The organism is Novosphingobium indicum (genome assembly GCF_014645195.1).
In the GTDB taxonomy this organism is placed as follows: Bacteria; Pseudomonadota; Alphaproteobacteria; order Sphingomonadales; family Sphingomonadaceae; genus Novosphingobium; species Novosphingobium indicum.
In genome coordinates, this window is sequence record NZ_BMLK01000011.1 from 113,760 (window position 1) to 161,416 (window position 47,657).

Annotated in this window: 35 protein-coding genes (1 of these 35 only partly in view); 15 read left to right on the top strand and 20 right to left on the bottom strand. The window is 62.5% G+C overall.

Annotated features, from left to right (window positions below):
• The 11 genes from IEX64_RS13075 to IEX64_RS13125 all read right to left on the bottom strand — a co-directional run.
• Positions 1-1,808, bottom strand: the 5' portion of a protein-coding gene (locus tag IEX64_RS13075) for a glycosyltransferase family 4 protein (RefSeq protein WP_188820111.1). 451 nt of this gene lie to the left of the window's left edge; 1,808 of the gene's 2,259 nt are visible here — the first part of the coding sequence; the start codon lies at positions 1,806-1,808; its stop codon lies off the left edge, out of view.
• Positions 1,809-1,829: 21 nt separating this feature from the next.
• Positions 1,830-1,967: a hypothetical protein gene (locus tag IEX64_RS13080; RefSeq protein WP_188820112.1), complete on the bottom strand. Its 138-nt coding sequence runs from the start codon at positions 1,965-1,967 to the stop codon at positions 1,830-1,832.
• A gap of 1 nt (position 1,968) precedes the next feature.
• Positions 1,969-2,214 carry a hypothetical protein gene (locus tag IEX64_RS13085; protein WP_188820113.1) on the bottom strand — a complete coding sequence of 82 codons (246 nt, stop codon included), beginning with the start codon at positions 2,212-2,214 and terminating at the stop codon, positions 1,969-1,971.
• A gap of 341 nt (positions 2,215-2,555) precedes the next feature.
• Positions 2,556-2,792, bottom strand: a complete 237-nt coding sequence (locus IEX64_RS13090; RefSeq protein WP_188820114.1) for a hypothetical protein — start codon at positions 2,790-2,792, stop codon at positions 2,556-2,558.
• A gap of 104 nt (positions 2,793-2,896) precedes the next feature.
• Positions 2,897-3,136: a hypothetical protein gene (locus tag IEX64_RS13095; protein WP_188820115.1), complete on the bottom strand. Its 240-nt coding sequence runs from the start codon at positions 3,134-3,136 to the stop codon at positions 2,897-2,899.
• Between the two features lie 42 nt (positions 3,137-3,178).
• Entirely contained in the window at positions 3,179-3,355 is a 177-nt protein-coding gene (locus IEX64_RS13100; protein ID WP_188820116.1) for a hypothetical protein, read from the bottom strand.
• Between the two features lie 470 nt (positions 3,356-3,825).
• Positions 3,826-4,077 carry a cold-shock protein gene (locus IEX64_RS13105; RefSeq protein WP_188820117.1) on the bottom strand — a complete coding sequence of 84 codons (252 nt, stop codon included), beginning with the start codon at positions 4,075-4,077 and terminating at the stop codon, positions 3,826-3,828.
• A gap of 482 nt (positions 4,078-4,559) precedes the next feature.
• Complete coding sequence (gene treY, locus IEX64_RS13110; protein WP_188820118.1) at positions 4,560-7,007, bottom strand: malto-oligosyltrehalose synthase; 2,448 nt, start codon at positions 7,005-7,007, stop codon at positions 4,560-4,562.
• Entirely contained in the window at positions 7,004-8,722 is a 1,719-nt protein-coding gene (gene treZ, locus IEX64_RS13115) for a malto-oligosyltrehalose trehalohydrolase (RefSeq protein ID WP_188820119.1), read from the bottom strand. The genes treY and treZ overlap by 4 nt, the downstream gene beginning before the upstream one ends.
• Positions 8,719-10,827, bottom strand: a complete 2,109-nt coding sequence (gene glgX / locus IEX64_RS13120) for a glycogen debranching protein GlgX (RefSeq protein WP_188820152.1) — start codon at positions 10,825-10,827, stop codon at positions 8,719-8,721. Before glgX ends, treZ begins: the two co-directional genes overlap by 4 nt.
• A 15-nt stretch (positions 10,828-10,842) precedes the next feature.
• A complete protein-coding gene (locus IEX64_RS13125) occupies positions 10,843-11,142 on the bottom strand; it encodes a DUF2934 domain-containing protein (RefSeq protein ID WP_188820120.1) in 300 nt (99 codons plus the stop codon).
• A 273-nt stretch (positions 11,143-11,415) separates the two neighbouring features.
• On the opposite strand from IEX64_RS13125, the gene IEX64_RS13130 reads away from it, so the two are divergent.
• From IEX64_RS13130 to glgB, 3 genes are read left to right on the top strand one after another with little or no spacing between them, the layout of a single operon-like run.
• Positions 11,416-14,499, top strand: a complete 3,084-nt coding sequence (locus tag IEX64_RS13130; protein ID WP_188820121.1) for a maltotransferase domain-containing protein — start codon at positions 11,416-11,418, stop codon at positions 14,497-14,499.
• Positions 14,496-17,696, top strand: coding sequence for a maltose alpha-D-glucosyltransferase (gene treS, locus IEX64_RS13135; protein WP_188820122.1), 3,201 nt, complete (start codon positions 14,496-14,498; stop codon positions 17,694-17,696). The genes IEX64_RS13130 and treS overlap by 4 nt, the downstream gene beginning before the upstream one ends.
• Positions 17,693-19,855, top strand: a complete 2,163-nt coding sequence (gene glgB / locus IEX64_RS13140) for a 1,4-alpha-glucan branching protein GlgB (protein WP_188820123.1) — start codon at positions 17,693-17,695, stop codon at positions 19,853-19,855. The genes treS and glgB overlap by 4 nt, the downstream gene beginning before the upstream one ends.
• Positions 19,856-20,064: 209 nt before the next feature.
• On the opposite strand, the gene IEX64_RS13145 is transcribed toward glgB, so the two are convergent.
• The 3 genes from IEX64_RS13145 to IEX64_RS13155 all read right to left on the bottom strand — a co-directional run bounded on the left by IEX64_RS13145 (position 20,065) and on the right by IEX64_RS13155 (position 22,639).
• Entirely contained in the window at positions 20,065-20,991 is a 927-nt protein-coding gene (locus IEX64_RS13145) for a hypothetical protein (protein ID WP_229710271.1), read from the bottom strand.
• Between the two features lie 198 nt (positions 20,992-21,189).
• On the bottom strand, positions 21,190-21,390 hold the full coding sequence (locus IEX64_RS13150) for a hypothetical protein (protein ID WP_188820124.1): 201 nt from the start codon (positions 21,388-21,390) through the stop codon (positions 21,190-21,192).
• A gap of 484 nt (positions 21,391-21,874) precedes the next feature.
• Entirely contained in the window at positions 21,875-22,639 is a 765-nt protein-coding gene (locus IEX64_RS13155; RefSeq protein ID WP_308422605.1) for a class II aldolase/adducin family protein, read from the bottom strand.
• Positions 22,640-22,896: 257 nt separating this feature from the next.
• Here IEX64_RS13155 and IEX64_RS13160 point away from each other — a divergent pair, with 257 nt between their 5' ends.
• From IEX64_RS13160 to IEX64_RS13170, 3 genes are all read left to right on the top strand, one after another.
• A complete protein-coding gene (locus tag IEX64_RS13160) occupies positions 22,897-23,853 on the top strand; it encodes an NAD(P)-dependent oxidoreductase (RefSeq protein WP_188820125.1) in 957 nt (318 codons plus the stop codon).
• Between the two features lie 92 nt (positions 23,854-23,945).
• Positions 23,946-24,632: a TetR family transcriptional regulator C-terminal domain-containing protein gene (locus tag IEX64_RS13165; protein ID WP_188820126.1), complete on the top strand. Its 687-nt coding sequence runs from the start codon at positions 23,946-23,948 to the stop codon at positions 24,630-24,632.
• The gene (locus tag IEX64_RS13170; protein ID WP_188820127.1) at positions 24,614-25,804 is read left to right on the top strand and encodes a pyridoxal phosphate-dependent aminotransferase; all 1,191 of its coding nucleotides are present in this window, start codon (positions 24,614-24,616) and stop codon (positions 25,802-25,804) included. Before IEX64_RS13165 ends, IEX64_RS13170 begins: the two co-directional genes overlap by 19 nt.
• A gap of 9 nt (positions 25,805-25,813) precedes the next feature.
• Here the strand turns inward: IEX64_RS13170 and IEX64_RS13175 are convergent, their stop codons facing one another.
• From IEX64_RS13175 to IEX64_RS13185, 3 genes are all read right to left on the bottom strand, one after another.
• On the bottom strand, positions 25,814-26,608 hold the full coding sequence (locus tag IEX64_RS13175; RefSeq protein WP_188820128.1) for a glutathione S-transferase family protein: 795 nt from the start codon (positions 26,606-26,608) through the stop codon (positions 25,814-25,816).
• On the bottom strand, positions 26,601-27,497 hold the full coding sequence (locus IEX64_RS13180; protein ID WP_188820129.1) for an SDR family NAD(P)-dependent oxidoreductase: 897 nt from the start codon (positions 27,495-27,497) through the stop codon (positions 26,601-26,603). The genes IEX64_RS13175 and IEX64_RS13180 overlap by 8 nt, the downstream gene beginning before the upstream one ends.
• 137 nt (positions 27,498-27,634) lie before the next feature.
• Positions 27,635-27,946 carry a hypothetical protein gene (locus tag IEX64_RS13185; protein WP_188820130.1) on the bottom strand — a complete coding sequence of 104 codons (312 nt, stop codon included), beginning with the start codon at positions 27,944-27,946 and terminating at the stop codon, positions 27,635-27,637.
• A gap of 164 nt (positions 27,947-28,110) precedes the next feature.
• Here IEX64_RS13185 and IEX64_RS13190 point away from each other — a divergent pair, with 164 nt between their 5' ends.
• The 6 genes from IEX64_RS13190 (at position 28,111) to IEX64_RS13215 (ending at position 35,594) form a co-directional block, all read left to right on the top strand.
• Positions 28,111-28,998: a hydrogen peroxide-inducible genes activator gene (locus IEX64_RS13190; RefSeq protein ID WP_188820131.1), complete on the top strand. Its 888-nt coding sequence runs from the start codon at positions 28,111-28,113 to the stop codon at positions 28,996-28,998.
• Positions 28,999-29,086: 88 nt separating this feature from the next.
• On the top strand, positions 29,087-30,775 hold the full coding sequence (locus IEX64_RS13195) for an ABC transporter transmembrane domain-containing protein (RefSeq protein ID WP_188820132.1): 1,689 nt from the start codon (positions 29,087-29,089) through the stop codon (positions 30,773-30,775).
• Positions 30,759-31,841: an efflux RND transporter periplasmic adaptor subunit gene (locus IEX64_RS13200; RefSeq protein ID WP_188820133.1), complete on the top strand. Its 1,083-nt coding sequence runs from the start codon at positions 30,759-30,761 to the stop codon at positions 31,839-31,841. The genes IEX64_RS13195 and IEX64_RS13200 overlap by 17 nt, the downstream gene beginning before the upstream one ends.
• Complete coding sequence (locus IEX64_RS13205) at positions 31,838-33,256, top strand: TolC family protein (protein WP_188820134.1); 1,419 nt, start codon at positions 31,838-31,840, stop codon at positions 33,254-33,256. The genes IEX64_RS13200 and IEX64_RS13205 overlap by 4 nt, the downstream gene beginning before the upstream one ends.
• A 246-nt stretch (positions 33,257-33,502) precedes the next feature.
• A complete protein-coding gene (locus IEX64_RS13210) occupies positions 33,503-34,090 on the top strand; it encodes a TetR/AcrR family transcriptional regulator (protein WP_188820135.1) in 588 nt (195 codons plus the stop codon).
• Between the two features lie 160 nt (positions 34,091-34,250).
• Positions 34,251-35,594: an aromatic ring-hydroxylating oxygenase subunit alpha gene (locus IEX64_RS13215; protein WP_188820136.1), complete on the top strand. Its 1,344-nt coding sequence runs from the start codon at positions 34,251-34,253 to the stop codon at positions 35,592-35,594.
• A gap of 19 nt (positions 35,595-35,613) precedes the next feature.
• Here IEX64_RS13215 and IEX64_RS13220 read toward each other — a convergent pair whose 3' ends face one another.
• Positions 35,614-36,837, bottom strand: a complete 1,224-nt coding sequence (locus tag IEX64_RS13220) for an ROK family transcriptional regulator (protein WP_188820137.1) — start codon at positions 36,835-36,837, stop codon at positions 35,614-35,616.
• 349 nt (positions 36,838-37,186) lie between these two features.
• Between IEX64_RS13220 and IEX64_RS24440 the strand changes: the two genes are divergently transcribed.
• Positions 37,187-37,303: a glycoside hydrolase family 3 C-terminal domain-containing protein gene (locus tag IEX64_RS24440; RefSeq protein ID WP_229710273.1), complete on the top strand. Its 117-nt coding sequence runs from the start codon at positions 37,187-37,189 to the stop codon at positions 37,301-37,303.
• A gap of 34 nt (positions 37,304-37,337) precedes the next feature.
• On the opposite strand, the gene IEX64_RS13225 is transcribed toward IEX64_RS24440, so the two are convergent.
• Positions 37,338-38,030, bottom strand: a complete 693-nt coding sequence (locus IEX64_RS13225) for a helix-turn-helix transcriptional regulator (RefSeq protein WP_188820138.1) — start codon at positions 38,028-38,030, stop codon at positions 37,338-37,340.
• Between the two features lie 119 nt (positions 38,031-38,149).
• Positions 38,150-43,912, bottom strand: a complete 5,763-nt coding sequence (locus IEX64_RS13230; protein ID WP_188820139.1) for an autotransporter domain-containing protein — start codon at positions 43,910-43,912, stop codon at positions 38,150-38,152.
• Positions 43,913-44,650: 738 nt separating this feature from the next.
• Between IEX64_RS13230 and IEX64_RS13235 the strand changes: the two genes are divergently transcribed.
• Positions 44,651-45,202 (top strand): ECF-type sigma factor, encoded by a 552-nt coding sequence (locus IEX64_RS13235; protein ID WP_188820140.1) that lies wholly within the window; start codon positions 44,651-44,653, stop codon positions 45,200-45,202.
• Positions 45,203-45,210: 8 nt separating this feature from the next.
• Positions 45,211-47,562 (top strand): serine/threonine-protein kinase, encoded by a 2,352-nt coding sequence (locus tag IEX64_RS13240; RefSeq protein WP_188820141.1) that lies wholly within the window; start codon positions 45,211-45,213, stop codon positions 47,560-47,562.
• Positions 47,563-47,657 lie beyond the last annotated feature (95 nt).

Genomic DNA, 47,657 nt, shown 5'->3' on the forward strand with positions numbered 1-47,657 from the left:
GCGCGCAGGCCCGCCGCAGTGAAACGGCATTCACCGGTGCCTTCCCCGGTAACGATCAGTGCTTCGCACAAGCGGGCATTGTCGTAAGAAAGTCGGTCTTCGAACCACTGCCAGTCAGGGCTTTCGCAATAGTCCAGGAGTGTTTCCAGCCGCTCGCCGAGAACCATGCGGATCCGTCGCGCCTCGCTGTCGCCCGGATGTGCCGGGCAAAAGTCGGCAAGTCCCAACAAGACAAATGCCCAGGCGCGCGGCGAGGTGAACGCCTCGACGGGGGCGAGTGCCCGGGCGAACAAGGCTGCGGCCCATTGCGCGAGCAGCGGATCGTCGGTCCGTGCCGCACAAATACCCAGCGCCCATAGCGCCCGGCCATGACTGTCTTCCGAGCCTGCCGGCTCAAGCCAGCGGCGGTCGAAGCCCATGAAGTTGCGAAAGCGTTCGGTGTCCGGGTTCCACGCATGCTGGATGAAGGCGGCGAAGCGCGGAGCCATCGTTGCGGCTAACGGCGCCGGTCCATCGGCCGCCATGCGGCAGCACAGCAGCAGTGCGCGGGCATTGTCGTCGATACAATACCCGTGATCGCGGTCGGGGATGCCGTGAACCGCATGCTGGAACAGTCCGGTATCGTCGCACATCGCCGCGAAGTGGCCCAGTGCCATCAGCGGCAATGCGTTCGCGGGCCGAGATACCGCGTGGAACGCATCGCCGTACCGTCTGGCCGAATTGGCCCAGGTCATCGCCCGGCTTGCCGCATAGGCCTTGCGTCCCATGGCGAGACGCGCCTGGTCATCGACCAGCAGGTCTGTCACCGCCGCGCCAAGGCCATCGGGATCGTCGAACGGAACCAGCATGCCAGAGCCGTCGGTCAGCAATTCCACCGCGTGCCAATAGGGCGTGGACACCACCGGCCGGCCCAAGCCGTGGGAATAGGCCAGCGTGCCCGACGTCATCTGCGATTCCACCAGATAAGGCGTTACATAGACGTCGCACATCGCAATGTGCTCCAGCAATTCGGGACGATCCACGAAGCGGTTTAGGAACAGCACATGGCCATCGAGGCCCAGTTCCTGCACTCGCGCTATCAGGCTGTCGCGATAGGTCTCGCCCTCCTCGCGCAGCAGCACAGGATGCGTCGCGCCCATCACCACGTAAACCGCATCGGGCGCCTGGGCGAGCACGGCGGGCATCGCCTCGATCATGGTCTCGATGCCCTTGTTCGGACTGATCAGCCCGAAGGTGAGGATGACGCGGCGGTCGGCGAAGCCTAGGGCTTCCTTTGCGCTTTCCGGGAGAACCAGCGGCACGTCGGGTATGCCGTGCGGGATAACCAGGATCTTGTCGGGAGTGGCACCGTAGCAGTCGATCAGGATCCTGCGCCCCTTCTGCGCCATGACCACCACGCGCGCCGAGGCGGCAAGGATCGCCTCGATCACCGTGCGCTGAGCATCTGTGGGCCGGTCGAGCACGGTATGCAGCGTAGTGACGAGCGGCACGCGCAAGGCCGCGATCAAGTCAAGGACAAGGCTACCTGCCTCACCTCCGAATATGCCGAATTCGTGCTGGAGACAGACGACGTCGAAGTCCTGTCCGTTGATGAAATCAGCCGCGGCAAGATAGCCGCCAGCGTCCTCTTCGGCGATCGTCCAGCGGACATGGGGCGGAAAGGCATATTGGCCGCCCGGGTCGCACATTGCGATGATCGCGGTCTGCGCCACGTCGTCAAGGCGGCGTACGGCCAGTTCAAGGTCGGTGGTGAAAGTGGCGATGCCGCAACGGCGCGGTAGCGCGTTACCGATGAAGGCAACCTTCAACCCGGAAGGCGAAAGGCTGTCTCAGAGCTTCCCTTTCGGTTTGCGCGTGGCGGACAGGACCGGCGAGGCCTCCGCCGGTGCCAGCCCTGCCGCAGGTTTCGGCTTGGACGCCTTGGGCTTGCGGATTTCCCGATTGCTGCGTTTTTGCGACTTCGCCATGTCAGAATGCTCCCTGTCCGTTACCCGGTTCGGGTAACCGTCCAATCGGACGGATCGAATTGCTAGCAGCAGGCATCGCCTCTACCGCTGGCCAGAAGAAGGGCCGATGGGGATAGGGAAATGACCGAAAACTGGCCTGCAGATGGACGAATTGCCCCTGGCATGCCGCGATGTCGCGGGCGTTCGTCGCCTGGGAAAAGCGCATCATGGCCAGCTGCTCGTTTTTGAATATTTCATTGAGACACATCACGTGCACTCCTGCATCAAGCGGGGGCGCATTTTATCCCTCAGCCGCGAGTGGCTCGGGTCCGAAGTCTCGCGATGCGGCAGCCATAGCACCGATTGCGGATTGCCTTGCATCAATTCGCTGCGCCCGCATCTCTGAGCCGGCCCGGTCGTCGATACAGACCTTCGGCGCGCGTCGGCATCGCGCGCTCTGTGCGCCATGAGGATGCGACCGCGTCTCCTCCGGATCGCAAATGAGCGGCCAGCAGATGTTGATGGCGCTTCTCAAACCCGCCAGGGGCGGCTTTCTCGGCGACATGTGTTCTGCGTAATTCAATTTCAGCGGACATGCTGTTCTCGCCCTTATGGTGATTTGATCACGTCATCGTCAGCAGTCCTTTGCCGCTGCAATTGCATGATTTCGGCGACCGTGCGTGCGCGCTGCTTGCTGGCTTCCCTGTTTTCGCGGAAGGACGCCTCGTGCCCCCATGCGATCGCTGCCCTCAGGGCCACGACCCGGACATTTTCCAGCGGCTCGCTTTTGGCTCGCTCCGATTGAATTGCTTCTTGCGCCCGGCACTGTGCGGATGTCAGTTCCATTGCCTGCCCTTTTCATCGAACTGTGGATGCGCGGAGGTGACGGTTGGCACCTCTGGCTCGTCTCTACGCGTGCCTGATGGATGACCTCCAGGGCCATGCAGTGCTCAGGACGGGTCATGGTTGGAGCGGATTGCCTGCTCGACGGCCTCGATAAATTGCTCGCCATATTGCTTGGTGGACACATGGTCCTGTTCGTCCTGCCCAAGTGTCTGGCTCCTGCCGAATGTGCGCTTGAGCCGAGTGAGAAAATCCGGCTCTGCTTCCGCCATATGCCGGATAAGCGCCTGCAATATACGTTCGTGAGCGAGCACCCTGCGCTCAAGATCGGTGTTCTCGATTGTCATGAATTCAGGACCTTCAGGTACCGTGAAGCCGCAAGGCGCGGGTCATTGGGTTGATAAATCTTCGCCGGGAAGCGTAAGATCGCAAAATCGCAATCGAAGTTCGTCGGCTCCCCGCTCTGTCCTGCAAAAGACCCGCGTGCCGCCGAGCGGCAAACTCATGGTCGAAAAGAACGGGACATTGTGCACGCGGCACAGGTCCATCGCGTCCTGTTCGGTCATTCTCAAGTTCACTGATCTGCGCATGCCGGCGACCTTGCCAACCCGGTCAACGTCACTTCGCCCACTGCCTGCGGTACTGGGCCATCGCGTCGTCAAGGTTGGTATATCTGTATGGGCCGACACGGTAATGGGTCACCGGGATGGCGATGACCCCATCGGGGAGCGCAGAAGGATTGCCCGGCGAAAGGGCGCCCCCTTCATTTTCCCAGGCGCCGGTTCCCTGCGGAATGGCGGGTGGAGATTCCAGCCCGTCCGTCACGCGATTGCCCACCTGCAGCCAAGCTGATCCTGGCCGCTGCGATTGGAATTGTCCTGACGATCCCTGCACAAGACCGCAAACCGGGCATTCAGCTTGCCCAGTTGATGGTTGAGCAGAAGTTGGTTCACGTTCATTCCGCTGGCGCTTTCATGTTCGAGGACGCCGCAAGCGGGAGCGCGGTTGCGCCCCTGCTGCGGCGAGGTGGTCAGTCCTAGCCCTGCTGGGCGCGAGCCTGTTCCTGCTGGATGTCAGCTTCACCCTGCTGATGCAGATTGATCGCGCAGCGCTTGCCGCTGTTTGTGTTCGTCACGTCGTAGCCGTAGCGCTGGTCCTGCTTCGGCTCCTGAGCCTGCTGTTGCAGGTCGGACTTGCGGAAAGGCAGGGCGTCGCCTCCCTGTTCAGGGGCGATGGTGCCGTGACCCTTGCCGCTGTCATAAGTCTTGATCTTGCCAAAATTGGTCATCGTATCTTCCTTCGTTGAGAAGGCAGCCGACCGGGGTTGGTCGCAACTGCGACTAAAAGGCGGAACTGAAGGAGATGGCATCTCTTGTATGGATGCCTGAGACCGTCGATAGCGACTGGTAGCTGATATGTAGATGGCCATGAGGTCATCTAATTACAATGCTTCCGGGGATAATAGTTTAAAAATGTCTATATACGCAAAATTTAAATAACTTTGATTTTATTTTTCTCATAGTCCATTGATAAATATGATATTAATTAAAAATCGAAATATCCGGCAGAAAGAAGCAATTTTTAAATAAGATGGTCTGATCGATATCCTTAATGTGCCGGTCAGTCGGCCCGCTTTTGCGGTGAATTTTCGGCCGCTTCCAGAAAACGGAATTTACCGAGCGGAGATCCGGTTTGCCGGGACCAGCGGATGGTAAGTTTATTCCTCCGCGACGTCAGGTATCGACGCTCCTGCGCTCTACCGCCGTAACGCTACCTGATGTACGCAACGCCGTTCCGGAAAGCTTCGGCGGCTGAAAGCGTAACGCCTTCGGTCTTGATCCGCGTGTCTGCCCACCATTCGGAAGACGGCAAAGCACGTTTGCTGCCAGTGAGCGCTTCGCCGAGGCCGACTGCTACGGCGCAGATGAGCTGCGTCTTGTCGATGCTGCGCGCAAACGCGATGATGTGGCCTGCGCGGGGGCCTTCGACCACGAGTGGTAGGTATTCGCCTGTTGTAAATAATCGGGCGTTCTTTCGGCGAATGGCAAGTATATCGCGGACAAGCGCCTGCTTGGTCGGCGCGACTGCTCTTGCTGTCAGCAACTTTTGACGTAGCGCATAGTCGACCGGGCGGCGATTGTCCGGGTCGACGAGGCTGAAGTCCTCCAGTTCGCTCCCCTGATAGATGTCTGGAATGCCGGGAGCCAACATGAGCAAGGCTGTCTGCGCCAGCGAATTGGCTTCCGCGGCAGGAGCTATCGCTTGCCGGAAGGCCCTGAAGGTCTCGCGAAAATCGGCGCAGTCCGGCCCCGTCAGCAAAGCGGCTGCAAGGGCCTTGTATCGCGCTTCATAGTCGGCATCGGGCGCGGCCCACGAAGAGTGCAGTTTGGCCTCGCGTACCGCCTTTTCCTGCCAAGCCTGCAGGCGAGAGAGGAATGCCCACGGGTCGGTCTCGGCGCTCTCGTCCCAGGCGCCCACCAATGTCTGGAGAAGCATGTAGATATCAGCGGGATCGACGCCCATGGCATCCGGCCCCATCAACATCATCCACGAGCGGACCTGCGCCGCCCAGCGATCGGGAATGTCGGACAACACGGCCAGCCGGGCCCGCGCATCGGGGCCGCGTTTGTGATCGTGCGTGGCAAGCGAGAGCATAGCTTGCGGCTGCCTTGCCGCGCGATGGGCCATGGCTGCGTGGAAGGCGTCGATGGAAAGCGCGGGGCGTGCAGGATCGGATCCCACTTCATTGGCCGACAGCAGCACGCCGTGGCGGTAGAACGCGGTATCTTCCACGGCTTTCGCGGCGATCGGCGCGCTGAGCTGCTGGAACCTGCGGACGGCCTCGGATGTGATTTCGGGATCGCCGGGGCCGGTTCCGGCCAGCCATGCGAGGATATGGTCGATGATCGGGGCCTCGCCCGGCCCCGCAAGCTTGCGCGCAGCTTTGCCGGCTGTTTCGCGGATAGCGGCGTCTTCAGGCGGAGCCGAACCGCCGTTCCCATAGGTCCTGTATACCGGGAAAACCCAAAGCAGCCGCTCGATCGCGCGGCGGAGCATCGCGCGGGGTATCCAGGCGAGATCGTTTTGCGCGCTGGTCAGGTCGCAAAAAGCTTCGACGCAGTCCTCGAGCTGGCTTTCGAATTGCCAGGCGAGCAGTTGCTGGCGGGCGAGCAGTTCTTCTTCGGCGAAGTCTGCCGGGCGGCCGCTGATCTCCCTCCAGAATGCGCCGAGTTGGGCCATGCCGTCCGTGTTGTGAAGCAACGCCGTGACTTCGCGCATGAAGTCGTAGCCGCTCGTACCGTCTATCGGCCAGTCGGCAGGCACATGCTCGCCCGGCGCGAGGATCTTTTCGACGACCACATAGGGCTTGCGGCCCTTTCCGGCTGCTTCGAGGCCGGAGACCAGATCGCGGCAGTATCCGGCAGGATCGGTCAGGCCGTCCACGTGATCGACCCGCACGCCGTCGATTAACCCGTCCGCGAAGAGTCGGAAGGGCAAGGCGTGGACCGCCTCGAAGACTGCTGGGTCTTCGATACGCAGACCGGCAAGTTCATTGATCGAAAAGAAGCGGCGCCAGTTGATCTGGTCGTTGGCGGTGCGCCAGTAGGCCAGTCTGTAGTGTTGGCGTTCGACCAGAACGGTCAGGGCTTCGCGGCCCAGTGCAGTCTCGGGATCGTACCGGGCAGGCGCATCATCGGAGAGATGAACGGGATCGTCCGGCCGCAGGGGGAATAGCGTTTCGCCGTAGAGCTGCAGATGCAGCCTGCCATCGGCCTCGACCAGACGGACGTTTCCTTCGCTGATCGCTTCGGCCAGGGGGCTGCCAAGCACCGGCATGAGCAGGCGCGCGCGCCAGTCTATGTCGAAATAGCAGGCGTAGGCGCTGGACTGGCCGTTTTCGAGGACGTCCTGCCACCAGGGGTTTTCACCGCCGGCGATGCCCATGTGGTTGGGCACGATGTCGATGATCAGGCCCATGTCGCGTTCGTGCAGGGCAGCGGCGAGTTGTCGCAGTCCTTCCTCTCCGCCCAGTTCCGGATTTACCTGGGTGGGATCGGTGACGTCATAGCCATGCGTGGAACCGCGTCGAGCGGTCGTGATCGGCGAGGCATAGATATGGCTGACGCCCAGAGCGTCGAGATACGAGATCAGGCCCTGCGCGTCGGCGAAGGTGAAGTCCTTGTGAAATTGCAGGCGATACGTGGCGCGCGGGGTCATGCTGTCTCCAGCCAGGCAGCGAACGAGGGGGCTGCGCCTGCCTCGCCGAGCGTGAACAGTGAACCGGTTTCAATCGATGGAAAAGAGGCGGGTTCCGTACCCATATTTATGGCCAGCGTGAGAAGGGCATCGTCGCCCATGCGCCACCGGGCGCATACCGCAGCCTCACCGAGCACCTCGGCGCGTTCAGCTCTGGCGCCAGGGATGCGCGGGATGATGTGCCGGGCCCGCAGGTCGAGCAAGGTGCGATAGAATGTGGTCCACTCATCGGCATCGCTTGGTTCTTCCACGCGCGAGGCATGGAAAGTTTCCGGCGCGTTGGGATCGGGAATGGCGGCGCGGGCGGTTTCGTCGCGGAAGGCCGCGAACCTGGCGAATTCACGACGCCGGCCTTCACGCACAGCGTCGGCAAGCTCGTCGTGAAAATCGGTGAAGAACAGAAAGGGGCTGCGCGAACCAACTTCGTCGCCCATGAAAAGCAGCGGAATCTGCGGGCTGAGCAGGAGCAGGGCGGTCGCAGCCCGAAGTACTTCGGGAGAGGTCAGCAACGTCAGCCGTTCGCCGGTAGCGCGATTGCCGATCTGGTCGTGGTTCTGCAGGAACGAGACGAAGGCCGTCGGCGGCAGATGGCCGCTGGGCGTGCCGCGCGGGGCGCCGGCATGATTGGCCGAGGCATCGCCCTGATAAATGAACCCCTCGGCCAGACAGCGGGCGAGGCGCGCTGTGGGGCGGTCGGCGAAGTCGGCATAATAGGCTTCGGTTTCACCGGTCAGCAGGACGTGCATCACGTTGTGAAAATCGTCGTTCCACTGCGCATCATAGAGATCATCGGCGAGCCGTTCGGCATCGTTGGTCTCGTTTTCGAGCACGAGGTGGACATGTCTCTCTGGCCCGGTCTGCGCGCGGATGTCGCGGGCGAGCTGGTCGAGAAAGGCCGTGTTGCCGATGGCATGCACGGCATCGAGGCGCAGCCCGTCGGCACGGAATTCCTCCAGCCACATCAGGGCGTTTTCGCGAAAGAAGGCCGCGACCTGTGGTTTGTCGACCGCGACGGCGCCGCCCCATGGGGTGTCGACCTCTGTGTGGAAGAAATCGGGCGCGTAGGCGCCCAGATAGTTCCCGTCGGGCCCGAAGTGGTTGTAGACCACATCGATCAGCACCATCAGACCGCGCTCGTGGGCGCAGTCGATGAGGCGCTTGAGTTCGGCGCGGGTGCCGTAGCTTTCGGGCGGGGCGAAGGGCAGGACGCCGTCGTAACCCCAGTTGCGCGTGCCGCTGAAGGCGGCGAGCGGCATCAGTTCGATGGCCGTTATGCCGAGGTCGCAGAGCCGGTCCAGTTCGGCTTCGATGCCGCGAAAGCCGCCCATGAGCCCGGCGTGGACTTCCATGATCACCGTTTCGTGCCACGGGCGTCCGCGCCAGTCGTGCGTTTTCCAGAGATGGTCGTCCGCTTCATTAAGGACGCTCCAGCCATGAACGCCGCCAGCCTGCGCGCGCGAGGCCGGGTCGGGCACGGCCAGTCCGTCGGCAAGCCGAAAGCGATACCGGGTGCCTGCCGGTACCTCTGCCTCGAGATGCCACCAGCCGTTATCCGCCCGCTTCATGGGAAGAGGCTCCCGGTCCGCGATTTCGAGCGTGAGCGTTTCGGCGGCAGGGGCCCAGAGTCGGAAACGCCATTGACCAGGGGCGACGGAAAGCGGGCCCCAGAGCGTCATTCTTCCGGCGCCTGCATGAAGGAACGGATCAATACGGCGCTATGCGGTTCGAGTTCGTACTGGACCCCGACGGGCATTTCGCCGTGATCCGGCCGGGCGCTGTCTATCAGCAGCGTGCGCTCGATGGAGGCTCCCGGAAGGTGGAACATCAACGGCGCATCGCCGCCATTGACCAGCAGGTTGACCGCTTCGATCCGCCCATCGGGCAGGGCAATGGCACGACGCATCGACAGGCCGCGGCCATGCGGATTGTCCCAGTCGTCCTGCGAAAGCTGTTCGCCGCGTTCGTCCCACCATTCGATGTCGTCGATGCCGTGCCCCGGCGAATTCTGACCATAGAGAAAAACCGGCGAGCGCAGCGCCACGTGACGTTTTCTTAGATCGGTCAGGCGTGTGACGAAGCGATTCAGCGCTTCGCCTTCCTCGGTCTCCAGAAGCGACCAGTCGATCCAGCTGATCTCGTTGTCCTGGCAATAGGCATTGTTGTTGCCGTGTTGCGTGCGGCCGAACTCATCCCCGGCAACCAGCATCGGCGTGCCGAGAGAGGCGAACAGCGTGACCAGCATGGAGCGTTGCACGCGGGCGCGGGTCTCGTTGATTTCCGGATCGTCGGTCGGTCCTTCGGCGCCCCAGTTGCGCGAGATGTTATGGTCGTGACCGTCGCGGTTGTCCTCGCCATTGGCCTCGTTGTGGCGTTCCTCGTACTGCACCAGATCGGCGAGGGTGTAGCCGTCGTGACTGGTCAGCAAGTTGATACTGGCCCAAGGGCGCCGGGACCACCGATCGAAGATGTCGCCCGATCCGGCCATGCGCGCGGCCAGTTCGCCCCGTCGGCCCTCGTCGCCGCGCCAGTAGCTGCGCACGGTATCGCGGTACTTGTCGTTCCATTCGGCAAAGCCGGGCGGGAAGTTGCCGAGCTGGTAGCCCCCCATGCCCACGTCCCATGGTTCGGTGATGAGCTTCAGGCGGCCCAGGATCGGGTCCTGCCGCACGACGTCGAAGAAACCGGCATTGGGATCGAAGCCATGCTGGGTGCGGCCCAGTGTCAGGCCCAGGTCGAAGCGGAAACCGTCAATGCCATAGGACGTCGCCCAGTACCGCAGCGAATCCGCAACCATCTGGATAACGCGTGCATGGCCGAGGTCGAAGGTGTTACCGGTCCCGGTATCGTTGAGACAGTAGCGTGGATCGTCGGGCAGAAGGCGATAGTAGGTCGCGTTGTCGAGGCCACGCCAGCAGAGTGTCTGGCCGAGTTCGCTGCCCTCGCAGCTGTGGTTGTAGACGACATCGAGGATGACCTCGATCCCCGCTGCATGCAGCCGCCGGACCGCGACGCGCAGCTCGTCCTGCGTATCGCCGGAGAAGTAGCTCGGTTCGGGGGTGAAGAAGCTGAGCGTGTTGTAGCCCCAGTAATTGCTCAGCCCTTTTTCCTGCAGGAAGCGGTCCTGCACGAAGGCATGGATCGGCATCAGTTCCAGCGCGGTCACGCCGAGCCTTTTGAGATGCTCGATCACCCTGGGATGGGCAAGCCCTGCAAACGTGCCGCGCTCCTGCGGCGGTGCATGTTCCAGCAGCTTGGTAAGGCCCTTGGCATGGGCTTCATAGATGACCGTTTCCGACCACGGTGTGTTCGGCCGCACGTCGCGGGACCAGTCGAAGCATTCGTGTGTGACCACGGATTTGGGCATGGCCGGAGCGCTGTCGCGCCGATCGAAGCCGAGGTCGGCCTTGCGCCCGCGGACCGGATAGCCGTGCAGGGCATCGGTCCAGCGCAAGTTGCCGACAAGCCTGCGGGCATAGGGATCGAGCAGCAGCTTGTTGGGGTTGAACCGGTGGCCTTCGCGCGGCTTGTAGGGGCCATAGGCCCGGTAGCCATAGACAAGGCCGGGACGGGCATAAGGCAGGTAACCGTGCCAGACTTCGTCGGTGCAGTCGGGGAGAGTGTAGCGTTGATGCTCGCGCTTGCCGCGCGGATCGAACAGGCACAGTTCGATCTTCTCGGCATTGGCGGAAAAAACTGCGAAGTTTACGCCAAGGCCGTCGAAACTGGCACCGAGAGGATAGGGCGATCCGCTTTCAAGCCGGTCGGGCAGCGTTTCTGTCATGGTCGACAAAGCGGCCTAGCTTTCCGACTTGTCTGTGCGCGGTTTTGAAGGCTTGGCCGCTTTGGGCGCAGGGGCAGCCGGTTTCTTCCGCGCCGCGGGCTTCTTTTCCGCAGGCTTCGGTTCACCCGCGCCGGCAGCCGCTGCAGGCTTTTTCGTCGTCGCCCGTGTGGGGTTCTTGGTGGCAGCCTTGGCCCGTGTTTCCTCAATTTCGCGCCGGGCCTGTTCCCAATGTGCATCGTGCCTGCCGTGCGGACGGCCTTCCTGCTCCCAAAGCGCGTGGGCACGCTCGCGAATGGCTTTTTCCTGATCAGTCATAATGCGGGCCCTCTACTTCACGGACATTCCTGCGTCCGGGGAAGGGGATGTAAAATACGCTTTCAGATCGGCTGATCATGACAACGGATGAAAGTGGTTGGGGTTGCAGGCTTCTGGCACCCAAATTGTTCGAAAGGAAATACCGGATAAAGCTTAATTCTTGCAAGGACTTGGGCTGATTATGTTCTCAGCTGGCCGATTTCATTCGGAACGTCCCGCGTCAACGCGCGTTGGATTTGGCAGGTGTCTCACACTCGCCAGGGGGATTGGACCTTGCCGCCCGCCTTAGACGAACCGACCACCCACTGTCTGGTTGCCATCGATCACGATGCTGCCCAGCTGGGAGAAACACTAGCACAAATCCTTCCCGAAGCTGCGCGATGCGGCTTCGAGGGACTGGTCTGGCAGCAGGAGCGGTCGCTTTTCGACAGTGCCGGTCCCGTTCCCGATTTCGTGCTGGAGCAATGCAGGCGTAGCGGTCTTTCACCGATCGTCGAACTCGATCTTACCCTTTTTCCGCTGGACCACCCGCTGGTCGAACGCCATCCGGCGCTGTTTGCCATCCGCCGCTGGGGTGCGGGCGATGCGCCGATCGATCCGCGCAAGCAGCGATCGGCGGTGGGGCTGGCGCGGGCGCGGTTGCAGCAGCCGGACGCTGCGATCCTGCTCGATCCATTCGTTGATGCAGCGATGGAGCTCGTCGATGCCGGAGTAGGCGGTTTTCGTCTGTGCGGCATCGATCGCATCCGGCCAGACTTCCTGTTCCGGTTTTTAACCGCGCTGCGCAAGCGTGCGTCGGGGTTGCTGATTTTTGCCGATGCCTCGAACATGCCGCGCAGCGACATTCTAGCTCGCGCAGAGCTGGGCTTCGACTTTATCGTAAGCTCGTTCGGATGGTGGGATTTGCGCGCCTCTTGGTTGGTGGAAGAGGTTGAGGCCCTGCGGCGTGCGGTTCCAATCGTCGCCGAGGTGCGGCCCCCGCAAGTGCGCAGCGACAACCCGGCTGAAATCGGTCGCAGCATGATGGCCGCCGCCAGCACCGGCGCAGGCTTCATTGCGCCTCTGGGGGCAGTTCACTTGTGTTCGGAGGCTGCCACGCGAGCAGTGGATATCGCTTCGACTGCGCGGCACTACCCCGGCGAGATGCGGCGCTTGTCCGGCTCGTCCAGTCCGGTAACGGCTTTGCTGCGCGCGGAAGCCGGCGATGTGCGCAAGGCCGATACGGCGATGCTTACCCTCATCAACACCTCGCCCGAACCGAGTCCCGCGCCTGAGCCGCAGGCGCTGCTACCCGGCATGGGGGCGGACTTCGCTTTCGACGAAAGCCTGTTCCGGCCCCTGCATGGCTGTGAAGTCCGTATAGCCGAAGCGCGCACACGCGCTCCGATCGTGCTTGCGCCCGATGAAGATGCCCAGTCAGCGGCCGTGCAGCCAAGGCTGGTCATCGAGGCTGTGTCGCCCGTGGTTTCTGGCGGTGACTTTCCGGTGAAGCGCGTGGTCGGCGAAAGCGTCGATGTCAGCGCAAAGATCTTTGGTGACGGGCACGAACAACTTGCGGCCGAAATCCAGTGGCGCGGATGCGACGAGGACGAATGGGCTGCCGCGCGTATGGTGCAGTTCCCCAATGACCTTTGGAAAGGTGACTTTCCGCTGCGGCGCATGGGGCGCCACGAATTTCGCATTGAAGCCTGGCTGGACCGATTTGGCGCTTTCCGCCGGGATTTTCGCAAGAAGCTGGATGCCGGCGTGGCGCAGAAGGTCGACTACGCCGAAGGACGCGTGCTGGTTGAGAAGGCGTCGGCACGCACTTCCGGCGATCTTGCAAAGGCGCTGGCGCTGTGGGCCGGAAAGCTCAAAGGCGATGATAAAGCGGAAGCGCTGCTTTCGGACGATCTTGCCGCGCTGATGGACCAGGCCGACGACAGGCCGCACCAACTGCACTCGGACATTCAGCTTGTCGACGCGGAGCGGCTTCAGGCGCGCTATTCAAGCTGGTACGAGCTGTTTCCCCGCTCGCAGACCAACGACCCCAGGCGGCACGGCACTTTTCTCGACGTCATCGAACGGCTGCCCGCCATTCGCGAGATGGGCTTCGATACCCTGTACTTCCCGCCGATCCATCCCATCGGCCGGACCAACCGCAAGGGTCCCAACAATACGCTGACCCCCGGCGAGGGCGATCCCGGCAGTCCTTATGCCATCGGCAGCGCGGACGGCGGGCACGATGCTCTCCACCCCGAACTTGGCAGTCTCGCGGATTTCGAGCGACTGATAGAGGCGGCGCACGAGCATGGTCTGGAGATCGCGCTCGACTTCGCGATCCAGTGCTCGCCGGACCATCCCTGGCTCAAGGACCATCCCGACTGGTTCGACTGGCGGCCCGACGGCACCATCAAGTACGCCGAGAACCCGCCCAAGAAGTATCAGGACATCGTGAACGTCGATTTCTATCAGACCGGCGCGATTCCCGACCTCTGGCTGGCTCTGCGCGACGTGGTGCTGTTCTGGGTGGAACGCGGGGTGAAGACATTCCGTGTCGACAATCCCCACACCAAGCCGTTGCCGTTTTGGGAATGGATGATCGCCAATGTGCGCGCGCGCCATCCCGACGCGATCTTCCTGGCTGAAGCCTTCACGCGCCCGGGGATGATGTATCGCCTCGCCAAGATCGGCTTCTCGCAAAGCTATACGTACTTCACCTGGCGGGACCATAAGGGCGAACTGATCGATTACATCACCGAGTTGACGCAGACGGGACCCAAGGAATTCTACCGACCGCACTTCTTCGTCAACACGCCCGACATCAACCCGCACTTTCTGCAGACTTCGGGACGTCCCGGTTTCCGCATCCGCGCCGTGCTGGCGGCGACGCTGTCCGGCCTGTTCGGCGTCTATTCGGGTTTCGAGCTGTGCGAGGCCGCGCCCGTGCCGGGCAAGGAGGAATATCTCGATTCCGAGAAGTACGAGATCCGCCCGCGCGACTTTGCAGCGCCGGGCAACATTGTCGGCGACATCACCCTGCTGAACCGCCTGCGCCGCAGCCATCCAGCCTTGCAGACGCATCTCAACACGCGGTTCCTGCATATCTCGGACGATGCCGTTCTCTACTACGCCAAGCCAAGCCCGGACGGCAGCGACATGCTGCTGGTGATGGTGAGCCTCGATCCGCACAATTCCCGGTCCGGCCACTTCGAAGTGCCACTGTGGGATTTCGGCATCGACGACAACGGCAGCATCGGCGTGGAAGACCTCACCATGGGGGGGCGCTTCCGCTGGTACGGCAAGTGGCAGCACATCACGCTCGATCCCGACCAACCCTATCGCATTTGGCGCGTGGCGCCGGGAGCTGACGCATGACCGACGAATCCGTGACCACCGATCCGCTCTGGTACAAGGATGCGGTCATCTATCAGGTGCACGTGAAGTCCTTCTACGATTCCAACGGCGACGGCATCGGCGACTTTGCCGGGCTGATGGAAAAGCTGGACTACATCACCGATCTGGGCGTGACGGCGGTCTGGCTGCTGCCCTTCTATCCCAGCCCTCGCCGCGATGATGGTTACGACATTGCCGAATACCGCGATGTCAGCCCGGACTACGGTACGCTGGAGGATGCACGACGGTTCGTGGAAGCTGCGCACGAGCGGGGCCTGCGCGTCATCACCGAGCTGGTGATCAATCACACGTCGGACCAGCACCCCTGGTTCCAGGCCGCCCGCAAGGCACCGCCAGGGTCGCCCGAGCGCGATTTCTACGTCTGGTCGGACAATGACAAGCTCTACTCGGGAACGCGCATCATCTTCTGCGACACCGAGAAATCGAACTGGTCGTGGGACGAGGAGGCGCAGGCGTATTACTGGCACCGCTTCTATTCGCACCAGCCCGACCTCAATTTCGACAACCCGAAAGTGCTCGAGGAAGTCCTTTCGGTGATGCGCTACTGGCTCGATGCCGGTGTCGATGGAATGCGGCTGGACGCGATCCCCTATCTGATCGAGCGCGACGGTACTTCGAACGAGAACCTTCCCGAGACCCATGCGGTGCTCAAACAGATCCGCGCCGACCTCGACGAGCACTACCCCGACCGCATGCTACTCGCCGAAGCGAACATGTGGCCCGAGGATACGCAGCAGTACTTCGGCGACGACGACGAATGCCACATGGCGTTCCACTTCCCCCTGATGCCGCGCATGTACATGGCGCTGGCGCAGGAAGACCGGTTTCCGATTACCGACATCATGCGTCAGACGCCGGACATTCCGGACAGCTGCCAGTGGGCGATCTTCCTGCGCAATCACGACGAGCTGACGCTGGAAATGGTTACCGATGCCGAGCGCGACTATCTGTGGAACGCCTATGCGGCGGATCGGCGCGCGCGCATCAATCTGGGTATCCGCCGCCGCCTCGCGCCGCTAATGCAGCGCGACCGCCGCCGGGTGGAACTGATGCACGCGTTGCTGCTGAGCATGCCGGGCACGCCGGTGCTCTATTATGGCGACGAGATCGGCATGGGCGACAACCTGTTCCTCGGCGACCGCGACGGTGTGCGTACCCCCATGCAGTGGTCGTCCGACCGCAACGGCGGTTTCTCGCGTGCGGATCCGGCCGCCTTGGTGCTGCCCCCCGTGATGGATCCGCTTTACGGCTTTCAGGCGGTCAACGTCGAAGCGCAGGAGCGCGATCCGCACTCGCAGCTCGTGTGGCTGAAGGGCATGCTTGCGGTCCGGCGCGAACATCAGGCGTTCGGGCGCGGCACCCAGCGCTTTCTGCGTCCGGCCAACCGCAAGATTCTGGCCTATCTGCGCGAGCACGAGGACGAAACGGTTCTGTGTATTGCCAATCTCGGCCATACCTCGCAGGCGGTTGAACTTGACCTGCACGAATTCGAGGGGCGTACGCCTGTCGAGCTTTCCGGGGGCGCGACGTTCCCGCGGATCGGTCATCTGCCCTACCTGCTGACGCTCCAGCCCTATGGCTTCCAGTGGTTCATGCTTTCCGAAGATGCCGAGCCGCCCGACTGGTCGAGCGGTGCGCCGGGCACGGAGATGGAGAAGCATACTTTCGTGCTGCGGCCGCAGATCGACGAGGTCGTGGAAGGCAGCTCGCGTCAGGTCTTCGAACAGGAAGTGCTTCGCCAGTACCTGCCATCGCGCCGGTGGTTCGGGACGAAGGATGAAGTGGTGGAATCCATCCACACCGAACAGGTCGCCCATCTTCCCGCCACGGATGACCTGCTGCTCACTGAAATCGAAGTAACGACGGCATCGGGCACGGCGGTCTATACACTGCCGCTCGGCATTGCCTGGGAAGGCGCGCCGGCGGGCGCGTTCGCATCCAATCTCGCGATGGCACGGGTCCGGCGCGGCCGCAGTGTGGGCCTGCTCACCGATGGCTTTGCCACGGCCAGTTTCGCTCACTCCATTCTCACCGGTTTGCGCGATGAAGTGTTGATCTCGCTGGAAGACGGCGAGATTCGCTTCGAAAAGAACGAAGGCTTCGATCTCGCACCCGACGCCGAGCCGGAATGGATCGCCGCCGAGCAGTCCAACAGCACGCTGATTGTCGGCCGTAGCGCGGTGCTCAAGCTGCTGCGCAAAATTCAGCCGGGCATACACCCCGATCTCGAGATGGTCCGCTATCTGGCCGGAAACGGGTTTGCCAACGTGCCGCCGATCCTGGGCAGCGTGACGCATTTCACCGCCGATGGACCTGTATTGCTGATGCTGGTGCAGCGCTTCGTGCTCAATCAGGGCGACGGCTGGCAATGGACGCTGGGCGCGCTCGAGCGAATGGCGAACGATACCGAATGGAGCTTTTCCAATTACCGCCACTTCGCCACCAACCTAGGCCAGCGCCTTGCCGAAATGCACCGGGTGCTGGCGCTGGACAGCGGCGACCCTGCCTTCGCGCCCGAGATCATGGATGCGGAGGAGGCCGGCCGATTGGGCGCGCGCATACAGCGGCAGGTCGACAAGGCGCTCAACCTGCTGGGGGGCGATCCGCCGCTGGATGAAGACGTACGCGCGGCAGCGCACCGGTTGATCGCAAAGCGCGAAACCCTGATGGAACGCATCGCCACGAGTGCACAATCCGCCGTAGGGAGCCCGCGCACCCGTATCCACGGGGACCTGCACCTCGGTCAGGTCCTGGTGACGGGCAACGATGTGATGATCATCGATTTCGAAGGCGAACCTACCCGGCCTATCGCGGAACGCCGGGCCAAGGATCTGCCGCAGCGCGATGTCGCGGGAATGTTGCGCTCTTTCGACTACGCGGCAGCCGTTGCCGAACGCAATCGCCCTGCCGCATCCGAATCCCGCGAGCAGCATGCAGAGGCCGGGTCCGTCCGATTCCGCGAAAGCGCGATCGAGGCGTTCCTGGCCGGTTACTGCGGAGAAGACACTGCTGCAGACCCCTTGCTAGACCTCTTCGTGCTCGAAAAGGCGGCCTATGAGGTTGCCTATGAAGCCGCGAACCGGCCGGACTGGATGGCCGTTCCGGTGTCCGGACTGGTCGCCACGGCGGAGCGCCTGATGTCGGGAGATACGACATGAACGCCCCGAACACCCTCAAAATGCCGATCACGGCCCTGCATGAAGGCCGCCACGATGATCCCTTCGGTTTCCTTGGCCCGCATAACGTAGGCGAGGAAACGGTCGTGCGGACCTTTCAACCGGGTGCGGAAGGCGTCGATCTGCTCAGCCGCGACGGAAAGAAAATCGCCGCCATGGAGGAATATGGCGGCGGGTTGTTCATCGCCTCGTTGCCGGACAAGACCGACTATGTGCTGAACATCCATTGGCCGGGTGGAGCGTACGAGACCGAGGACCCTTACAGCTTCGGCGCTATCCTAGGTGAACTCGATCTCTACCTGTTCGGTGAGGGGCGGCACTGGGATCTGGCGCGGAATTTCGGAGCCCATGCGCGCGTCACCGATGGCGTGGAAGGCGTCGCCTTTTCCGTATGGGCGCCTAATGCCCGGCGCGTTTCCGTGGTCGGCGATTTCAATTCCTGGGATGGCCGCCGTCATCCCATGCGGCGCCTTCATGGGGCGGGGGTATGGGAAATCTTCATCCCGCGCCTCGGGCCTGGCACGCGATACAAGTACGAAGTTGTCGGCGCGGACGGGTCCGTGATCCAGAAAGCCGATCCGCTCGCGCGCCAGACCGAACCGCCGCCCGCGACCGGCTCGATCGTTGCCGCGGCTCCGGATTACAGCTGGACCGACGATGACTGGATGGCCGAGCGCGCAGCGCGCCAGCGGGCCGATGCGCCGATGTCGATCTATGAGGTTCACGCCAGTTCCTGGCTGCGGCCCGAAGGTGACCCCGAAGGGCACTTCGGCTGGCGCGCTCTGGCCGAGCGGTTGATTCCTTACTGTGCGGACATGGGCTTCACCCATGTCGAGCTGTTGCCGATCATGGAGCATCCCTTCGGCGGATCATGGGGCTATCAGCCGCTGTCGCAGTTCGCCCCGTCCGCCCGCTACGGCACGCCGGAAGGGTTCGCCGCCTTCGTCGATGCCTGTCACCGATCCGGTATCGGCGTGATCCTCGACTGGGTGCCGGCGCACTTTCCCACCGACCCCCATGGCCTTGCCCACTTCGACGGCACTCATCTCTATGAGCATGCCGATCCGCGTGAAGGTTTTCATCAGGACTGGAACACGCTGATCTACAACATGGGCCGCAAGGAGGTTTCCGGTTTCCTGCTGGCCTCCGCCCTGTGGTGGCTGGAGACGTTCCACGTCGATGGTCTGCGCGTGGATGCCGTCGCCTCGATGCTCTACCGTGATTACAGCCGTAATGCCGGTGAGTGGGTACCCAACATTCATGGCGGCCGCGAAAATTTGGAGTCCGTCGCGTTCCTCAAGCAAATGAACACGTTAGTGGCCGAACGCTGCCCCGGCGCAGTGACGATTGCCGAGGAATCGACGGCCTGGCCGGGCGTCTCCGCGCCGGTCAGCGAAGGCGGTCTTGGCTTTTCCTACAAATGGAACATGGGCTGGATGCACGACTCGCTGCAATATGCCGAGCGCGATCCGCTCTATCGCAGCTGGCATCATGGCGAGCTGACGTTCGGCTTGGTCTATGCCTTTTCCGAGCGCTTCGTGCTGCCGATCAGTCATGACGAAGTGGTGCACGGGAAGGGCTCGCTGATCGGCAAGATGCCTGGTGATCACTGGTGCAAGTTCGCCAACCTGCGTGCCTATCTCTCTTTCATGTGGACGCATCCGGGAAAGAAGCTGCTCTTCATGGGCTGCGAGATCGCGCAGGAGCGCGAATGGAACCACGATACGGAGATCAACTGGGACCTGCTGGACCGGCCGGAACATGCCGCCGTGCAGCGGTTGGTGCGCGATCTCAACGCGCTCTATGCCGAAGAGCCGGCCTTTCATGCCGGCGATGCCGACCCGGCAGGTTTCGAATGGCTCGTTGGCGACGACAATCAGAACAGCGTCTTCGTCTATGCCCGCCGCGCGCCTGGGGAGCCGGCCATGGTGGTGGCGCTCAACATGGCACCCGACCCGCGCTTTGGATACGAAGTGAAAATGCCGCATGGCGGTATCTGGCGAGAAGTTCTGAACAGCGACGCGTCCGTATATGGCGGTGCGAACATCGGGAATGGCGGCAGCGTTCATGCGACTGAAGATGGCCGGGCTGAAATGGTCATTCCCCCTCTGGGGGCGATCATTCTTCGTGCAGAAGAATGATCCGGCAAGTGGCGCTGCGGTGCCGGCGGTGACCGATAGATGCGGCTATCTTGCCACTTCTATACCCGGCTGGAGGAAAGCTGGGGGCACGTCAGGATCCATCGTGCATGCCAAAGAGCCGTGGATTGTCTGCCAGTGACGTGAGTTACCGCTCAGAACCCGCGATGCGGGCCTGAGCGGTCTTGCGTCCTGCGAAATGCGTTATCCGCTTACGCTGCCGGCATCGGTGTGCCGCGCACAACGCAGACTTCATGATAAAGGGGTGTGTCGGGATCCTTGTCCACGAGGCGCTGGGCCTCATGGGCGGATAGCCGCGTCTTGCCCTCCGGGTCGGCGAAGAAGAAGCACTTGAACTCCTTTTCGAAGCCCGTGCCCTGAAGGGCGCCTTCCAGTGCGGCGAAGAACGAGATGTCCGTGCCGATGTCCTGGCGCACGATCTGGGTAGCGATCTTTTCCGGCTCGTAGCCGTTCGCCCTGAACATCTCGAAGATCAATTCGGTACCGATCCGCGCGCCGAAATTCATCACGACTTGCGCCCTGGGCGCATGTTCGCGAATGCGGCGCAGAAGGGCTTCGTTCAGTCCGAGCCCGACGGAATTGAAGGGATACTCGTCGAACATCGTCCACGGATAGTAGTGGGCGATATGATCGTGCGCTTCCTCTTCGGCGCCCGCGGGCAGCGATACCGATTGCTCTTCGCGGAAGGCGGCAAAGCGCTCGTCGTTGGGATCACCCACCTGCGGCAGGCAGGCGATGACCACATCGGTCTTGGCGATCTTTTCGCGGGCTTCGTCCGTGTCGATCAGGCTGACGGCGCCCTTTACGGGCTGGAAAAGCTCGGCATGTTCCGGAGAGAGACTGATGAGATTACGTTCAGCCAGTGCGATCAGGCGCGGATCCAGATCGCTGCCATAGAAGGCGGCGGCGCCGCAGAAGCGCAGGACGAAAGCGGCATTGATGCCGGTCCCTATGCCGACTTCATAAACGGCTTTTCCTTGAAGGTTTGCGCGTTCCAGTCCTTTCTGGAACGTTTGCGTCCACGGGTCACGCGGATCGAACGCATATTCGGGAGCTTCGGGTTTCGGTGCGTTACTGTCGGTATCGGAAATCATTTCGGTGCCGGCGTCATCGCCCATTTTGATTCCTTCATGGCAGGTCGCAGCACACCCCAATACTGCTCCTGCTGCACGGCGTAAGCTGCTGGGCAGCTCCTGACGCCGGTGGTACGCCAAGTTGTCCCGGGTTTTTCGGGTGGCAAGTGTCTATCGGCAGCGACAGCTCTGCAGCTCAGAGCCTGCCGCAGTCATGTGATTGCGCCGCGTGGCCGCGCCAAATTACTGCTTGGTGGCAGTAACCAGCTGAACGCGGCTGGATGCGGCGCCGAGCGATCCGGTGATGCGTTCCACATCGCATCCTTCGCCAAGCAACACGCCCATGCGTACGTCGTCGTTCCATCCCACCAGCGCCTGCTTGATGCGCAGAATGGCCGGGACATTGGAAAGACCACTACAGTCCAGAGTTTGTGCAACGTGCATTCGATGTGCTCCCTGTTCGCAGACCCGCCTGACGGCGGGGCTACTGAGCCGAGCGAGAATACCCGACATGAAAAAACATTGCTCACGCCCTGTTTCCGCATCACGGATCAGCATCAATGGGTGACGCAATTGCCAATAAGGCGGGGATGGAGCGGCACGGGCCACTCGAAAAATCCCGCAGGCAAAATAAACCGCCATATAACGGTCGTAGAGCGCTACGTCGCCGCACTCTCCCAAAAGACTGCAGGCAAGAATTTACCTGCATGCGAACCCCGGCTTATTTTTTATGCCTGAAGTTAAGAATTTTTTCGTTGGAATGGCTTGCAGGCTATGTAGGGGGGCGACCTATGTCAAGCGCGTTGGGCCCGGTTTTGGCCGCGATCCGACTGCGTTCAGGTGCCTCTGCCCATAATTCGATGATGCCGTGCATGGCATTTTTTCGGCCATCTGCTTGGCATTGCCACGAATTCCCCCTTTTCTTCCCTCAGTCCCGAAAGCCGGGATCGAGCCGGTCCAGCATTCGCATGTGGGCATCCCATTCCAGTTGCACGTCGCCGTCATCGTAGGCCATCTGGTCGATCTGGCTGTTAGCCTGGCGCATTGTGGCTTCGTCCAGATTCTGGAGCGGTCTGCCCATGGCCAATGCCGATTCCTGAATCTCGCAGGCCCTGCACAGGTTGAACATGTGTGAGAACATCACCGCCGCATCGGGGCCGACTGTCAGCAGGCCATGATTCCTGAGGATGAGCGCGGGGTTCGTGCCGAGGCTCGCGACTATGCGTTCGCGCTCCCCGAGGTTCAGGGCAACGCCTTCGTAGTCGTGATAGCTCACCCGGCCGAAGAACTGCAGGGCGATCTGGTTGATCGGCAATAGGCCTTCGGCGAGGCAGGATACGGCGACGCCCGATCGCGTATGGGTGTGCATCACCCAGTGCGCGTCTTCACGTCCGGTGTGGACGGCGCTGTGAATCGTGAAGCCGGCCGGATTGACGCGATGCGGACTGGAGCAGGCCTTGTTGCCGTTCACATCGATTTTCACCAGCGAACTGGCCGTGATTTCCTCCCACAGGAAGCCGTAGGGATTGATCAGGAAGTGTTCCGGCTCTCCGGGAACCCGCGCCGTGATGTGCGTGTAGATGAGGTCGGTCATCTTGTAGTGGGCGGCGAGCCGGTAGCAGGCTGCGAGATCGACGCGCGCCTGATACTCCGCATCGCTGATGGCCGGGGTTTCGCAGATGGTTGTCATCATGTCCTCGTTTGCCGCAGGCAGCCTAGCGCCGGGCCCCGCTGTTTCGCCCCCTGCCTGAGGGTGTGAGGCTTCGGCTTTGTTGATCGGGGTCAAACCCGGCTTTACTCGCTCCTATACATTTGTATAACTCGAGCCATGGTGCAAGTGCGAAGTTACCTTCGGGGTGCTGCACTTGCCGCAAACTTTCTGCCCTTTGCGATGCGCGCGTCCGGTGTGTCCACGCCGCGACGAAAACGAAAGCCAGGAGAACCTGCAAGATGCCGAACCCGGGAACGATCCACGGCGTTCTTTTGAGTGACACGTTCGATCTGAAGACCTTCTACAGTCTCGACCTGACCGGCCGGGCAGACGATGTACGTCTTTATAATCCGGATGAAGTGACCGATCCCGAGGCTATCCGGTTCGCCGTGTGCTGGCTGCCCGGCCCGGATGCCTTTGCGGCTTATCCCAATCTGGAAATGGCGATGTCGGTCGGTGCCGGTGTCGACGACCTGCTCGGTCATCCAGGGCTGGGCAAGGACGTGGCGATCTGCCGCGTCCGCGATCCCTATCAGGCCGACCTGATGGCCGGTTATGCCGTCCATGAAGTGCTCCATGTCGAGCGCGACTTCGGCACGTATCAGGGACACAAGGCCGGCGAGACGTGGGATCCGCTGCCACTGCGCCCGCCGCATCACCGGAAAGTCGCCGTTCTTGGCCATGGTTCGATGGGGGCGGCCGTTACCAAGGCGCTCGCGGCACTGGGCTTTTCCGTGACCGTTGCCTGTCGGCGGTCGCCGAGCGATCCTGTCGAGGGCGTCACCTATCGTACCGGCGACGAGGCGATAACGCAGGCCGTCACAGGCGCGGAAACCGTGGTCAATGTGCTGCCGCTGACGCCGCAGACGCACGGCATTCTCGACAAGGTGCTGTTCGACAAGCTCGTGCCCGGTGCCTGGCTGGTGCAGATCGGGCGGGGCGAGCACCTTAACGTGGATGACTTCGTTGCCGCGCTCGACAGCGGACAGCTCAGCGGTGCCAGCCTCGATGTCTTCGCGGAAGAACCTCTGCCGCCGGGACATGCCTTCTGGCGGGACCCGCGCCTGCGGATCACCCCGCATATCGCCAGCGACACGACGCCGCACGCGGTTTCCGAACAGGCGCTGCAATCGGCACGCGAACTGCTTGCCGGCAAGCCGCTGACCTTTGCTGTCGATCGCGATCAGGGATACTGAGCGGCGACCCGAGTTCTTGATGGATAATTATTCGAGTGTATAACAGTAGGCATGGTGACGCGATCTGCTGCATTCTTCAGGACCTGCCTGGCATGAGTCGGAAAGCGTTCCAGCGCCTCACTCTGGATGACCGCCGCCGCAGCCTGATGGAGGCGACACTGACCTGTGTCGCGCGTGACGGCCTTCAGGGTGCAACAGTGCGCCGGATCACGGAAGAGGCAGGGGTAACGCTGGGACTCGTCCGCCACTACTTCGGCAGCAAGGACGAACTGATCCGGAGTGCCTACGCCTATCTGATCGGCCAGCTCACATCGCAGGCGAGCGAGAGCTCGAAGCAGAGCGAAGGCGCGCCCGAGGTGCAACTTGCGCTCTTCCTGCGGGCGAACATGACGCGGCCCAACCTGTCGGAACGCAACGTGTCGCTCTGGGCCACATTCATCGGACGGGTCCGATCTGACAGTACGTTCGCCGAGATCCACCGCGAAGGATACCGCGAGTTCCTGACCGTCCTTGAAACGCTGATCGAGCCCGTGCTGGCGGCCCACGGACTTCCGCACGGAGCCGCGGCGTGCAAACGGCATGCGATTGCCCTCAACGGCCTGATCGACGGACTGTGGATGGAAGGGTCCCTGAATTCGGGGCTGTACAGTCAGGCCATGCTGCCAGACCTGGTTATCGAAGCCAGTGAGCGCCTGCTGGCCCTCCCCCCCGGCGTGCTTTCGCAAGCCCCAACACCTCTTGAAGAACAGAGACTGACATCATGCGCTATGCCGGAATAACCGAACGCCTTGCCGACCTTGGCGGTGAAAAGTGGGCGATCCACAATGCGGGGCGGGCCAGGATGGAGGCCGGTGAAGAGATCATCGAGCTGACCATCGGCGAGCCGGACATTCCGACCGATCCCGAACTGATCCGGGTCTGTCACGAATCCATGCTGCGGGGGCGTACGCACTACTCGAACGGGCGCGGGGAATCCGGGCTGCTCGATGCCATCGTCGACAAGTACAAGCCGATGCATCCGGGGGTCACCACGGACCACGTTCTGGCGTTCCCCGGCACGCAGACCGCGCTCTATGCGGTGATCACCGCGCTCGTCGAGGAAGGCGAGGGCGTGCTGATCGGCGATCCGTACTATGCGACGTACGAGGGGGTGGTGCGTGCGCCGGGTGCAGTGGTGGAGGCCGTGCCGCTTAAGATCGAGAACGGCTTCATCATGCAGCCCGACGATCTGCGCGCCGCCGTGACCGAGAAGAGCCGCGTGCTCGTGCTGAATTCCCCGCACAATCCAACCGGCGCGCTGCTCGACCGCGAAACGATCGTCGAACTGGGCAAGATCGCCTGTGAACACGACCTTTGGATCGTCTCCGATGAAGTCTACGAAGACCTCATCTTCGTGGACGAGGAGTTCGCGTCTCCGCTCGAAATCGAGGAATTGCGTGAACGCACCATCATCGTTTCGTCGATTTCCAAGACCTATGCGGCCACCGGATTCCGCAGCGGCTGGGCGGTCGGCCCGGTAGAATTCTGCACCAAGCTGCTGCCGATTTCCGAGACGATCCTGTTCGGCAACCAGCCCTTCATCGCCGACATGACCGAGGCTGCGCTGCGCGGCACCTTCGATACCGCGGAGCGCATGTGCCGCAGCTATTCCGCGCGCGTGGACCTGATCATGAGGGCGCTCGAAAAGAGCCCCAACCTCAAGGCGGGCAAGGTCTCCGGCGGCATGTTCATCATGATCGACGTCGCGGACACCGGGCTGGACGGTGAGCAGTTCGCATGGGGGCTGCTGGAAGAGCAAGGCGTGGCGATCATGCCGGGCACGTCATTCGGCGAGAATGCCAAGACGCTGGTTCGTGTCGCGCTGACCGTGCCAGACGATATTCTGAGCGAGGCCATGAAGCGGATCAACGCCTTTGCCGCCTCGCGCGCTGCCGCCGGCGCCCCGGCCTGACCGCCCGGGCTATGCCGGGTCGTCGTTCGACGCCGGTTCGGTACCCCGCACAGCATTGAAGTCCTGACGGGGCATGGTCTCGGTACGGCCGAAGAAGCGGTCCAGATCGCTGTCGTCGGCGGTGCGCAGGGTATCGGCCGCAGCGGGGATGAACGTGTCGAACACCCGCGCCTTGGCGCGCTCCACGGCCGGGCGTGCGGACAGTGTCTCGCGCCAGCGTGCCATTGCCGGGAACGCGTCCCAGGAATAACCGTGGCGCTCACAGTATTCGGCCCAGGGCAGGGTGGCGATGTCGGCGATGGAATAGGCGTTCCCGGCAATCCATTCGCGCTCGGCCAGCCGATCATCGACGAGGTGATAGAGCCTGTCGGCAAGCGCGGCATAGCGCCCATGCGCATAGGGCTCGCTGTCCGATGGCAGCAGCGAGAAATGCGTGAACTGTCCAAGCATCGGGCCGATTGCCGACATCTGCACCATCAACCATTGAAGCACGTCGTAACGTTCGGGGCCGGATGCGGGCAGGAACGCTCCGTAGTGCTCGGCCAGCCAGATCAGGATTGCACCCGATTCCGCCAAAGGTTTGCCCAGCGCCGGATCGAGCAGAACAGGCACCTTCCCGGCCGGATTGAGCGCGAGAAACTCCGGTGTGAACTGCTCGCCCTTGAACAGCTCCACGTGCTGGAGGCGGTAAGGAAGGGCCAGCTCCTCAAGCATGATCGCGACTTTGACCACGTTCGGGCTGGCAACGCCGAGCAGGGTGATCGGCTCCATGCCCGCCTTCTGTCCGGTGGCATCGTCAGTCATGGCTGTCCCCCAGCTTTTTCAGAGTGCCGCCCAGCGGCGCGGGCATGAAACTGTCGCCATAGGGCCAGTCCAGGAACCCCAGCGAGGCGATGGTTCCGCCGTCTATGTGCAGGGTCGTGCCGGTGATTGCGCGGCTGAGGTCGCTCACGAGGAACAGCAGGCCGTTCATCACGTCGTCGACTTCGGGCGCGCGCTTCTGGGGCACGTAGAACTCGATGGCCTTGGAAAGGGCGTCTGCGCCCAGTTCGGCGAGACGCTGGAAGTCCTCGGGCGCCAGTGCCGCATTCGATGCCCGCGCCAGGGTCGTATCCGTGGCGATGCAGTTCACGCGGATCTGCTCGGCACCGAGTTCCACCGCGAGAGCACGGCTGAAGTTCGTCGTGCCGGCCTTGGCGCCGGCGTAGACCGCAAACGTCGCGGCGCCGCGATGCGCTTCGATGGTGGTGAAGTTGACGATCGAGCCGCCGTTTCCGCTACGTCGCAGTAAGGGCAGGGCGCGCTGGCAGCTGTCGACGACATAGCCATAGTTGAGCCGGATATCGCGCGCGTGGTCTTCGCGGTTGGTCTTGTCGAACAGGCTGCGCCGCACGCCGCCCGGCATGTTGATGAGGATGTCCGCTTGCCCGATTTCCGCGTCGAGGTAGTCGTAGAATTCATCCAGCGATGCCGGATCGGCGACATCCGCGTAGTGCGCCTCCACGCCGCCGGGAAGGCTGGCGGCGTCTGCGCCGATACTGGCGATGCCTTCGCGGTCGTTGTCGCAGCAGATCACCCGAACACCGGCCTGTGCAAGTGCCAGCGAGGCTCCGCGCCCGAGAAACCCGGCGGCTCCGCCCACGACTATGGCCGTCTTGCCGGCAAGGGCCTTGTGTGCCTCCAGCAGTCCCATCGCATCTCCTCCCTGCACGCTCATCTGCCCCGGCGGGTTGCCGACCGTGAACTGTGCACTGAGGGAAGTAGATCACGAGGTTGGGGCCAATGGCAATCGCAGGGGCGAAAACCACTCCGCTCGCTGCACTCCCGCCGTCAGAGAAAAGGCCGAATGTCCTCCTCGCGGCTCTCGGCGTTCGCATCGCGGACCGCTTCGAGAAGATCATCGAGGCTTTTCCGGCCCAGTACGCGTCCGCCGGTAAAGACCGTGTCGATCGAATCGGTGGCGTCGATGTCGGCCAGCGGGTCTTCGCGGAGAAGGACGAGATCGGCATCATAGCCTTCGCGGATCTGTCCGCTCTTCACACCCATCCAGGCATCGGGCCGGAGGGTGGCCTCGCGGAACTGATCATTTCCGGCGCCCGTTGCAGCTGAGCGACCTTGCGCCGGAAGAGCGTCGCCGGACATTGTCGTCGATCCTGGCGGGCGTGAACGTGCCGAGGTGATCGGCTTTCCAGAAGCTGCTAGCCGGTGATCGCTTTCGGACGAAGAGCCCCGCCTTGGGTAGGGAATACGACCCGGAAGTATCTGGCAGGCCTTGTCTCTTCCCGGCTTCGCAATAAGGTGCCGGTGTGCAGCCGACATTGCGCCAGTTACGCTACCTTGTAGCCCTTGCCGAACATGGCAGCTTTACGCGCGGTGCGGCGGCTGAAGGGGTTTCACAGCCCAGTTTCTCGCAGGCGATCCAGCAGCTGGAAGGCATTCTCGGTACCCGTGTCGCCGAACGGGGGGCGAGGGCAGTCCTGACCCCTTTTGGCCGGGAAGCTGTCAGTGCGGCGCGTCTGGTCCTCGCCGAAGTCGATGCCTTCATGAGCCTTGCGGGGCGCGACGAAACTGCCATGTCGGGGACGCTCCGGTTGGGCGTGTCTCCCACGCTCGGCCCCTATGTGCTTCCGCAGCTCGTGTCCGAACTGCATTCGACGAGCCCGCATTTGCGGGTCCACGTGCGCGAAGGGCTGCCCAACGAGGTGATCCAGATGCTGATCGAGGGCGAGCACGATATCGTTCTCGTGCAGCTGCCGATCAACGAGCCGCGCCTCCACGTCGAAAGGCTGTTTCGCGATCCGCTGGTCCTGGTCATGGCGCCCGAGGATCCCCTTGCGTCGCGCGAGACGATCGAGAACGCGGACCTTGAAGGGCGCGGGCTGCTGACGCTGCGCCCGCAGTACCGCATCAGCGACCAGATCCAGACGCTGGCGCAGACGGTGGGCGCGCATGTCCTGCGGGATTACGAGGGCACCAGTCTGGATGCGATCCGGCAGATGGCCGGCCTGGGCATGGGGCTGGCAATTCTGCCGCAACTCTATGTCCGGCAGGAGGTCAGGGGGAACGACGTCGTGGTCAGGCCCTTCGCGGGACAGCGCCTGTACCGGGAGATCGGGCTGGTCTGGCGCGAGGGGGCAGGCCGCTCGCCAACCTATCAGGCGCTGGCCGAGTTGCTGAAGCGTGTCGCATTATAGGTAAAATCTATTGAACTTATAGGAACCTTGCGGTTGTACGAATAATCGGCCGACCTCACCTTCGCATTTGCAGCAAAGGGGAGCACACGTGTCGCAACCGGTTCTGGGAATTCGTGATCTGGGTCGCTGGATCGGGCTGTTATTGGCGCCCGATGCGGCCTTTCTGCGGCTCGCGCTGGTCTATGGCATCGCCATATCGCTGCTGTCTCTGGCGACGCCGATCTCGGTGCAGCTGCTGATCAACTCGGTGGCCAACACCGCGCTCACGGCGCCGCTGTTCACGTTGTCTGCCGTCCTGTTCCTGCTGCTTCTGCTTGTGGGTGTGCTGAGCGCTTTCCGCGTCCACCTGATGGCGCTTTTCGAGCGCCGGCTGTTCGGACGCATCGTGGCGGAAATCACGCTGCGCGCGGTCCACGCGCAGAACCCGTTCTTCACCGACACCCGCCGCGGCGACCTGTTCAATCGCTATTTCGACCTGATGACCGTGCAAAAGGCCTTGCCCAGCCTTCTGATCGGCGGTTTCACCATCCTGCTGCAGGGGGCGGTGGGGCTTGTCGTCACCAGTTTCTACCACCCCTTCTTCCTGGCGTTCAATGTGGTGCTGGTGCTGCTGCTGTTTCTCGTGTGGCAGATATGGGCGGGCGGCGCGATCCGTACGGCCGTAGGCAAGAGCCACGCCAAGCACGCCGCGGCACACTGGCTTGAAAGCGTGGGCGGTTCGAACGGCTTCTATCAGTCGGGGCGGCACCTGAACTATGCCATCGACCGTTCGGAAGTGATGACCGCCGGTTATGTCCGCGCGCATGAACGGCACTTCCGCTATACCTTTTCGCAGACGATCTGCCTGCTGCTCATCTATGCGCTGGCGAGCGCCACGCTTCTGGCGCTTGGCGGCTGGCTGATCATCCAGGGACAGCTTTCGATCGGGCAACTGGTCGCGGCGGAACTGATCCTCTCGGGCGTGTTCTACGGGATCGCGCAGCTCGGGCCCTATCTCGAGGCGCTTTACGATCTGGCAGCCGGGCTCGAGGAACTCTCGCTGTTCTGGGATATCCCGCAGGACGAACCGCGCGGCGACGGTCGCGGTCCGGCAGACGGGACGATCCGCCTTAAAGGCGTCGAAAACGCGGAGTACCGTTTCGACTTCAGCGTCGCCAGTGGAGAGCAGCTGGCACTCGTTGCGGCCCCCGGCATGGAGCGCAAGCTGATGTTGCTGCTGAAGCGGCACGAGATGCCTGAGCGTGGCCTTGTCCTCGTGGGCGGGAGCGACATCGGTCGGTTCGACATCTTCCGGCTGCGCTCCGAGATCATGGTGCTGGCCCGCGCGACCTTCGTGGAGATGTCGATCCGCGAGTATCTGGACCTGGCCGTGGGCGACAAGGCGGGGGACATCACGCAGGCTGTGGAGGCCGTCGGTCTGGGCGAGCGGATCGCCAGCCTGAACGAGGGCTACGACGCCATGATCTCGACCACGGGCTGGCCCCTGTCGGTCGGCGAACTGATGGCGCTCAAGCTGGCTGCCGCCATGCTGGCGCAACCAAGAGTGCTGGTGCTCTCGCCGCTCTTCGACTTGCTGCCTCCGGAGCGGCTCGATGCAGCCCTTGCTGCCCTGCGTGAAAGCGGGACCACGGTTCTTCAGTTCACCCGGCGGCCGGAGGACCTTGTCCGCGACCGATACTTGTGGGTCGGCCAGCGCGAGCAGCGCTTCTGCGGGTCCTCTGCCGAAATGATCGCTGTCGCTCGCAGCGAAGGAGGTTCCGATGCCCTTCCGGCCTGAACATATCGCGCACTTCCCGACCCTCGCCGCCCAGCAGCCACCCCGGCTGACCCGGGTGCTGGCATGGATGATAGGCGTGACGATCCTGATCGTCGGCGTGATCCTGTTTACCGTCCCCTGGGTGCAGACCTCACCGGGATCGGGACAAGTCGTCGCGCTCAATCCGGAAGACCGCGTGCAGTCGATCACGGCGTTGGTGCCCGGCCGCGTCGAGAAGTGGTTCGTGCACGACGGCGACAGCGTGGAGAAGGGCGATCCGATCGCCCAGCTGGTCGACAACGATCCGGCGCTGCTAAGCCGATTGGCTGCCGAAAGGGCGCAGGTAGAGGCCGAGATCGCAGCCGCGCAGCAGGCCATGGCCGTGGCACAGATCGATGTCGGCCGTTCGCAGCAGCTGTTGTCCGAAGGTCTGATTGCCCGGCGCGACTATGAAGCCGCCCAAATCAAGGTCGCCGATCACCGGGCTAAGCTCGCGGAAGCACGGGCCAAGCTGAATCGCGTGGACGTGGCGCTGAACCGTCAGTCGGCGCAGCTCGTCCGGTCCCCGCGCGAGGGCCGCATTCAGTCGATCAATGCAGCAGCGGGAGCGACCCTGGTCAGCCCCGGCGATGTTCTGGCGACGCTGGCGCCGGAAAAGCCGGTGCGTGTCGTCGAACTGATGATCGATGGTCGGGATATCGCGCTCGTCCATCCCGGGCGGCCGGTGCGGCTGGCATTCGAAGGGTGGCCTGCCATCCAGTTCAGCGGTTGGCCCTCTATTGCCGAGGGCATGTTCGATGGCCGCGTGCGCTCGGTCGATCCCTCCGCGCAGGCCAATGGACTGTTTCGTGTGCTGGTCGAGCCGGCACCGGGCAAGCGCGACTGGCCTCCGGTGGACTACGTCCGCCTCGGTGCCAAGGTACGCGGCTGGATCCAGATGGAGACGGTGACCGTCGGTTACGAACTCTGGCGTCAGCTGAACGACTTCCCGCTCGAATTTCGCCGTCCGGGTCTGGGTAATGAAGCGGGGACGGGCAGGACCGGGGGCAGCAGCGAGAGTGGCAGCTCCCCGGAGGGTGGAAAGTGAAACGCGTCCTTCTGGGGCTCCTGCTGCTGATCCTGCCGGCGCCTGTGCTGGCGAAAGAGCCGCTGCTGCTCGAGGAAGTCCTACGGTCCTCGGCCATGCACTCGCCGGCGATCGTCGAGGCCATGAGCGAGCAGCGTGCCGCGCAAGGCAGGCAGCTATCCGCTTACGGGGCGTTCGACACCGTGTTCGACGTCGACATGGAATCGCGCGCGCTGGGGTACTACGACGGCACGACGCTCGACGGCGGTGTCACGCGCCCGCTGGCCGGCAATGGCGGCAAGGTTTATGGCGGTTATCGCGTCTCGCGCGGCGATTTTCCCGTTTACGATGGCAAGCGCTACACCAATGAACTGGGCGAAGCGCGCGTCGGTACCGTGTTCTCGCTCATCCGCGACAGGCTGACCGATAGCCGCCGAACAAAGATCGGCCTCGCCGCGCAGGATGTCGAGCTGGCACGGCTCGACAAGGAACTGGTCGCGATCGGTGTGCAGCGTCAGGCCATTGCCGCCTATCAGCAGTGGGTCGCGGCGGGGATGCGGGTGGACATCTACCGCAACCTGCTGATGCTCGCGACTGAACGGCAAGCCTCGATCGAGCGGCAGATTCGGCTGGGTGCGCGCCCCGATATCCTCGGTACGGAAAACGAGCAGAATATCCTGCGGCGCGAATCCCTGCTGGTACGCGCGGAGCAGGAACTGGCTGCCGCGGCCAATTCCCTTTCCTTCTATCTGCGCAATGAGGTCGGCGATCCTGTGGTTCCTTCGGCGGACCGGTTGCCCGATGAACTTCCCGACTTCGACTTGCCGCAGGTCGGCCCGCTTATGGGACCCCGCTTGAGCGAGAGCATTTCCCGGCCCGAACTCGATGCGATTCTGGTAAAGCTCGGACAGGCCGAAGCGCGGCGCCGCCTTGCCGAGAACGATCTCAAGCCCCGGCTCGATCTCAAGGCCGAGGTTTCGAAGGACTTTGGTCCCTTCGGCCCGGGCGGCAGCAGCCGCACCCCGGCCGAGGCCTATGTCGGTTTCAGCTTTTCTGTCCCGCTCCAGCGGCGCGATGCGCGAGGGCGCATTGCCGAGGCCGAGGCTGCAGCGCAGGCTCTGGAATTCCGCCGCAAGAGGATCGAGGACCAGATTCTCGTCGAGGTAAACGGCCTCGCCATCCAGGTGGAGGCGGCGGACAAGCTTGTGGCTCTGGCCGATGACGAAACGCGGCTTGCCGACACCATGGCAGCAGCGGAGAGACGGCGTTTTTCGCTGGGCGCGAGCGATTTTCTGGTGGTGAACCTGCGCGAGGAAAGCGCTGCCGATGCGCGTTTGCGTCAGATCGATGCGGAATACCGCCGTGCCGCCGCGCGGGCGGAACTGATCGCGGCGACCGTGGATCGCGAGCAGCTCGGGCTTTGGCCCGAAGGCTGAGGCCTTCTTGAAGGCACACCGCGCTGTCCCGGCGTGCCTTGCCTGGGTCTTCGGTTGTTTGCTGCATGCCGCCATGGGGGATGCGCTGTGAACGCGTTCGGCAAGCGCCCAGGATACTGTTGCGGCTATCGTAACGGAATTCCGCCTGCGTTTGAAAAACACTTGTTTCACGAGCTGCATCCGGCTGCCGCACGGGGCATGTCAGATCGATTGAAAAGCGGGCGGGGGTGGCGCAAACCAGAGCTTATGAGGGTCGATCCGGACAAACGTCGCAAGGACATCGCGCAAGTCACGATAGACCTTGTGGCGCGCGAGGGACTGGCTGCGGCGACCTTCCGGCGCATCGCTGCCGAGGGCGGCTGGAGCACGGCCTCGATCACCAACTATTTCGTCGACAAGCAGGACCTGCTGGTCTGGACATTCCAGGTTCTCTCCGTCGAGGGCGAAAGGCGTTTCGAGGAAGCGTTGGACATATCGGAAAACGATCCGGTTCCGGCGTTGCTGACCATGGCCCCCTGGTGTCCGGCCAACGTCCGGCGATGGAAGGCCTATCTGGCATTCTGGGATGCTGCCGTGCGCGATCCCGAACTGGCCGCGCTGCTCGCGGACAGCACGAGCGTCGGCATGGATCTGCTGGAGCGCCTTGTCAGTCGATCGCTTCGCGCTGGTGCGGATGCGCGCGTTGCTGTGGAATTGCTGAACGCCACCATACAAGGCGTGGCCCTGCAGATGCTGGTCGATCATCGCGGCTGGAGCGAGGCAAAGATCCGCGCCATCCTGTTGGAGTCGCACAAAAGCGCCATCGGGCGGTTCGCCGCTGCCTCGTCAATGTGACAGGTTGGTCCCGCGATCAGGAACGATAGTCTCCGGTCTCATCAAAAGAGGCGCTGGCGGAAGGTAGCGATGAGGGTGGCCGTGCCACTCCACCATTTTCGACCTGTGCATGATGAAGGGCTGCCCCGTTGGCTGCCCGCGAGAGCGAGAGGACAGGTCCATGAACCAGCAGACAGCCGTGCCACCGCCGATGGACGGACGCGACCCGTCCAACCTGCGCGGGGACAAGATCACCGGCGACCGCTACTTCTCCAAGGACTTCGCGCAGAAGGAGTGGGATCACCTCTGGACGAAGATCTGGCACATCGCCGGACGCACCGCGGACATTCCCGAGGCCGGCGACTTCATGGTCCACAATTTCATGAAGGAATCGGTGATCGCCGTCCGGCAGGAAGACGGATCGGTGCGCGCCTTCTACAACTCATGTGGGCACCGCGGCATGCGAATGGTCGACGGGACAAGCTCGGTAGCCTCGTTCCACTGCCCTTACCATGGCTGGAAATGGGGTATCGATGGCGTTCTGGAATATGCGCAGGACGGGGATGTCGATTTCAGGAAAGGCAATCCCTGCGGCAAGCTCAAGCTGGGTGAATTGCGCTGCGCCATCTGGGGCGGCTTCGTCTGGTATTGCATGGACGACGATGGCCCGACGCTCGAGGAGTTCCTTGAGCCAATGCCCGCGCTTTACCGCAACTACCCGATGGATACCGCGGTGCGCGTTGCGTGGTACCGGATAGAACTCGACGCCAACTGGAAGTTCGTGACCGACAACTTCTCGGAGAGTTATCATACACGCACGGCGCATCCGCAGGTGCCGCCGTGGATCGATCAGGACGTCGATTCCGCACGCCACGAGATGTGGCCCAAGGGGCATGGCCGCACAGTTCAGCCGATGCGTCCCTCGCTATCCGACCGCCCCGAAGGCGGCGGAAACGCGATGTTCGAGGCGGAGCTGCGAAAGTGGGACGTCGATCCGGGCAAGTACGCGACCTACGAGGATTTCGCGCTTCAGGGATGGAAGGATCTCAAGGCCGCTAAGCAGAAGCTCTGGAAGGAAAAGGGCTACCTCCACTACGAGCACATGAACGATGAGGAGATCACCGACAGCCCGCACACGGTGATGTTCCCCAACGTCACGATCAGCTTCCTGCCCGACAACCTCATCCTGTTCCGCAGCGAACCGCATCCGGCGGATCCGGAGAAGTGCTACTTCGACCTGTGGTGTATGGCCTTTCCGGTTGAAGGCCAGACCGAGGTGGAATCGATCATGGCCGGCGTGAAGCCGCTGCGCGAAGTGCCCGAATGCGAGCACCGCGTGTTCGACAAGGGGCGCGGCATTCCCGAGCTTGCGGGGCAGATCGTCTATCAGGACATGGAACTGGCCGAAAACATGCAGGCCGGCATGCATTCGCGCGGATACAAGGATGCCTATCTCTCCGATCAGGAGACGCGTATCCGCTTCTTCCACGAGGTACTCAATGACTGGATCGAGGGCAGGGGCTGAACCCTGCCGATCGATCGCGCTAGAAGTTCTCGAGCGCCAGTGCCGCTGTGGCAAGGCTGTGCCAGTTCTCGAGTTGGGCGGAAAACCGTATTTCCGTCAGGGCCAGGAGAACGGGCATGGCATTGTCTTTGATCGCCTTGCTGAATGCGGTCTCGACCAGCGCCGTATAGGTGTCGTCGGGCACCGTGATCAGGATGAACCCCGGGTCGGCGAGATTGATGTGGTTGGCGACGAGACGGCCGAGATGATCGCCGGCTGCTTCGAAGAGCACACGGATGGCCTCGTCGCCTGCTGCCGCTTTTTCCTGCAGTTCGTTGAATTGGCGGACGCATTTCACGATCGCGTCGGGATCGAGATCGAATCCGTCGAGCAGGCCCGCCCGCCTGACAATGGCATATTGCGAGGCATAGGCCGTCCCGCAGCCATGCGCGCCGCAATAGCAAGGCTCCGCATCCACCGCATGGTTCGTCTTCCCATGGCCGATTTCCGGGGCCAGTCCATGCGCTCCGGTTCTTAGCAAGCCGTCCGAGTACATCGCAGAATCGATGGCGAGGCCCACGTTTACGAGCGTGAAGGTGTTCCTGTTCTGGGCGCGTCCGAACCAGTGCTCCGCTCTGGCAAGACTGGTCGTGCCGTTTTCGATGGTGACGGGGATATCGAGACGCTCGGCGAGGATATCGGCAAAAGCGACCGGTTCCTGCGGGAACATTGCCATGAAGTGGACGACGCCGCGACTACTGTCGACCAGGGCTGGCAGCGCCACGCCCACGTGTTCGATCTGGGAGTTGGGGTAGCCGCTGTCGTCGACGGAACGACCGATGGCTTCGGCCACGCTGAGTGCGAGAGCCTCTAGCGTATCGCGATGCGTGAAGGGGACTTCCGCCTCGCAGCGGATATTACCTGACAGGTCCACGAACGTCGTGGTCAGGGTGTCGCGGCTGGTCATGCGCGCGCCGACCACGATGGGGCCTTCACCCGATATCTTCAGGAAGACCCGTGGGCGGCCAGACCGCGTGGTCTTCTCCTTGGTCTCGCTGATGAAGCGGCGGGAGAGGAACTCAGCCGTGATCTGCGAAACCGCGCCTGCGGACAGCCCCGTCATCTTCGGCAAATCGCTGCGCGACACCGGACCATGGGTACGGATGGCCTTCAGGACAGCCAACCGGTTCAGGTTGGGGCTGCCTTTAACCACGGGCTTCCCCGCCGCCTTCCCTGTGCGGTCTGCCGAATCTTGCGTGCTCATTTTTTTCATCATGTGAAATAATATTGACTGCCGTTTGAGAATTCATCAGGTAATCGAGCACTGGCGGCGATCCGGGGGCATCCGGAGGACACGCCACAGCGCAAAAAAACGCGCGCACAACAGGGAGAGTATCGATGCGTCTACTCAAGGCATCTCCGATTTCTGCGTCCAAATTCCTTGGGACGGGCGTCTGCTCGTGGGCTCTTGCCGCCGGAATCGTCGCGGCGGGCAGCCTTCCGGACACCGCCCTCGCGCAAGCCGCTGTTACAGACGAGCAGTCCGCGAAAATCAACGATCTTGAGACACAGGAAATTATCGTCACCGGTACTTTGTGGCGAAGCAGGGCATCGTGCTACTGCGCAACGAGCGAAACGTCCTGCCTCTGGCCAAAACCGCCAAGCGCATTGCCGTGATCGAGGCGAAGACGGCCGACAGGCGAAAGGGCGCGAAAACCTGGAAGGATTAGTCCGGGCAGACTTGGCGCTACTCTTGCCAGGCTGTCAGCAGATGAATGTCGAGAAGTTCAGGACGATTTCCAGCTGTCTGCAGGTGTTCGTCTTGCGGAAGATGGATTTGAGGTGCTGCCGGATGGTGTGCGGAGTCACGCTGAGTTCGCGTGCGATGATCTGCACGTCCTTTCCCGTCGAAAGGAAGCGGATGATGTCCAGCTCCTTGCCGGTCAGGCCGATCTCGTCGATCACGTCCGCTGCTTCGAAGATCGCGTGGGAGCGTTCGCCCGGCGCGACGCTGACGAGGTAGAGATCGAGGTCGAGGCTGCTTTCTGATCGCGGGACGTAGGCGAGCCTTGCGTCGTAGATCGCCCCGGAGGAGTCCTTGAGCAGCAGGATCTTGTCGCGGTAGCGCAAGTGGGACGGCCGACCGTTTTCATCCTTTTGCGCGACGATCTTTTCCACGTGCTTGATACGCTCGATTTCGCGCTCCAGTTCGACGGTTCCCTCGCCGCCTTCTCCCGAGATTTCGCGCAGGAGGTACTGGTAGAGCCGAGCATCGGGAAGGAACACGAGATGCGAACGATGGGGCGCATGGCGCGACAGGATCTTGAGCACGCCCGAGACCTGGCTGCCGAAGTGCGCGTGAAAATCGGATAGTTCCGTTTCCGCCATTGTCAGGGCCTCTTCGAATTTGGGCATGAAGGACAGTGCCGGTTCGATCGAGAGGGGGGAGTGTCGCATGGCGCACCTTCTCGCTTGGATGGGACCTGGGCACCGTTCCGTCTTGAGCGGCACCGCAGGGCCTCGGCATGTCGTGGCGAAACCGGGCAGCCGCGATTGCGACCGCCCGGCTCCTTGCGTCAGAAACCGATCTTTACACCGGCCCCGACGTTTGCGTCCTTCACGCCGCCACCGGTCGAGTAGCTGCCCCGTACGAAGACGGTGCTGCGCTCTCCGATAGCTGCCCCCAGGCCGGCCCCCATGGTGAAGAAGCCATCGGGATCGACGCCTTCCAGCCGGAACACGCTGCTGGTATCGCCGAGGTAGGCCACATCGCGGCGGGCGCCGACGTCACCCTGGAATGTGTAGGACACGGACAGTTCCGGACGGAGGGTAGCAAGGCCGGTCTCGAAGTCCCCGGCCACCTTTACACCGAGTTCGGGGGAGAGGACGGTCTTGGACCGGCTCTGCACATCGAGGCCGATGCCGCCTGCACCTTCTTCGGTGAACCCGTCGAAGCTGTAGTGGCGCAGATCGATCCGGGCGAAGGGGGTGGCGACCGCGTTCATGCCGATCGGGAAGTCATAGCCGCCCTGCAGGATAAAGCGCGTTTCCTTGCTGTCGAAGTCGGCCGTTGCCGTGCGGGAGAACAGCGGCATCTCGCGCGTTGCCTCCCAGTTGCTCCAGCCGAACACCACTTGCGCCGCGACATGGGCCTGGCCGAAGGCCTGACGGGCGAAGGCACCGACCATGTAGGTGTTGGCCTTGGCCTTTTCGGGCGTACCGCGCGCGCTGGTGTCGACACGGCCGTAGCCGAAGCCGACGCCGTATTCCCCGCCGGCGCTGGTGGTGACACCGAGGCCCACCGACCCACCGTAGAGGTCAGCCCGCAGACCCGATGCGCCCGCACTTTCGTTCGCGCTGTACTTGGCGAAACTTCCGTTCGGGCTCAGCCAGAGGTTGAAGCTGCCCGAGCCGACGCTGACCGGAGCCTGACGGGTGAAGTCCCCGAAAGGATCGGTCGTGCGGGTTGCCAGCAGCGAGCCGTAGTAAGCACCGCTGGACAGCTCGCGCAGTCCCTCGGTTACCTGTGCATTGGAAAGTTGCGTATCGAAGGCAGAGATGACGGTGGCGACATCCTGCACGGCTGCGAATTCCTCGACCGTCGTGAAGGCAGCACCGCCTGCTGCATCGGTGGTCAGCATGTCGACGATGCCGGGGAGGGCCGCGTCCAGACCATCGGCTGCCGCCGCGCTGTTCGCGTCCGCTGCCACGCTGGCGTACGGCGTGCGCACGACTTCGATGGCAACCTTGGTCATGTCCCCTTCGGCATAGTCGGTCAGACCGAAGCTCACGAAGCTGGAGCCGAGGCCGTCGGTGACCGTGGCGCCGCTGTAGTCGACGTCGCCGCTGACGCTGAACAGGTCGGTGCTCGTGCCGCCCACGTAGATGGCGCCGCGGGTGGTGGCGAGGCTCACCGTGCCGTCGAGCGACAGGTCTCCGTCGAGTTCTACGAAGCTCGGCGTGGAGAACGGTACGTTGCTGTTTTCCGCAGTGGTGAACGGAGCCAGCGCCACGCCGGTGAAGCTGGTGCCGAACAGGCCGCGCGAAACGCCAGGTGCCACTTCGGTCTGGGTGCTGCGGGCCAGCGTCGGCGCTACACCGACCACCAGAGTGCCGCTTTCGGATTGCGTGAAGTTGCCTTCCTGGCGAATCTCGATCCCGGCGATGACTTCCGTGCCGGGCGCGACGAGATTGTTCAGGAACAGCGATTGCGGCAGTTCCACACGGCGACCGAGTACCAGGGTTGCATTGTTCTCGACGTCGCCCCGGATGCCGAAGACCGGAGCCTCGAGATCCATGGAGCCCGTGACCGCAAAGCCACCCAAGCCAACGCCATACTCGCCATAGTTGTAGAGATCGTAGGACGACCCCACGACATCGAGCTGGACTTCCCCGCCGTTGATGACGAAGGACCCGATATCGAAGGTCCAGGCCGGAAGCGGCGGCGTCCCATCGGCGTTCTCGTCGTAGGCCGTGCCGGTGATGATGAAAGTGCCATCACCCGTCTTGGTGATCTGCTCGACGCCGCGCACGGATACGCCGAGACCGAACACGTTGTTGCCCATCGACATCAGTGTCGAGAGGTTCTCCTGCGAGAGATAGGGATCGATCGACCCGAACGGAGAGAGCACCGAAAGGGCTTCCGTACCGTCATCGCTCAACGCCAGGCCAAAGTAGCCCGATCCGTTGAGGTTGAGCATGGTGTTGGTGGCAAAGGAGCCGTCCTCGTTCTGTTCGGCGAAGACACCGGTGCCGGTGACCGACCCGTTGTTCAGGTTGATCGTGGCGTTGATGGTGCTTGTGGGCATGTCCGAAAGACGGTCTTCCGGGTCGTAGTCGTCATAGGCACCGAAGATGCTGACGCCGCCGGCGGCCACGCCGTTCTGGTCGATCAGGATGTCCTGAACGAACGAATCGCCCTGGCTGAGTAGCGTCTCCTCCCCGGCGGAAAACGCCGTGTCGGTCTGCGTGGTGGTGTAGTTCGGAAGGTAGATGCCGCTGTAGATCGTACCGCGGATCACGCCGTTGTTGGTCAGTACCGAATTGCCGCCGTAGATTTCGGCATCACCGGTGATCAGGCCGTTGTTGAGCAACGTCGCGTCACCGCCGACGGGGGTATAGGTACGCGTGATCACTTCCGTGCGCAGGACAGGGTCGAGCGTGCCGGTGATTTCGGTAACCGAGCTATAGTTCTCGCCGATACCATCAACCAGGACATCGCCGAAGATGGCGCCATTGTTGGTCGCTTCGGCTCCGGAGATGCCGAAGACCTCAACATAGACCGAGCCATCGTAGAAATCGAGCGCCTCTGTCGGAGCGCCGACGATGCCGTTGTTGAGGAATACGCTGGGTCCATCGACCTCGGTGCTGGTATAGGTCGAGGTGCTGCTGCCGATGCCGCTGTTGTCAGCGAAGAAGGTTGAGACGGAGTTGTCGTAGAAGCCGCCGACGCCGATGTAACCGCCCGGAGGAACGTTCATCTCCTGGTTCCCCGTGAGGACGCGGGTTCCTTCCCCGATCGTCACGAAGGAGCCGGCACGGCCCGAGGCAATTATTTCTCCGGTTTCGACTGCCGGAAGGTTGTTACCTGCAAGGTCTGCGTTCGAGGCAATGTTGATCGTTGCCGCGCCGCCGACGTCCATCCCGGTCGAGGTCGATTCCGTGGTGTCGTAGCTGCCGCCCGTGAACGAATTGTTCGAGTAGACCGTGGTGGAGTTGTAGGTGCTGTCGGTCGCACCAGTGTAAGCGTAAACGCCCTGCAGGGCCTGTCCGGTCAGATTGACCGTGGCATTGCCTGCACCGCTGTCGGCCATGACGGTGCCATGCACCACCCCATCCACTTCAGCCAGGGTATCGCCTCCGACACGCGTCGTGCTCGACGAGCGCACTTCGGCGCGGTCGACGGTGTCGTCATCCACTCGCGTGGCAGTGCGGTCGAAGGTGCTTTCGCTGTTTGAGGCGAAGGCAGAAAGCGACACGTTGCCCACGACTTCGCTGTCGCCGTCGATCGACGCCATCGCACCGCCCGATCCGTTCAGCGTGAGGTTTCCGCCCGTTTCGTCTTCGACATCGCCCAGCGTGGCACCGATGAGCGTGGCCGATGCCATGCCGGGAACGGCGGTCGTGGTCGATACGGTGGAGTAGGTTTCGCTTTGCTCGACGTCGTTGAGGAAGGATTGCTCAAGCTCGATTGCGAAGGTCGAGTTGCTTCCGCCGGCGGTAAGGCTGGTATCGCCTTCGATAATGCCGCCATCGACGAGCAGGCTGGCGTCACCGCCCGACGAACTGAGCATGACGTTGCCGGTCGCGCCGGAAGCGTCGTTGGTTACCCGTCCGGTGACCGTGGCGCTGCTGTCCGCAGCGATCTGCTCGCTCGAGGATTCGTAGGAGCGGGTATAGTCGACAGTAGTGTCCGTGCCGTCAAAGACCGAGTGGTAGGTCTCGACGTTGCTGGATTCGCTGTTCGAGGCTCCGGCTGTGCCGCTGAACGATCCGATGATCACACCGCTGATGTCCGCCGTGCTGCCGGACTGCCCGGACTGGCTGACATTGGCGGCGACACCGTTGGCGTTGATGAACTGCACCGCACCGACGCTGCCGGCGTAGGTGCCCGAAGCTACGCCACCGGTCGCAGTTGAAGAGGTCATGGTCGTATTGGTGGTATCGACCGTAACTGGACCTGTCGCCGCCGGGGGTGTCACGCTTGAGTAGGTGTAGATGTTCTCGTATTCCATGCGCGTGCCGGCCGCTGTCACGGAGACATTGCCGATCAGGTGACCGTCGCTGGCCACGGTCGCGTCCGTTGCACCGGTTACCGTCGTCGAACCCTCGACAATCGCGCCTGCAGCGTTGGTGAAGGCCGCGGGTCCGCCGAGAGTTTCGTCGACATACTGCGTGCTCGACGCGTAGTTATCGGTGGTCGTGCCATCGTCGGCCGTGCTCGAGGAAGAGGAACTGGTCTGCTCCTCGAACGTGCGCACTCCGGGGCGGGCGCTTGCAACGTAGACCGAACCGCCAATACGGCCGGCATTGTCGAGATCTGCGGATTCGTCGCCCTGGACCGCCACGCTACCGCCGACGGATGTCATTTCATCAATGGAAACGACAGCCGGGCCGCCCGACTTCGTGCGGATCATCGTCGTCCGTGAAGCCGATGTCCCGGTATTGCTGTCGTACGTCTGCTCATACGAGTAATCTGTTGCCACGGAACTTGCGGAAACTGATCCGCCCACGCTGCCGGCAACATCGACACTGGCCGCGCCGCCGGCGGTGGATACGCCGACATCGCCGTAGACCATGCCGTCAGGACCGACCGTCGCCGAGCTGTCGCCGCCTTTGTAGTCATACGAGTAGACGGTTCGTGAGGCGTAGTAGTCCGGATTGTCGGAGTCGGTGCTGTAGGACCGCTCGTAGCTGTAGTCGTAAGCGTCGTTGCTGACCGTGACCGATCCGGGCGCTTCCGGGCTTCCCAGGGTGCCCTGGATATCGGCGCTCGTGTCGCCTGTGCCGCCGTTCCAGACCGAAACAGAAGTCGCGCTGCCGCCTTCGCCGATGGAAACTGACGCAGTGCCCTCGTTCGCTGCCGTTTCATAGAAGTAGGTATTGGTGGTTACGGTCCCGTCAGTCGTGGGGACGTACCCGCCATTGGTTGTCGAGGAATCCGCACCGGAACTTGCCGTGATGGCCCCTGCAACGCCGGTGTTGTCCACGGCGGCGCTGTCTGCACCATAGGCATAGATCGAGCCAGGTACGAACGCGCCGGTAACCGGATCGGTGCGCCCCACGGTCCCGCTGTTTTCGATCGCAACATCGCCGGAATAGCTGTTGGTCGTCACGCCGTCCGTGGTTTCGGTCGAGTAGGCCTGGGCAAGCCCATCGATCCAGTCGGTCACCGTGCCTTCATTGGTGATCGAGACATTGCCTGCCAGCGCGTAGACATAACCAAAAATGGACGCATTCATGCCATTTGTCAGGTTGAACACGTTCGTGCCACTGGCGGCGTAGTTTTCATAGTCGATGCCTACCGGTGCATCGGAAGTGCCGATCTGGCCGTCGTTGGTAATGCTGACAGTGCCTTCGAACGCGGAGCTTGGGAATATGGTCGAACCGGGCTGAATGACCGTGCCATCCGGAGCGATCAGCAATGTGAGGTCGGGCGGCGGTGCCGAGGCGGGGCTGATCGCGGTGTTGACTTCGTCAGCGGTGTTGTCCGCCCCCGAGCAGGTGACTGTGGAATCCTCCACCGCGCAGGCCGCATGGGCAGTTCCGGAGCCGAGAACCAGAGCGACCGCAAGACCGGCCATACTGGTCGTGATCTTCATCCTTGCCTTGGTATTCATTTCATTCCCCTATTTTCAGCCCTGTTCCGGGCGAGCGACGTCGCGCCGGAAAAGCCAGTTTCCAGCCGAGCGAATTGCGGTCCCGTCTTGATTGAAGTGCGGAAACTGGGGCGCGGAGTGCGTCCGTATTCCGGTCTGTTGTTGCAGGCCTTTGCTTGCGCGGCCTGAGTTCTTTATTGTGTATCTGTCTATCGAATGCTCACCGACCACTCCGCTGTTGCTCTCACCGCCATGAAATAACCGGGCGATAAGCTAACAAGGTGAAGTACTATGTGAGCGAATGGCAATGCGATCTATTACAGTAATATGCGATTACATGACTCGAACGTAGCTGCCTCGCGCAGCGGCTATGCATGCGCAAAGTTCAAAAGGCTCCACTTCGGAAAACCTCCCTATGTCTATGACTCATATAATGAGACTAGATTGGATTTGCTTCTTTAAGACGCAGAAAACAGGCGCTTCAATCCCCCATTTTAGTAATGTCCATATTTGTAAAAACGATTTTATTTACTCAAACAGATATGGACATTTGAAGTATGTTCTGATTGGTTAGGCGCAGTTCGGAGGCAAAGGGGATCACACCAAATGCACTTTTTTTGCCGAGACGAGGCAGAGTCCGGGGCGGCGGCAGTTGGTAGTAAACTAACCGGGACCGGTAGCCCCTCCTGCGCATATTCGCAGAGCCTCGCCCGAACGCCTCATTCCGGTAGTGCGGCGCCCAGCGCGCCCTTGCAGCGCATGGCTGAGCGGGAAGACCCGTTCGGGGCACTTGCATCGCAATGGCAGCGGGGGGATCGGGAGGCAGGCGGAGTTCTGTTTTCGGAGCTGGATCGTGAACTGCGGGTCGTCGCCGCCGCGCACTTGCGCCGGGAGCGGAACAGTTCGCTCTCGACCGGCGATCTCATCAACGAAGCGATTCTGCGGCTTTCCCAGCTCAAGGTGATGACCATCAATGGCCGTTCGCATGTGCTGGCGCTGGCATCGCGGCTCATGCGTAGGGTGCTGATCGACAAGGCGCGCCGCAATGCGGCCTCCAAGCGCTGCGGCGAATGCGTGACCCTGCGCACGGAGGCCGCGCAGTGGGAACTGCCCGTCGACATCATGGCGCTTGAACTCGCTCTAAACGAGCTCTCACAGATCGATGAGGAGCGCGCGCGTATTGTCGAGATGCGTTTCTATGGCGGCATGTCGACGGAGGACATTGCCGAAGTTCTCGATATTTCCGAGGCCACGGTGAAGCGCCGCTGGGCTGCCACCCGCAGCTGGCTTCATGCGCGACTCGGCGGGTAGAATCGACGATGGTCAGCATGGTGTGCGATGCACAGCGTGAACGCGCCGCCATGGAATTGCTGGAAGATGCGCTTCAGCTACCTTCCGGTGAGCGGTTTGCGTACATTCAACGTCAGGAGAATATCGACGCTGCCGTGCGTCACCGGGCGATAGAACTCCTCGTGTCCGAAGCGTCGGCTTCCGTCATGCTACGCACCGGCGGTGCCGCAGACGTCGAAGAGGCCCAGTCCGTTCCGGAGACGATCGGCGGGTATCGCATTCTCGATCTGCTTGGGCGTGGCGGCATGGGTGCCGTCTATCTGGCCGAACGAAACGCCGACGACTTCGAGCATCGCGTCGCGGTCAAGGTCATCAAGCCCGGAGCCTTGTCGGACACTCTGACAGATCGCTTTCGCCGCGAACGGCAGATTCTGGCGCAGCTCAATCACCCCCATATTGCGCGGCTTTACGACGGTGGAGAGACCGAGCAGGGACAGCCCTATATCGTCATGGAATATGTCGACGGGCAGACGCTGTTCGCCTGGCTCGATCAGGCACCTCGCCCGATAGACCAGCGTATCGCGCTGTTCCGGCAAGTGGCATCCGCCGTTGCGTTCGCGCACCAGAACCTCGTCGTTCACCGCGACCTTACGCCGACCAACATTCTCGTCACGGCCGACGATCAGGCCAAGCTGATCGACTTCGGTATCGCCCGTCCGCACGAGCCGGAGCAGCAAGGCAGCAAGGGCGGCGGTGTCTTTAGCGGTCTCAGCCTCACGCCGGGATTCGCAGCGCCAGAGCGCTCCATCGGGGCGGCTTCGAATACGCTCGCCGACGTCTATTCGCTGGGCAAGGTTCTCGGGGTGATCATCGGCAAGGCGGACGTGCCTGAACTTTCCGCCATTGCGCGCAAGGCTGCCGCAGAAGAGCCGGAACACCGTTATGCAAGCGCGGGCGACCTGATCGAGGACATCGATCGCTACTACGCCAAGCTTCCGGTCCCGGCCTACTCGGACAAGCGCGCCTACAAGATCCGCAAGTTTATGGATCGGGAGAGGAAGTCCGTGATTGCCGCCGCGGCGCTGGTACTGACCCTGGTGGTAGGTCTGGCCGGGACCGGATGGTCCTACGTCCGGGCCGAGCGAGAGCGCGTGGCCGCTGAACAGCGCTTTTTCGAGCTGCGAAACCTCGCGCACCACATGCTTTTCGACATTTACGACAAGGTGTCCGCCGTCCCGGGAACGGTAAAGGCACGCGAAGATCTTGCCAGAACGGCGCTGTCCTACCTCGATGCGCTGGCCAAGGACGAAAGCGCGCCGGCCGATGTTCGGCTGGAGGTCGCAGAGGGCTATCAGCGGCTGGCGAAAGTCGTGGGCAGCACCAACGATGCGAGCCTGGGCAAGCTCGATGAAGGGCAACGGCTGCAGTCGCGCGCGCTGGCCATATTGCGCGGGCTGCACACCGAGTTTCCGGACCGGCGCGATGTCTCCGAGGCACTGGCTTTCGTTCTGGTCAGAGCCGGCAGTGAAAAGCTCTGGGCGGAGGGGGACATGGAAACGGCTCTGGGTATGGCTCGTAAGGTGCAAACGCTGGTAGTCGTCGACGATACGACGGACACGGAAAGCGCGAATGCACTGCTGGACGGCTATCGGGTGGAATCCGAAGCCTTGAACTGGATGGGCAAATCGGGCGAGGCGTTGCAGGCCTCGGATGCGGGTCTCGCAATCGCGCGGACGTTTTCCGCCGGGTTGCGGCAAGATGCGAGCGTGCGCGGGTCGCTGGCGACGCTGCTCAGCATCAAGGCATCGCTGCTGGCGGAGCGGGGCAAGCCCGATGCATCCATATCCGCTTTCAAGGAAAGCCTGGCGCAGCAGCGATTGGCCAGCAATGGAAAGCCGGCCAGCATCCGCAACATGATCATCACGTTGTTCTACCTTGCGAAGGTGGAAGCCCAGGAAGGCCGGTCGCAGGCGATTGGTCATGCAGATGAAGCGCTTAACATGATTGCGCAGAACATGGCCCGCGACGCGAACGATACCCGCATGAAGGAACTCTTTTCCGGCGTGGCGCTGGTCAAGGCAGAGCTACTGGCGGAATCCGGGCGCCACCATGAGGCTGTCGCCTTGACCGAGCGTGCGATTTCCTACGCTCGCGACGTAGCTGCAGCGGCAGGAACAGTGGCGGGCGCGCGCATGCCCCTTGCGGTAAGGCTGGCCGAAGCTGCGAACATCTATGACCAACTCGACGAGAAAGGCCGACGGTGCGAAGCGGCAGGCGAGGGGCTGGGGATCATGCACGCCTATGCAAAGGACCACGATATTCCCGCCCCGGATCGCGAGGCGTACCTGACGCCGCTCGAACGGATGGCAGCGACTTGCTGAGGTTGCCTGATTCCGAAAGTTTTGGGCGCAGCTGGAGACCCGCAAAAACCGGTAGCGTTTTGGCGGGTATGATGATTCATTGGAGGGGCGCGATC

Coding starts and splice junctions, on each gene's coding strand:
- IEX64_RS13220 (WP_188820137.1), bottom strand. CDS start 36,837: ATGAGCACGCAAGATTCGGCAGACCGCACAGGGAAGGCGGCGGGGAAG.
- IEX64_RS13105 (WP_188820117.1), bottom strand. CDS start 4,077: ATGACCAATTTTGGCAAGATCAAGACTTATGACAGCGGCAAGGGTCAC.
- IEX64_RS13145 (WP_229710271.1), bottom strand. CDS start 20,991: ATGGGCGATGACGCCGGCACCGAAATGATTTCCGATACCGACAGTAAC.
- glgX (WP_188820152.1), bottom strand. CDS start 10,827: ATGACAGAAACGCTGCCCGACCGGCTTGAAAGCGGATCGCCCTATCCT.
- IEX64_RS13090 (WP_188820114.1), bottom strand. CDS start 2,792: ATGGAACTGACATCCGCACAGTGCCGGGCGCAAGAAGCAATTCAATCG.
- IEX64_RS13125 (WP_188820120.1), bottom strand. CDS start 11,142: ATGACTGATCAGGAAAAAGCCATTCGCGAGCGTGCCCACGCGCTTTGG.
- IEX64_RS13210 (WP_188820135.1), top strand. CDS start 33,503: ATGAGGGTCGATCCGGACAAACGTCGCAAGGACATCGCGCAAGTCACG.
- IEX64_RS13240 (WP_188820141.1), top strand. CDS start 45,211: ATGGTCAGCATGGTGTGCGATGCACAGCGTGAACGCGCCGCCATGGAA.
- IEX64_RS13155 (WP_308422605.1), bottom strand. CDS start 22,639: ATGATGACAACCATCTGCGAAACCCCGGCCATCAGCGATGCGGAGTAT.
- IEX64_RS13165 (WP_188820126.1), top strand. CDS start 23,946: ATGAGTCGGAAAGCGTTCCAGCGCCTCACTCTGGATGACCGCCGCCGC.
- IEX64_RS13150 (WP_188820124.1), bottom strand. CDS start 21,390: ATGCACGTTGCACAAACTCTGGACTGTAGTGGTCTTTCCAATGTCCCG.
- treS (WP_188820122.1), top strand. CDS start 14,496: ATGACCGACGAATCCGTGACCACCGATCCGCTCTGGTACAAGGATGCG.
- IEX64_RS13175 (WP_188820128.1), bottom strand. CDS start 26,608: ATGACTGACGATGCCACCGGACAGAAGGCGGGCATGGAGCCGATCACC.
- treZ (WP_188820119.1), bottom strand. CDS start 8,722: ATGACGCTCTGGGGCCCGCTTTCCGTCGCCCCTGGTCAATGGCGTTTC.
- IEX64_RS13230 (WP_188820139.1), bottom strand. CDS start 43,912: ATGAATACCAAGGCAAGGATGAAGATCACGACCAGTATGGCCGGTCTT.
- IEX64_RS13200 (WP_188820133.1), top strand. CDS start 30,759: ATGCCCTTCCGGCCTGAACATATCGCGCACTTCCCGACCCTCGCCGCC.
- IEX64_RS13100 (WP_188820116.1), bottom strand. CDS start 3,355: ATGACCGAACAGGACGCGATGGACCTGTGCCGCGTGCACAATGTCCCG.
- IEX64_RS13235 (WP_188820140.1), top strand. CDS start 44,651: ATGGCTGAGCGGGAAGACCCGTTCGGGGCACTTGCATCGCAATGGCAG.
- glgB (WP_188820123.1), top strand. CDS start 17,693: ATGAACGCCCCGAACACCCTCAAAATGCCGATCACGGCCCTGCATGAA.
- IEX64_RS13160 (WP_188820125.1), top strand. CDS start 22,897: ATGCCGAACCCGGGAACGATCCACGGCGTTCTTTTGAGTGACACGTTC.
- IEX64_RS13180 (WP_188820129.1), bottom strand. CDS start 27,497: ATGGGACTGCTGGAGGCACACAAGGCCCTTGCCGGCAAGACGGCCATA.
- IEX64_RS13170 (WP_188820127.1), top strand. CDS start 24,614: ATGCGCTATGCCGGAATAACCGAACGCCTTGCCGACCTTGGCGGTGAA.
- IEX64_RS13185 (WP_188820130.1), bottom strand. CDS start 27,946: ATGTCCGGCGACGCTCTTCCGGCGCAAGGTCGCTCAGCTGCAACGGGC.
- IEX64_RS13080 (WP_188820112.1), bottom strand. CDS start 1,967: ATGGCGAAGTCGCAAAAACGCAGCAATCGGGAAATCCGCAAGCCCAAG.
- IEX64_RS13085 (WP_188820113.1), bottom strand. CDS start 2,214: ATGTGTCTCAATGAAATATTCAAAAACGAGCAGCTGGCCATGATGCGC.
- IEX64_RS13095 (WP_188820115.1), bottom strand. CDS start 3,136: ATGACAATCGAGAACACCGATCTTGAGCGCAGGGTGCTCGCTCACGAA.
- IEX64_RS13215 (WP_188820136.1), top strand. CDS start 34,251: ATGAACCAGCAGACAGCCGTGCCACCGCCGATGGACGGACGCGACCCG.
- IEX64_RS13225 (WP_188820138.1), bottom strand. CDS start 38,030: ATGCGACACTCCCCCCTCTCGATCGAACCGGCACTGTCCTTCATGCCC.
- treY (WP_188820118.1), bottom strand. CDS start 7,007: ATGACCCCGCGCGCCACGTATCGCCTGCAATTTCACAAGGACTTCACC.